Consider the following 53770-nt stretch of genomic DNA (forward strand, 5'->3'; position numbering starts at 1 on the left):
GGAAATCGAGCTCGTCGACTTTTATAAACAGACCTCCGAGGCGCGCGGTACCTGGCGGGGGCCGCAGGCCTCTGCGGGGCATTCCGCGGCGGCCCGGCGCGCCGGTGATCGCGCGGGTAAAGCGGCGCGCCTGGGCACTTCGCCCGAGTTGGGCGCTGCTCGTGGGCAATTGACCCCGCGCGGACGCGCGGAATGACGCGGTCGTGGACAATTGACGAACCGTAGACGCGGGGGATCTGTGCGATGAGCGTGCGCGACGGCCAGCGGGCCAAGGTTTATGACGCCGAACAATTGGTACGCGGGGTATTCGACCGCGCGGACGAATACGGCAGCCGAACCGTCGACCTCTACGGTTCCCAGATCACCCTGCCGATCGAACGCCGTTTCGCCTCGGTGGCCTCCGTGCAGGCCTATGCTGACAAGGTGCTCGCGCTCAATTGGGTACGGGCGCAATGGGATAGGGCCTCGGTCCCGGTGCGGGTCCGGTCGCGTGCCGGAGCGACCGCTGCCCATTACGAGGCGGCCGACGCGGTCCTGGCGGTACCTCTGCACACCGGCGGGACCGCGTGGGCTCTCCGGGAACTCGTGGTGCTGCACGAAATCGCCCACCATTTGGCCACCGGCTTCGAAGCTGCCCACGGCCCCGAATTCTGCTGCCGGTACCTGGAATTGGTCGACGGAGTCATCGGTCCCGAAGCCGCCCTGCTGCTGCGCGCCACGCTGTTGAATTGCGGCGTCCGGTTCAACTAGCGAGCGGCCGGGTGGGGTTCGCCGCGAGGACTTCGTCGGCGGCGCGTTCACCGGCCTGAACGGCGCCGGCGAGGAAACCCATCCAGGCATCGGCGGTCTCGACACCGGCGAAGTGCACCCGGCCGACGGGAGTCTTCGGCAAGCGGCGGGCGGTGGTGAGGGCGCCGACCGTGAGGCCGCCTTCACAGCCGTAGGCGAAAGGCTCTTCCTCCCAGTTCTTCTCGAGATAGTGGAGTGGTTCGGCAGCGCGCGGTCCGAACAGCGCGGTGCACACCGAGAGCACCGCGCGCCGCCGCTCCGCCGGATCGGCGGAGCCTCGATCGCCGGGGAGATAGCCCGACAGGATGCCGACGCTTCCGTCCGTGGGGGAGGCGTCGAGCAGTCCCGGGACCGCCTCGAGATCGGTCAGGGCCGAGCCCGAAAGTCCCGCCTGTCGCCAGAACGGTTCGTCGTAGACGATGTTGATCTTGCGCCCGTGCACTGGCTGCCAGGCGTGTTGCAGCCGGACGCGGTCTTGCGGGGGCTCTGGATCGAAGCGCAAGTGCCGAGCGCCGACCGGGCTGATCGCGACGATCACCCGATCTGCCTGGAATTCGGCTTCCGCACATCGCACGACGACGCCCGCCGAGTGGTGGGTGATGGCGTGGACAGGGCTGCCGACGATGACACGTTCCCCCAGCGACCGCGCCAGGGCGTGGGTCAATTCCTGTGCACCGCCACGGAATCGGTATACCCGTGCGGGCCCGGCCAAGAGGCTGCCGATGCTTCCCCAGGTGCCCAGGAAGTGCAGGGCGAAGAGCAGCGACGTGGCCTCGGGCAGATACCCGGCGAAATTGGCCTCGAACAGCTGGCGGGCCCGGGGGTCGGTTAGCTGCTCGCGCAGCCACGAACCGAAGGTGCGGTTGTCGAGATGGTGGGCGCCGGGAGCGGTCCAGGGCGCCGAAGCGGGAATGGTCGCGGCGAGCGCGTCCAAGGCCGACAGGACTTCCAGCACTTGCACCATGGTTTCGACCGGCAGCGTGGTCCATCGTGCCGTGAGACGAACGATCGGTCGGAGCAGGCGCTGAGCCGGTGCGCCGAACAACTTCAGCACGCGGGGGTTGCCGTAACGAAAACCGCGGGTGGTACCGGCGGTGTGCAGCAGGAAGCGTCCTTCGAAGTTGCTCTCGAAAAGCTGCACGCCGTGGGCCCGCGCGAGCCGGAACACGTTGTCGTGCACCGGGTAGACCAAGGTCGCCCCCGCGTCGAGCACGGTGCCGGCCACCTGCTCGGTCAGCGTTCGACCGCCGACGCGCGGAAGGGCTTCGAGCACAACCACGGACTGTCCGCGGTCGGCGAGCCGTCGTGCGGCCGCCAGGCCGGATACCCCCGCTCCGACGATTACGGTGTCCACCTTGCTCAGCTGATTCGCGGGCATCTCGACCTCAGTTCTCGTACGTTGTACGTAATCCGTTCATTGTACGAACTACGTATGATCGGTCAATGCCTGAGAGGAAGTCGGTGTGGCTGCGCCCCGAGAAGCCGGTCCGTGGCCGACCGGCGCTGGACCGCGCGCGGATAGTGTCCGCCGCGCTGACGCTGCTCGATGAGGACTCGGTGCCGGGGCTGACCATGCGCAAGCTGGCCGATCGGCTCGCGGTACCGCCGATGACGCTGTACGGCTACGTCGCGAACAAGGACGACCTGCTCGAGTACGCGTTGGACGCGGTCTTCGCGGAAACACTGGAGTCGGTCGACGCATCCGGGGATTGGCGGAAAGCCCTGGAGAACATAGGCAGTCGGACATTCGAGGCCCTGCTGCGGCATCATTGGGCGGCGGCGCTGGTGGGTACCGCGCCGCCGATGGGTCCGGCAGCCGTCGCGCAGTTCGGCTCGATACTGGAAGTTCTCGAGTCGGCCGGATTCCGGGACGAGGGTTTGGTGGCCGCTACGACCGGCTTCTACTATTACGTGCTCGGTGCCGCGCTCGCCGAATCCGCTTGGGCGCGCGAAGGTTCCACCGTCCAGGCGCCCACGATGGATGCGCCGAACCAGCGGGCCGCCGACAGCGCCGGCGCCACGCGCGCGGCAGCCTTCCTCGGTCGCTATGCGAACACCGATGCGCGAGAACGTTTTCGGCGTGGCCTGAGCGCGGTGCTCGACGGTCTGTGCCCGCCGTGATCAGACCGGGTGGGCCATCGGGCCCGATCGAAGGCTCGAGCGTCGGCTAACGGTCCAGAAACCGGCGAACTCGATCGAGGCGGTTGTGCCACCAGGTGATGCGATCGGGGTCCGGGTGGCGGTACCGCGCGAGCAATGCCGGATCCGGCGCCGGTGGTGTGCGGGGGACCGAGAGGTAGCCGTCGACCGGGCGGAGCGAATCGGCGACCACGTCGCCCTCGAACAGCGAAGTGGTGCCGAGACCACAAGCGAAGTCGAGTTCGGGGAGTGCGCCCGCCAAGGCCAACTGGGCCGAAAGGCCCACACTGGATTCCAGGGCCGAAGACACCACGCACGGCAGCCCCGCCGCCTCGGCCACCTGCAAGGCTCGCCGCACCCCGCCGAGCGGCGTGCATTTGAGAACCGCGATATCCGCCGCTCCCGCCACCGCGACGCGCATCGGGTCTTCGGCACGGCGAATGGACTCGTCGGCGGCGATCCGCACCTCGACCTTGCGGCGCACGGCCGCCAACTCCTCGATCGTGCGACACGGCTGCTCGACGTACTCCAAACCGCCTGCGGCCCGATCGATCTCGTTGATGTTGGAAATCGCGGTATCCACATCCCACACCGCGTTCGCGTCCACCCGGATCGCTCCCGCGGGCCCCAGCGCGTCCCGCACGGCCTCGACCCGGGCCAGATCCTCGGTCAGCGACCCCGGATGATCGGCGACCTTCACCTTGGCGGTCCGGCAGCCCGACGCGACGACAATCCGATGCGCCGATTCCGGATCCACGGCGGGAACAGTGCAATTGACCGGAATCCGAGCTCGCACCGGCGCCGGCCACCCCACCGTGCTCTGCTCGATCGCCGTCGCCAGCCATCCGGCCGCCTCCCGATCGTCATACTCGGGGAACGGGCAGAACTCACCCCACCCGAGCGGTCCGGGGAGCAACATCCCCTCCCGCACGGTGATCCCGCGAAACCGTGTGCGCATCGGAATCGCGTAGACAACAGGCTGGTCGGCAAGGCTCTGGTCGCTCATCGACCCCCACCCTACGGAGCCCGGGCAGGACCGGCGCACCGCCATAAGGTTCTGGTCAGCGGGTTGAAAGTGGCGCGGCACATTGTTCTGGGCATGACAAGGGGAGAGCGGTTTCCACGGGCTGCCGTCGCGGCGGCGGTGCAGTATGCGGGAACGTTGGTGCTGGGTGGGATCGCGGCGTGGTTGACGATCGGGTTCGCGGTCTTCGGTTACCTCGGTGCGGAGGCGAACGGCGCGCTGTTCGTCGGCCTGGGGATGACTGTGAGCTGGCTGGGGATAGGCGCTGCGCTGGTGTGGTCGCTGGTCGGCATTCTGAACGGGCTCTGGCACGGCAGATCCGGGCCGTGGGGCGCGCCCAGCCGAGCGCAGCTGCTGATGGCCGCCGCGTTCGGTGCCGGCGGGATCATCGCGTTCCTCGCCGTTTTCGGGAACTGACATGTCTTTCGCGAACGTGGGAATCGAGACGAATTTCGCGGTACCGCAACGATTCCGGTACTGGGACGCGGTGTGCGGCGCGGTGTTGTTCCTGGCCGTCGTGGTGCTGGCGGCGCTCGCGCCGAGCTCTGTGGACGCGGTGGCGCCGGCGGGTGGCGGATACGGGATCACCGCCGGGATCGGCCTGCTGGGGAGTCTGTTCGCGCTACCGCTCGGGCTCTGGCAGCTGGTGCTCGCGGCGGTCGACCAGCGCACGCTGTGGTGGCGGCCGCTGGTCGGTCTCGCCGCGCTGGTCGGCTGCTATCTGTTCGGGGAACTGGTCCGCCAAGTCGTGCTGGCCGTCTGACGAGCGGCGGCACCCACCCCGTGGGTGCCGCCGCGGCGTTCAGAGCCGTTCGTAGACGGTGGCGTTGGCCAAACCGCCTGCCTCGCACATGGTTTGCAGGCCGTAGCGCGCGCCGCGCTCCTGCATGGCGTGCACGAGCGTGGTGGCCAGCCGGGCTCCGGAGGCCCCGAGCGGATGGCCGATGGCGATCGCGCCCCCGTGGACGTTCACCCGGGACAGGTCCGCGCCGGTGTCCTTGGCCCAGGCCAGCACCACCGGCGAGAAGGCCTCGTTGATCTCCACCAGGTCGATGTCGGAGAGCCGCAAACCGGCGCGCTGCAACACCTTCCGGGTCGCCGGGATGACGGCGGTCAGCATCAGCAGCGGGTCGTCACCGGCTACGGCGAAGCTGTGCAGCCGAGCCAGCGGCTGCAGGCCCAGTTCCCGGGCCCGTTCGCTGGTCATGATCAGCGTCGCGGCGCTGCCGTCGCTGACCTGGCTGGCCGAGGCCGCGGTGATCTGCCAGCCGATCTCCGGGAAGCGGGCGGCCATGGCCTCGTCGTAGTAGGCGGGGCGCAGCTTGCCCAGCGTCTCCAAGGAGCTCCCGACGCGGATGCCCTCGTCGGTCTCCAGGCCGTTCAGCGGGGCCAGCTGCGCCGCGAACGAGCCGTTCTTCGTTGCCAGCGCGGCTTTTTCGTGGCTGGCGAGCGCGAACTCGTCGAGCTGGGTCCGGCTCAGGCCCCAGCGGGCGGCGATCAGCTCCGCGCTGATGCCCTGTGGGACAAGACCTTCCGGGTAACGGGCGGCGAAACCGATGCCGGACGGGTCCGTGGAGCCGACCAGGTTGGCGCCCATGGGAATTCGGCCCATCGACTCCACCCCGGCGGCGACCACGATGTCGTAGGCCCCGGAGATGACGCCCTGTGCGGCGAAGTGGATGGCCTGCTGGCTGCTCCCGCACTGCCGGTCCACCGTGGTGGCGGGCACCGACTCGGGGTAGCCCGCGGCCAGCGCCGCCCGCCGGGCCATGTTCGAGCCCTGTTCGCCGACCTGGGTGACGATGCCGGCGATCACGTCGTCGATCAGTGCGGGATCGATCCCGCTGCGGTCCACCACCGCGCGCAGGCTGTGCGCGAGCAGGTCCACCGCGTGCACGTCGTGGAGTGCGCCGTTCGGCTTGCCCTTGCCGATCGGGGTGCGTACCGCCTCGACGATCACCGCGTCTCTCATGATGCTGTCCTCTCAGGGCTGACTATTGCGTCCAATAGTCAGGGTACGCCTGGCCATAGTTGACACAAGTCAGCCCGGCTATGATGTGTGTCATGGCAGCCGTGATGGAAGGACCCTTGGCAGATCTGAGTTCCTGGCAACCCAGCGAGTGCTCCGTCGCGAAGGCGCTCGACCTGGTCGGGACCCGCTCGGCCATCCTCATTCTGCGCGAGGCTTACTACGGCACCCGCCGCTTCGACGGCTTTGCCGCTCGTATCGGCATCACCGACGCGGCCGCGGCCGCGCAACTCCGCAAGCTCACCGCCGCGGGTCTGCTCGAGAAACGGCCCTACCAGGAGGAAGGCAAACGCACCCGGAACGAATACGTGCTGACCGCGATGGGTCGCGACCTGCTCCCGGCGGTCCTCGCCCTATGGCAGTGGGGCGATGCCTATCTCCAACCCGGGCCTGCCCCTTTGGAACTCGTCGAGGCTGCCACCGGATCTCCGGTGCGGGTGGAGATCCGCAGCGCCGGGGGCCGGGAAATCGAGCTGGAGGAGTTGGGCGTGCGGGTCAACGACGACTGGGTGCGCGCCCGGCGGAAGCGGCGAAAGCACAGCTGAACACCGTGACGTTGCGCACCTGAGTAGTTTTCCTGTGCCGGGACCGATCGGGCATTGCCATGATGAAGGCATGCCCGATCCGTACCGGACCACCCGCCGATACTCCGTCCCTGATCCCGGCCCGGAACCGGTCCAGCGGCGACATGATGGAGATATGCCGTACCAGTATCAGCCGGAGCGGCGGCCGAGATCTTGGGACGCGAAGGTGAGCAAACTGCTGTACACGTTCGCGGCCATTCTCGGCGGCGGCGCCGTTCTCTACGCCACCTTCGCGCTGGTCGTCACCTACTTTCAGGGTGGCGTGGCGATCGCGGAAGTGCTTGCTGCCCTGGCGGTGTGCTGGGTCGTGATCGGCCTGATCCTGTTCGTGCCGCGGATCATGGGCCGGATCGCACGCGAACGCGGACGGTCCAGCCTGGTGTGGGCGGGCGCGTCGGTGCTGCTGGTGCTGGCGTCGATCTCGATGTTCATCGCGGTGTGAAACACCCCGCCGGGGAGCTCGGGCGGGGCGCTCGCACGTCTCAGTTCAGGCGACGGCCGTCGTTGGCGGAGAAGAAGTAGGTGTGGTCCGGCGTGGTAGCCAGCGTCAGGCGGGTGCCCTTGGCCGGCGGATTCCGCCAATCCGCCCGCGCCACAATGATTTCGCCGGCGCCGTTGGCGGTGCTGTCCGCGATGGTGCGGCCGTAGAGGTAGGCGTCGGAGCCGAGTTCCTCGACCACGTCGACCTCCATCTCGATGCCCTTGGCCAGGCTGCCGCCGATCTCCAGGTGCTCGGGGCGGATGCCGACGACCACCGAGCCCTCGGCCGCCTCGACCACCGAGCGCGGCACCGCCAGCGCGTGCCCGCCCACCGACACGGTGCCATTGTCCACCGGCAGCGTGAACATGTTCATGGCCGGGGAACCCATGAATCCGGCGACGAAGGCGTTGGCCGGGTCCCGGTACAGGTCGCGCGGGGTGGCGCACTGCTGCAGCAGGCCGTCCTTGAGCACCGCGACGCGGTCGCCCATGGTCATGGCCTCGACCTGGTCGTGGGTGACGTAAACGGTGGTGGTGCCGAGGTTGCGCTGCAACTTCGCGATCTGGGTACGGGTCTGCACCCGCAGTTTCGCGTCCAGGTTGGACAGCGGCTCGTCCATCAGGAAGACCTGCGGCTGGCGCACGATGGCGCGGCCCATCGCCACGCGCTGGCGCTGACCACCGGAGAGCGCCTTGGGCTTGCGGTCCAGGTAGGGCTCCAGATCCAGCAGTTTGGCGGCCTCCAGGACCCGCTGGTCCTTCTCCGCCTTGGCGACCTTGGCGAGTTTGAGCGCGAAGCCCATGTTCTCCGCGACCGTCATGTGCGGGTAGAGCGCGTAGTTCTGGAACACCATGGCGATATCGCGTTCCTTCGGCTCGGCGTGCGTGACGTCGTTCGCGCCGATCAGGATGCGCCCGCCGTTGACCTCCTCGAGGCCGGCCAGCATGCGCAGCGAAGTCGATTTACCGCAGCCGGAAGGACCGACCAGAACCAGGAATTCACCGTCGGCGATCTCCAGATTCAGCTGGTCGACGGCCGGCTTGTTCGAGCCCGGGTAGAGCCGGGTCGCGCTGTCGAAGGTCACAGTAGCCATGACGAAACCATCCCATTCACCGGCAGGAACGTGCCGGACGATCCGAGTACAGGGTTGGCAGGACTCTACAAGGTTCGCCGGAGATCGGTAGCCTCGTTCGGGGAACTACGTAGAGGAGACTCGGATGAGCAGACCAGTGCGTATCGGCATCCAGCTGCAACCGCAGCACTCCCCGCGCTACGGCCTGATCCGGGACGCGGTGCTGCGCGCGGAGGAGCTGGGCGTCGACATCGTTTTCAACTGGGACCACTTCTATCCGCTCTACGGTGACCCCGACGGCGCGCATTTCGAATGCTGGACGATGCTGGGCGCCTGGGCCGAGCAGACCGAGCGAGTCGAGATCGGCGCACTGGTCACCGGCGGTGGTTACCGCAATCCGGATCTGCTCGCCGATATGGCGCGGACGGTGGACCACGTCAGCGACGGCCGGTTGATTCTCGGGATCGGCGCGGGCTGGTTCGAGAAGGACTACGAGCAGTACGGCTACGAATTCGGCACGCCCGGAACCCGTTTGGCGCTGTTGAAGGACTCGATGGCGCGGATCGACGCGCGGCTGAAGAAACTCAACCCGGCGCCGACCCGCGATATCCCGATCTTGATCGGTGGCGGCGGCGAGAAGAAGACGCTGCGCCTGGTCGCCGAGTACGCCGATATCTGGCACAGCTTCGCCGACGAGGACGTGCTGGCCCGCAAGAACGCGATCCTGGCCGACCACTGCGCCGCCGTCGGACGGCAGCAGGCCGCGATCGAACGGTCGGTGCAGTGGCAGGGCGTCGCCGACGCCAAGGGCCTGCACGCCGCCGGGGTCACGTTGTTCACGGTGGCGGTGAACGGGCCCGACTACGACCTGTCCGAGGTGGCGCAGGCGATCCGCTGGCGGGACGAGGTGAACCCGGACGCGGTGACCGGCCTGGCCTGAACCGCGTGGCGCAACCCTCACCCGGGTAACTGGGTATTCGCGTGCACCGCCGATAGGCTTGCCGGTCATGGCCAGTCTGCTTTTCGTGCGGTTGCGCGCGTTGATCGCCGTGATGTTGCTCGCCGTCGGAGTCCTGGCGACGGGGTGCTCGTCCGGCGACGGCTCCACCCGGGATCTGTGCGCGCCGCCCGGGTTGAGCGCCGCCTCCGCCGCACCGCAGAATCTCGCCTCGTCCGAGGCGGCGGGGCCGGACAAATACACGACCGCGTCGTCGGAACCGCTGAGCTCGATCGACGTCGGGAAGCTGGGCCTGATCACCCCCGGCGTGCTCAGTGTCGGCACGCTCTCGGACGCGCCGCCCAGCATCTGCGTGAACTCCCAGGGGCAGTTCACCGGGTTCGATAACCTGCTGCTGGAAGCCGTCGCCGCGAAGATCGGCCTGCGCGTTCAGTTCTCGGGCACCGAGTTCGCCGGTCTGCTGGCGCAGGTGGCGGGCAAGCGGTTCGATGTCGGCTCCTCGAACATCACCACTACCGCGGCGCGGCGTGACCTCGTCGGCTTCACCAACGGCTACGACTTCGGCTACTTCGCGCTGGTGGTGCGCGAGAGCAGCGGAATCAAGACCTTCGCGGACCTGACCGCGGGTAGCCGGATCGCCGTCGTGCAGGGCACCGTGCAGGACGATTACGTCGTCAACACCCTGCGTCTGGACCCGGTGAAGTTTCCCGACTACAACACCGCCTACGCGAATCTGAAGTCCGGCCAGGTCGATGCCTGGGTGGCCCCGTCCGCGCAGGCCGACGGCGCGATCAAGCCCGGCGACGGGACCGCCGTCGTCCAAAATGCCTACAGTCTGGACAATTTCGCGGCCTGGGCGGTCGGCAAGAGCAACCAGCCGCTGATCGACGCGCTCAACAGCGGTTTGGACGCGGTGATCGCGGACGGCACCTACGCCCAGCTCTACTCCGAGTGGGTGCCCCGCCAGTTCCCGCCGGGCTGGAAGCCGGGATCCAAGGCCGCGCCCATGCCGCAGCTGCCGGACTTCGCGGCCATCGCCGCCGAGCAGGCCGGCGACCAGCAGCCCGCGGCGCCGTCCGCGCCGAAGTCGACGCTGCAGCAGTTGCGCGAGACGTTCTTCGATTGGTCGTTGTACCGCAAGGCATTTCCCGATCTGATCAAGACCGGCCTGCCGAATACCCTGATCCTGGCGCTGGTTTCGGGCATTCTCGGCAGCGTGCTGGGCATGCTGCTCGCCGTCGCGGGCATCTCGCGCACGCGCTGGCTGCGCTGGCCGGCCCGGATCTACACCGACATCTTCCGCGGCCTGCCCGCCGTCGTCATCATCCTGTTGATCGGCCTGGGTCTGGGCCCGGTCGCGCGGAACCTGACCGGCAACAACCCGTACTGGCTCGGCGCGCTCGCCCTGGCCCTGCTGGCCTCGGCCTACATCGGCGAGATCTTCCGCTCCGGTATCCAGTCGGTGGACACCGGTCAGCGCGAAGCGGCGGCCGCGCTGGGCCTCAGCTACCGGCAGTCGATGCGGCTGATCGTCATCCCGCAGGGTGTTCGAAAAGTGCTGCCCGCCTTGATGAACCAGTTCATCGCGCTGATCAAGGACTCCTCGCTGATCTACTTCCTCGGCCTGCTCGCCACCCAGCGCGAACTGTTCGCTGTCGGCCGGGACCTCAACGCGCAGACCGGCAATCTCTCGCCCCTGGTCGCCGCCGGACTGGTCTACCTGATGCTGACCATTCCGCTGACCCACCTGGTCAACTACCTCGATCGCCGCATGCGCGAGGCGCGCCCGAAGGCCGGCCGTCCGATCGATCCGCTGGAGCAGGCCACCGTCACCGAAGGGCGGTAATTCCGATAAATCGGTCGAACAGGCACCGCCTATCGGAATTGCTGATCGCGATTGGTTAGCACATCCTGAGCAACCTTCAATAATGCGTATTCGCTAATGTGTTTTCGGTATCCAGAACCACCCATTCACGGACGAGAAGAGGGAAATTCTGATGACCACCGCACACCTCGAGCACACCGCACACGACCACGTCCACGGTCCCGACTGCGGCCACACCCCGGTCCCGCACGGCGACCACATCGACTACGCGCACGACGGTCACCTGCACCGCGCCCACGACGGCCACTACGACGAGTGTGAACCCGCCGGCCACCAGCCCTGCGACAACCACTCCCACGTCCACGGCCCCGACTGCGGCCACGACTCGGTTCCGCACGGCGACCACGTCGACTACCTGCACGACGGCCACCGCCACGCCATGCACGGTGACCACTACGACGACCACTGAGCAAACGCGCTGACGCGGCACCGGTAGCCGGTGCCGCGTAGGGCGTGGGGGTCTTTTCGGGTCAGGAGGCCTTGCGGATTCCCAGGTACTGCAGGGCGGCGAAGGCGCCTACGGTGCCGGCCTGCATGACGGTCCAGATAGAGCCGACGAGGTTGAGGTCGAGTGCCCCGGCGACGAGGGCGATCAGGCTGAGGGCGACCCAGGCGGCGTTGAGGGCAGCGACGCCGCGGGCGGCGGGGATGTTGGGGTTGGCCGGGTTGCCGATGACGGCGACGGTGAGGCCGTAGAGGGTGAGGAAGATGCCGATCGGGATGCCGATGCCGCGATCCAGGCCGAGCAGGGACTCCAGCGGGCCGGACAGGGCCAGGTAGGCGAGGCCGTTGACGCCGGTGATCACCGCGTCGAGGCGGAGCGAGAGCCGCAGCAGCTTCGGTCCGGGGGCCAGCAGGGCGGAGAGGGCGGCAGGGGTGGCGGTGGTGGTGCTCATGGTGGGGCTCTTTCTCGTAAAAGCAATGGGGGGAGGGTTTTTCGCCTGGATCAGGCGGCGGCGGGGACCTTGTCCAGGAAGCCGTAGACCTTGGCGATCTTGCCGTCGGCGATGATCGCCACGTCGAAACCGACCACGATCGCGGGGCCGTCGGCCGGGCCCAGGTCCCAGGTGAAGCGGACCTGGTCGTGGTGGGCGTCGACCGGGCCGCCGAGGCGGAAGGTCCAGCCCGGGAACTGGGCTTGCACGCCGGCGATGACGGCTTCCAGTCCGGCGTGGCCGGCGACATCGACCATCGGGTCGACGTAGGTGGCGTCCGCGGTGAAGACCCGGGCGACGGCGGCGGTGCGGGCCGCGGCGTCGGTGGTGTTCCAGGCTTCCAGGTAGGCGGCGACGATGTCGTTCATGATGTCCTCCAAGGGCTTTGAGCTGGTGTTTCTCGGTCTGTGCTGCTTACGAGAACTACGTTATGGCCCGAGGAGGGGGTGCCGAATCAGTCGCCTATAAGTACTTTCGGCAGGCGTTACCTAAGTACGCGCTACGTGCTGACGGTCGCCAGGGCGCTCCACAGGATCGGGGAGTGCGCGATAGCGCCGCCGCCGCGCCATGCGTCCAGCCGGTCTCGCTGCCAATCGATCAGTGCGACAACAGGATCGGGCTGTTCGTGGGCCGCGTCGACGGCGTAGATCGTGTCCAGCAGCGGGCGCGCGTCGGTGCCCGCGAACCGCTGGAACGCGAGGTCGGTGGGCAGCGGCCAGCGGGTGGCGGTGACGAGCTCGGCGCCGCCCGCGATCATCGCGGCGGTCAAGCCGAGAGCCTCGGTGAACCGCAGGTCACCGCCGCTTTCACAGGCGATGAGCGCGACCCGGCTCGGAATCGGCCACAGGTCGCTGCCCGCGGCGGGTTCGGGGTCGAGGGTGTGCGTGCCGAGCAGGAAATCCTTGGCGGACAACGGGCGGTGGGTGCGGTTGGCCGTCGCGAAGCCGGTGGTCTCCGCGCCGCAGGCCAGGTGCAGCTCGGCGTTCTCGCTCTGCCCGGATGCCGGAGGAGCGGCGGTGACGTGTCCGACGTACAGCAGGCGGCTCGCGCCTTTGCGCAGCGCGGTGCTGAGCCAGTCGCGGTTGACGTCGGTGCGGCGGAAGGCCGCCAGCGGGCCGCTCACCTCGGGCATGAACCGTTGCTGTGCAACATATTCGGCGATGCGCTCGGTCAACGCGGACGGCGCGTCCATCCGGCCGAGTACCGACCCTAGGGCCGAGTCCGCGCGGAATCCGGGTATGCGCGGGTCGAGGATCGCGACCAAGGGCAGGTGCTGCTGGTCGGCCCAGTGGCGGGCGGTGCGCCCGGGCGCGCCCACGATGCTCGCGGGCGCCAGCAGGCTGATATCGGCGAGATCGAGCAATCGCAGGTCCGGGGCGGGCGCGAGGATCTCCCAGGGAACCTGCGCCAGACGGGGGGAGGGTTGCAGACGAATTAGCGGACGGATCCCCTGCGCATGCAAGTGCGCCAGTTGCCCGGCCAGCCCGGAGGGCAGCAACGCCCGGGAAAGATCCCGCGCCAGTAGGTATTCCGACTCCAGCGTCGCGAAAGCCCCGGTGGTGAGCGCCCGTTCGAGCCCCTCAGGTGCCCCGGGAATCGGCAGCTCCCTGGCGAGCCTGGCCACCACATCATCGATCGGCCCGCCGGGCAGCATGCTCACCCCGCCCGGCCCGACATCCCCGACCCACCGCCACGACATGTAGAGATCCCCGGCATCGGCCATCCGCACCAGCACCGTCGGTTGCTCAGGCGTACGCGTCATACCGTGACCTCCCGGGTATCGCGAACCGGTCGGCCATAGCGTTGCTCTGCCGCCGTGATGTAGGCATCGAGGGCGATGTGGCCGTCAGGTTGGCGGACGAGGCGAGGTGGTAGGGAAACCGGAAGCCCTTCGGCCGCGGCCACATCGGCCAGCGCGGAGGCCAGGCGCAAGGTAGCCGCGGGGGCGCTCGGTGCGTTAGCCGGTAGCGGCCCCGCCTGGGTCCCGGCCAAGAACGTGCCGGGATGAGTTGGGGTGTCGGGTTCGGGGGGACCGGGGTCGAGGAATTCGATGGGGAATTGGTTGGTGGTGGGGGTGGGGGCGGTGGGTTGCAAGGTGGCGCCGGCGCATTGGGTTTCGATGAGGTCGGCCAGGAGTTGGCCGTCGCCGCTGAGGTACGCGAAGCGGAAGGCCAAACGCAGGGCGGGGTCGGCGATTTGGGTGTTCCACTGGTGGCGCTGGTTGCCGTTGGGGAAGGTGTGGCGGACGGCGTCGATGGCGAGGGCGGAGGTGACGGCGAGGTCGGTGGCGGCGGCGAGTGCGGTGGTGGGGTCCGTGACGTCGTCGATGACCGATTCCAGGAGCAGGGCGTGCCAGTAATCGATTTGTGCGCAGTGCAATCCGAGGCCGCGTTCGGCGTAGGCGGAGTAGGCGGCGGCCAGGAGGGTTTCGCCTTCGTCGATCTGGCCGTTGACGTAGGCGACGGTGGCCAGGCGGACCTGGACGTCGGCCGCGTCCAGTACCGCGCCCGAGTCGCGGAAGTATTCGTAGGCGCGGCTGTAGCGGTCGTGCGCTTGCGGCAGGTCGGCGCGGCCTTCGGCGAGGAAGCCGAGAGTTTTGAGACCGATACCGGCGCGGTGGCCCAGCCCGGCCTGCTCGAAGTAGTCCTGGCTGGCCCGCAGCAGTGGTTCGGCCGCGTCATGCTGGTTCAGCCGGATGTGCATGGTGGCGAGGTTCTGCCTGGTCTCGGCGACGGCGTTGACGTCGCCGGCAGATTCGAACGCGGCCAGCGCCTGCTGGGTGAAGTCGAGGGCCAGGTCGTGGCGGCCGGTCTCGAAGTAGGCGCCCGCCAGGTTCATCAACGGATGTCCGGCCAGGTGCGGCGCGTAGCGGACCGCGGTGTCCAAGGATTCGGTGGCGATCTCGATGGTCCGGATCCATTGACCGCGGTGGAAAGCCACCGCGCCCAGCGACAGCAGACAGGCCACGCGCAGCATGCCGAGTTCCGCACCGCTGTCAGCGAGCAACCCCCGGGCTTCTTCCAGCGCTGCCTGCGCCTCGTCCAGTTCGCCGAGGTGCTGTAGTGCCTGCGAGACATTCACCAGTGCACTGCAACGCTTTTCGATCGCGTCCTCGGGGATCTCGGCCAGCGCCTCGCGAAACCACGCCAGCGCCGTGGCGTGGTCGCCGAGCTCGTCGGCCATGCTCGCGGCATTGACCAGCGCGCTGACCCGCAGCGCGCCGGTGGTTGTCTGAACCGCTTCGGAGAAAATCCGCAGCGCCTCAGCGACCTCCCCGCGCTGATACGCCTCGGCCCCGGCGAGCAGTACTTCGCGTCCGTCATCCGGTGTTTCCTGGTCCATCACAGCTCCGGTAGATCGTCGGCCGAGCGGTTCATCAGAAATCCGAATCTTCGGCCGCGGCGGCGATCTCGGCTCGCAGCGGCGCGTCGAAGGCATCGCTGACCGGTTCGGTAGCCCGGCGCAATCGGGTCGTCGCGAATTCCCGTATGCGCCTGCGAATTTCCGGTCCACCACGGTCTTCGTAGTCCGGCACGCCGACGCCGGGCACATAGATGTCCACGGTCACGGCGTCTTCCCCGGCGACCGCCGTCTGTCCGATCCAACTGTCGCCGGACAGCTCGAGTTCGATCTCGGCGGCCTCGGCGATCCGCGCGTGCGGCCGCAGGTGCGCCGGTACCGGGCCGGTGAGCTGGGGTGCGGCCACCACGCTGACGCGGGCGATGGTGAGCCCGGCGTCGCGCGCCAGCTCCCAGGACACCGCCTGTTCGGAGGCGTCGATCAGCCCGGGCGGGCAGCCGCGCCAGTCCCAGCCGCCGACGCCACGATCCAGGGTCAGCACGTTCGACTCCGTATCGCCCCCGGCAGCGAGCGCGTAATCAGACTGGCGCACAGTCACATTCGTGGACACGGGCGGAATGAACGGCACTCCCGCGTCGTCCCCGTCGGCAAGCATCTCGCACTGCTCGGTGAGCTCGGCGATCTCCTCCTCGAGCATGACGGGATCAAGTGCCGCGATGCCGTCGAGGGTTGAGGCGGGCCACCAGCGCGCTGCCCAATGCGCGAAGCCGAGCCGCCAGGCGTGCGTGATCAGCCGCGGAAGTTCCGGGCGGGCTGGGAACGTGGGCCGCCCATCCTGATATTCGGCGACCGCGAGCGCGACGGGTTCGCCGTAGATCGCCCAGATCCACTCTTGCGCGGCATCGATGTCGTCGATCACCGCGGCCGGAACAGCTTGCCCGGACAACACACTCCAGCTCAGGTGCCCGCCGAGTACTTCGAGCACCATCACGTCGTCGTCCGGCGCACCGTCGAGCACGGTGGGCGCGCCCGGCGGCACGATGCCCAGCAGATCGCCGGTGCGGAACAGGGAGACCTCGGTCATCAGCTCACCCTCGATTCCAGCGCGCCGGGCTCGGCGGCGAACGAACTGGCACTGAGCGCCTTCTTCACCCGGGCCCGGTGGTCCAGGATGACCGAACGCGCCACCCCGTCCAGCAGATCCCACAGTTCATCCGGATCGAACACCGGGAATTCGCGCACGTCGCGGCCGTGCAACCGCACCCACAGCCGGCGCAGGTACGGCTGCCACGGTGTGCGCAGCTCGGCGGCGATGGCGGCCAGCGGATTCGACGTCGACAGGTCCGCCGCGGGATCGACGACCAGCCGTCGCGCTTGCAGGACATAGGATTCCCGCCGCCAGCGCCCGTTGATCAAACGCAGTGGCGCGGATTCCTCCACATCGGTCCCCAGCTGCCGCAGCCGGTTCCCGGCGGACCCGTTGATCGGCGAGAACCCCACCGCCAGTGCGGCTCCCGCCGCCGCGGTGACTCGCAGCGATTCGTCCAGCAGCGCCCACGGCGCACAGCTGCGCGCCACCTCCGAGGTGACCAATTCCGGAATCTCGGGTAGTTCGGCGCGTTCGGTGGAGGCTTGCAGGACGGTGAAAACCCGCTCGTAGATGGTCCGGTCGAGGGGCAGGCCGAGGGCGGAGGTGGAAGCGGACGCGCCGATCCCGGGGGGCTGCGGTAGCGGTTGCGTGGTCAGTCCGAGTCGATGCGCGCGAGTCACCGTGTGCCACAGCGCGATTCCGGAGTGCGCGCCGGCGTGCGCCGCGATCAGGCTGTCGAACAGGTACTGCCCCTTGCCGTTACCGGACCCGACGCGCGCCCCCGCGGCTTCCGCCAGCAACGCGTCGAGCGAGCGTCCGTGGTCCACGGTGGGCGCCGCGCTGGACGGCCGCCGCCGCCAGGCCACCGCGACGAGCTGCGCGAGATCCGCGGCCCGCCCGGCATCCCCGAGGTGCGCTTTCAACGCCTGCGTCGTCCGCCCCGCCGTGAACTCGTGGATTTCCCGCAGCGCCGCCTCGGCAATACCGCGGTCCCGCACCGGATTCGGCAGCCCCGAGGTGGTCGCCAGCTCGAAACAGCGCTGGAAGTACAGATCCTGCGGATGGCCCTCGGTGATCCGCATCGCCCGCCGCACCTGCTTGAGCAGCGTGAACCAGGCCGCGGTCGCCCGCAGCACGTCCGCGCAGGCATGCACCCGGGTCGCCAGCAGCGTCGCGCCGTCCGCGGTGACCAGCGGCCCCGCACAGCTCGGATGCTGCACCGGCCGGATCACCAGCGGGTCCAGCAGCAGCTTCACCGTGCGCCGCAACGGCCCGCCCTGTGGCCCGCTGAGCGCTTCGACATCGTCGAGCTCGCGCCACACCTCATCCAGCACCATGGCGCGCGGTCGTCGCATTCGACCAGGTTAACGGAGTTTTCGGGATTCCGGACGGCGCAAACCTGGGATCGGTAGGGCGCGAATCGTTTCTACCTTTCTCTCAACGGCACCGACAAGGGCCGGACCACACGAAAGACAAAGGAAGACATCATGAACATCAAGACCGCCGCCGCCGTCATCGCCGCCACCTCCGCCCTGGCCCTGGGTCTGACCGCCTGTGGTGACGACGCCAAGAGCAGCAACCCGGCCCCCGCCGACAAGCCCGCCACCTCGGCGGCTCCGGCCCCCGCCCCGGGCGGCAAGTCCGCCGCCTCGGTCGACGGCAAGGCCCTGACCGCCTCCTTCGACACCACCTGCGCCAAGCAGGGCGGTCTGCTGGCGCTCGCGCTGACCGACAACAACAACGCCGCGCACGGCCAGCTCACCGTCAGCGCCACCATCAGCGGCGACACCGTGCAGGCGGTCGGTATCGCGGGCAGCAAGGGCGGCGCCAACGGCCTGCCCTACGCGGTCGGCTACGGCAACGGCCAGCCCGGCGGCTCGGCGAAGCTCGTCAAGGACGGCAACACCTACAAGGTGACCGGCGAGGGCGTCGGCACCCCGGACATGACCAACCCGATGGCCGGCGCACCCGCCGCGAAGTTCGACATCACCTTCGCCTGCACCACCATCGTCGGCTGAGCCGGCCCTCGACCTTCCGAATCCCGCGCTCCCGCAACAGCTGTGGGAGCGCGGGGCACCACCCTGAGGAGACCACCATGCGCACCAAAGCCCGCACCGCCGCCCTCGTCTTCGGCGCCTTCGCCTTCGGTTACTACCTGTTCCACGGCCTGATGGCCGATACCTCGGACCCGTTCGCCATGCCCTGGGTCGGGCCGCAGCTGGCGCTGCCGATCATCGCGCTGACCATCGTTCCCATCGTGTTCGCCTTCACCGGCGAAGGTATCCTGCAAGCTTTCACCGGCAACAACAGCTCCGAGTTCCGGCACGGCCTGCTGGGCATCGGCACCGTGAAGTCGTTCCACCACACCGGCGTCACCGTCAACGATCAGCCGCAGGTGCGGATCGACTTCAGCGTGGAGGGCGTGGACGGGAAGGTCTTCGACTCCACCGCCCGCATGATCGTGCCGCTCACCGAACTCGCCCTGCTGCGCCCGGGTGTGGTGCTGCCGGTGCGGTATCTGCGTGAGCGCACCGACAAGGTCGAGGTCGACATGTCCGGTGATGCCGCCGAGGCACAGCGGGCGATGAACCAGTCCATGATCCGCAAGGGCTTCACCACCCCGGCCAAGCTGGATATCGCCGCCCGCGGCGTGCGGGCCCAGGCGGTGGTGCAGTCGCTGTCGGTGCCGGGTGAGATCCGCGACGGGTACTCGCGCATCGACCTCGGGCTGGTGGTGACCCGCCCCGACGGCAGCACCTTCGGTACGCACGCGGACAAGTTCCTGCCGCCGGCCATGGTCGGCAGCGTGCAGGTCGGCCGGATCGTGCAGGTGCACTATCTGCCGGGCAACGAGCAGGAGGTGGTGCTGGCGCTGCCGGTCAACGCGTGAACCCGCACAGCCCAGGATGACCAGCGCATAAGCTGTCGTCCTGGGCATTTCGCTGTGCGGCCCGGCCTTCCCGAGCGCAGGAGCAGGATCTCGGCAAACTGAGGGTTACCTAATTGGTCGCCCGTTCATCTTTTCGTTTCTTGTGGCTAGTTTCCGCGGTTTAGCGTGCGCCCCGACAGCCCGAGTTCAGGAGTTACCGTGAAACCGCTCGCCCTCTTCGTCAAGCACGACGGCCAGTCCGCCCGTGCTGCTGTGACCTGTGAATACAAGTGTGGCAATGCCTGCTTCCACGAGGTGCCCAACACCTCCGGGGGCGAGTACTTCGGTGACCTCGTCGCCTCGCTGAACCGCCGCGGCCTGATCAAGGGCGGCGCGGCTGCCGTGCTCGCGGTCGGCGCGGGCAGCGCCCTGGTCGCCTGCGGTGCCGACAAGCCCGCCGACGCGCCCACTCCGGTCGCCAAGGCCGCGGGCACGCCCGGCACCGGCACCGCCTACACCGCCGTCGCCCCGAACAAGGAAGACGCCGTCGTCATCCCCGAGGGCTACGAGCAGGGTGTGGTAATCCGCTGGGGCGACCCGATTTTCGCCGACGCGCCGGCCTTCGACTTCGACAAGCAGACCGCCGCCGCGCAGGCCAAGCAGTTCGGCTACAACAGCGACTTCGCGGCCCTGCTGCCGATCGAGGGCCAGGCCAATTCCTATCTGCTGGTGGTCAATCACGAATACACCACCGGCCCGCACATGTTCCGCGGCTACAACAAGGACGCCCCGACCCCCGAGCAGATCGCCATCACCATGGCGGCGCACGGCCTGTCGGTCGTCGAGGTCAAGGGCGAATCCGGTACCGGCAAGCTGACTCCGGTGTTCGGCAAATACAACCGCCGCATCACCGCGAACACCGAGTTCAAGCTGACCGGCCCGGCCGCGGGCAGCGCCTTCGTCACCACCTCGGCCGATCCGACCGGCAGCAAGATCCTGGGCACCTTCGCCAACTGCGCCGGCGGCGTGACCCCGTGGGGCACCGTGCTTTCCGGTGAAGAGAACTTCAACGGCTACTTCGCCAACGGCGACAAGATCGGCAACACCCGGACCAAGCGCTACGGTTTCGCCGCGGGCAAGACCGCCAACGGCTGGGAGACCGCCGACAAGCGCTTCGACCTGGAGAAGGAGCCGTTCGAGGCGAACCGCTTCGGCTATGTCGTCGAGGTCGACCCGTGGGACCCGAACTCGGTGCCGCTCAAGCATTCCGCGATGGGCCGCCTCAAGCACGAGGGCGCCAACATCTACGTCACCCCGAGCGGTGATGTCGTCGCCTACACCGGCGACGACGAGAAGTTCGACTACATGTACAAGTTCGTCTCCAAGCGCAAGATCCAGTCCGGCACCAGCGCGTCCAGCCGGCGCGAGAACATGAAGATCCTGTCCGAGGGCACGCTCTACGTCGCGAAGCTGACCGGCGATCACGCCGACAAGATCGACGGCACCGGCGCCAAGCCGTCCGACCAGGGCTTCACCGGTAAGGGCCAGTGGATTCCGCTGCTGGAGTCCAGCGCCGACGGCAAGGGCAAGTCGCTGGTCGAGGGCATGTCGGCGGCCGAGGTCGCGGTGTTCACCCGGCTGGCCGCGGACAAGGTCGGCGCCACCAAGATGGACCGCCCCGAGGACTTCGAAGCCAACCCCTACACCGGCAAGGTGTACGTCGCGCTGACCAACAACGACAACCGCGGCGCCGAGGGCAAAGCCGGTGTGGACGAGGCGAATCCGCGCAAGCTGAACAAGAACGGCCAGATCCTCGAGATCGACGACAAGCACACCGGCACCGAGTTCACCTGGTCGCTGCTGCTGGTCTGCGGTGACCCGGCCGCGGCCGACACCTACTACGCCGGTTTCGACAAGACCAAGGTCAGCCCGATCTCCTGCCCGGACAACCTGGCCTTCGACCCGTACGGCAACCTGTGGATCTCCACCGACGGCAACGCCCTCAAGTCCAACGACGGCCTGTTCTCGGTGGTGCTCGACGGCCCGAATCGCGGTGAGACCAAGCAGTTCCTGACCGTGCCGCGCGGCGGTGAGACCTGCGGCCCGATCGTCACCGAGCAGCGGGTCATGGTGTGCGTGCAGCACCCGGGCGAGGCCGACGACGCCACCCCGGACAACCCGTTGTCGCACTGGCCCGACGGTGGCGCCGCCCAGCCGCGTTCCTCGGTGGTCGCGGTCTGGAAGAAGGGCGGCGCCCGCATCGGCGTCTAGCTCACATATTGGCGAAACGCGCGAAATCGCCCTGGGCCCCGCTGTATACGTTGAGATCGACGCGGGCGGGAATGCCCGGAATGGTGCCGCTGTCGGTGGTCTGCCAGAACGTCCAGGCAGGCCACCCGCCGGGCACCTCGGGCTCGGGATTGCCGCGGTAGTCGGCGATCCACAGCGGGTACCGGGTGAACTGATCGGTGTTGGCCATGGCCGTTTTCCAGAAGTTCGGATAGGTGTAGATGATCGGCACCCGTCCGGTCATGGCCTGCACCGTGTTCAGGTAGCGCTGCGTCCAATCGATCAGCTGGTCCGGCGCGAGGCCGCCGCTGTCCTCCAGGTCGAGCACCGGCGGCAGGTCCAGCGCGCCGTTCTGGCCCAGGACCACCGTCGAATACAGCGCGGCCTGCGTTTCCGGCGGCAGCTGCGGGCGTGCGTAATGGTAAGTGCCCCGGGCGACTCCGGCCATCCGCATGATCACGCTGTCGGAGACGAAATGCGGATTCAGGTAGTGCAGGCCCTCGGTCGCTTTGACCATGGCGAATTCATAGCCCGCGTGCCGGACCGCGAACCAGTCGATCAGCATCTTGTTGGGATGCTGCCAGGACGAGACGTCCGGGCCCTGCGGTGCCGCCGCGGCCGGGGCCGCGGTGAGGATGCCCGCCAACGCGATCAGTAACACCATCCACCTGGAGCGCCTGATATTCATGACGCTCCACGATAGCCATCGGCTCTAATTGCCTGGCGGCGGGGTGTTGCTCACCACATTCGCGGGCTGAGTGATGGTGAACGACGTGCCGTGCAGCGGGCCCGGCGCGATCTCGGTGCAGGGGCTGATCGTCCAGCTGCGAACCTCGTAGTCGCCGAACGGCTTTCCGTCCGCGGTGACCTCGGTGAACTCCACCGGGGTGAAATCCGGTGCGTTGCAGGGGATCGCCTCGCCGATCGCGAGCGCGAGCTCCGGGGTGATGCCCGCGAGCTGAATGGTGTCCTCTTTGGTCCAGCCGGCGGTGGTGTTCGCCAGCACCAGGCGGTAGCTGTCGACGCCGTCCCAGCTGACGGTGGCGTGCATGACATCACCCGGCGTGACCTCGGGATCGACCCAGGCCTCGGGCGACTTCTGATTGCGCAGCGAGGGTGTCTCGAAGAAGCCGCCGTATTCGACCAGTCCCAGCACGCAGACGGCGGTGGTGCCGGTCTGGATCAGCGTGGTGTCCCGGCCCTCGCCGCCGACCAGGCCGACCCAGAACCCGACATGTGGCACGAACTGGGTGACCAGCAGGCCCAGCGGATTGGCCGCCATGCCCGGTGTCTGCGCCAGGGCGGAGCCGGTGCCGACCATGTTCGCAAGGCCGCCGGTGAGGCTGGCGAAGGCATTGCAGGAGACGGTCGGCTGGGTCCAGCGCGCGGTCACGGATTTGATCGGCGCCTTGTCGGCGGCGGTGGCCGAGTAGCCGCTGTAGACCTCGAGATTCTCCGTTTTCGCGGTCGCGGAGGGTATCTGCAGCAGCCCGGCACCGAGGGCTGCCACCAGGGGCGCGGACAGGATGAATCTCTTCGACCGCTTGTCCATAGCGGGAGTGTATGACCGAAATGTCCGATCACGGCGGACCTCCGGGTCAGCCCAGCCAGTCCAGCACCGACGCCGCGGTCCATGATTGCTGCATGCTGCCCAGCGGTTCGCCGGTGAACGGCTCGTAATACTCGGCGAAGCTGCCGTCACTGGCCTGGCGCAGCCCCTCGGCGCGCAGCATGAACGCCCGCTCGGCCCAGCCGCGCCGCGCGAACACCCAGGAGAACAGCCAGCTCATCACCGGCCAGACCGGGCCGCGCCAGTATTCGCGCGGGCGGAAATCCTTCGACACCGGCGAGGTCGACGGGGGCAGCGCGTAGCGCAGGTCGGGGTGGCCGCAGTAACTCGGCCCCTCGAACAGGCGCAGCAGGCTGCGTTCGGCATCGCGGGGGAGACCGCCGCTGAGCAGCGGCGCGAACACCGCCAGGGTCTCGGTGTTGATCGGGCGCTGCAACCGCACGTCGAAGTCGCGGGCCACGCCGGTGCGGGCGTCGGTGGTGGCGACGACGCCCGCGCGGAACCGTTCGGCCCAGGTGTGCAGGTCGCGCACGTCGGCATTGGGCTGCTTGTACTCCTCGCCGATATGGGCCAGCACTTCACAGGCCAGCGCGAAGATCGCGGTGACGAACACGTCCTCCACCGCGAAGCTCATGGTCGAGGCGAGCTGGTAGTCGTCGTAGCCGGCCCGGCGCATCTGCTCGACCAGCCACAGATAGCGGTCGTATTCGCGGTCGCTGGGACGTTGCGTGGGGTCGGGGACGATCGCGGTGTCGGCCCGCTCGTACGGCGGGAGCGCGCCGGGAATCACGTGCTCGTAGGCCCGATCCCAGCGCGGGGAGTTGTCCATTCCGGACTCCCAGCCGTGATACAGCGTGATCCGGCCGGTCTCCTTCGGGTCCCGGGCATGGGCGAGCCAGCGGTGCCAGCGCACCAGATCCGGCCAGCGCCGGTTCAGGAATTCCTCGGCGACCGCGCGGGTGCTGCGGCCGTGCCGGCGCGAGTGATCGAGGATGCGCTGCACCGCGATGGCGTGCACCGGCGGTTGGGTGATGCCCGAGGTGTCCGGGCCGTCGGGCGCGTTCGCGGCCAGTTTGCGGCACTCCCAGCGGGCCGGGCCGGGAAAATAGCCGTCGACGCCGTTGGCGAACACGATGTGCGGGATCATCCCGTTCTTCCACTGCGCCGACAGCAGGGTGTCGAGTTCGACGACGGCGCGCTCCACGCTCAACGGCGCGAGACCGACCGCGACGAAGGCCGCGTCCCAGCTCCACATGTGCGGGTACAGGCGCGGCGCGGCGCTGGTCATGGTGCCCAGGTCATTACCCCGCAGCAGGTAGGCGGCGCGGGCCGCGAGCTGGGTGGGGGTGAATCCCGGGTGAGCCATCCCCCTATTCTGCGGTGCCACCCGCAGATATGCCGGGTCGGCGTGGTCCTGCGGCCGCCGGCTGGCCGGCAAGTGTGCGGCTGATCTCACATGCGTGCATCGACGGTCCGCCCCTGGGCGCTACGGGTTACCACCCGGTTTGTGCAGAGCTACTACGGTGGGGCCCCATGACCACAGCCGTGACCAGCCTCCCGAAGCCGACCGCACTGATCACCGGCGCCAGCCGCGGGCTCGGCGCCGCCATTGCCAGAGAGCTCGCGCCGACCTATGAACTGCTGCTCGGTGCCCGAACCGCCGACGCGTTGCGGCCGATCCTGGCCGAATTGCCCGGCGCCACCGGCTGGCCCGTGCCACTGACCGACTATGCCGCTGTGGCCGAGGCGGTTTCGGACATCGAGCGCCTCGATGTGCTTGTTCACAACGCCGGCGTCGCCGATCTCGGCACCATTGCCGAGTCCTCGGTGGAGCAGTGGCGGAATACGTTGGAAGCCAACGTAATTGCCGTCGCCGAATTGACCCGGTTGCTGCTGCCCGCGCTGCGCCGGGCGAACGGCCATGTGGTGCTGATCAATTCGGGCGCGGGCCTGCGCGCCAACGCGGGCTGGGCATCCTACGCGGCGAGCAAGTTCGGGCTCAAGGCCTTCGGTGACGCACTGCGCTTGGAAGAGCCGCAGCTGCGTGTCACCTCGATCCATCCCGGCCGCATCGACACCGACATGCAGCGCGCGATCATCGCGGGCGAAGGCCGCGAGTACCGGCCCGAGGAGTTCCTCACCCCGCAGACCGTCGCGTGGACGGTGCGCAACGCCGTCGACACCCCGCGGGACGCGCATCCGACCGAGATCGTGCTGCGGCCCTTCGGCTGACCCGATTTCGGCGTGGATACATCCGCGCGACACCTGTTCTGGTTAGAGTGCCGACGATCCGAGTGAACCCGACTACCGCCGAGGTTGTGGAAGCCTGTGGACCGACGACACTTGCTGACAATGCTGGCCGCCGGCACGGCGGTGGCGCTGACCGGATGCACCAGGGCCGAGGGCGAACCCTTGGACTCCGGGTCGGCGGATCTGGTGAATGCGCCGAAGCTGCCGAATCCGCTGCCGCCGACGCCGCGACTGCCGCTCCCGCCCGGCGGGCCCAAGACCCCGATCGCCGCGCAGACGATCACCGCGCTGCCGGGGCCGGGCACCAGCATGGCCCTCACCGTGGACGACGGCGCCAGCCCAGAGGTGGTCGGCGCCTACATCCAGTTCGCCAAGGACACCGGCGCGCGCTTCACCTTCTTCGTCACCGCGCACTACGACTCGTGGGCGATCCACCGAAACGCCCTGCGCCCCTTGGTGGATTCCGGTCAGATCCAGCTCGCTAACCACACCTGGAGCCACGCCGACCTCACCGCCATCTCCGGCTCCACCGTCGCCTACCAGCTGGAAGCCGCGAAAACCTACCTGCACAACAACTTCGGCACCGACGGCACGCCGTACTACCGCCCCCCGTTCGGCCGCCACAACAGCACCGTCGACCGCATCGCCGCCGACCTCGGCTACACCGTCCCCACCATGTGGTACGGCTCCCTGTCCGACTCCGGCGTCATCACCGAGGACTACCTGATCGAATGCGCCTACAAGTACTTCAACCCGCAGACGATCATCATCGGCCACGCCAACGCCCCCGCCGTCACGCACTGCTACGGCCGCCTCGTCGACATCATCAAGGAACGCAACCTCTCGATGGTCACCCTGAACGACGTACTACTGCCGCCGACCTGACGGTGCGGATCCCCTCCGGAGACTGATTTCAGCGTCCGGACAGGACGTCGCTGACAGGGAGGGCGGTGTCAGCGTAGTGAACCGGGATATGTTCTCCTGCACGATATTCGCGGCGGGTTCGGTATCCGTTCGGGGTGGGTTCGGTGTGCTCGAAAATCACCTCTTTGGTGACCACCCAGTACACCGAGTACCCGGCGCGACCATACATTCTCGCTTTGATGCCGAGGTCCTGCATGACGGTCTCGTCGGAGACCTCGACGACGAGGACGACATCGGCGGGGGCCCACACGGAGACCTTGGTGCCGACGGTGTCTACAGGTTCGGCGTCATCGCGGAGAACCCAGCAATCCGGATCCGGGAGTGATTCTCCAGTGGGCAGCGTTGCCGTCGTCACCTGGAAACCATCACCGGGCAATGCGCGGAGGATGCGTCCCGTCGTGAAGCCGCGCCAGTCCCCGATGACCACCGACCAGACCTCCCCCTCGATGAATTCCACCCGATGGTCGAACGCGCCCGCCTCCCATGCACGTAGGAACTCTTCGCGTGTCCAGCGGTACGCGATCGAGGCCTCGGTCATAGGCACAGACTACCGGAGCTGAGCAGGGAGCCGAGGGGATAAGCGCCCTGCATCCGACGTGGTCAGGCGACTATGTTGATCAGACGGCCCGGCACGACGATCAGCTTGCGGGGTGCCGCGCCGTTGAGCAGGGCGGCGATCTTCTCGTCGGCCAGGGCGGCCGCTTCGATGGTCGCGGTGTCGGCGTCCGCCGGGACCTGAATGCGGCTGCGGACCTTGCCGTTGACCTGGATCGGATACTCCACCGTCTCGTCGACCAGCATGGCCGGGTCGGCGACCGGGAAGGGGCCGTGCGCCAGCGACTCCGGGTGACCCAGGCGCTCCCACAGTTCCTCGGCGATGTGCGGGGACAGCGGGGCCAGCATCAGGATCAGCGACTCCACCACGTGCCGGGGCGCGCCCTCGGGGTAGTTCTTGGTGAGGTGGTTGGTCAGCTCGATCAGCTTGGCGCCCGCGGTGTTGTCGCGCAGCGCCGCGTAGTCGTCGTCCACACCGGCGATCGTCTTGTGCAGCAGGCGCGCGGTCTCATCGGACGGATCGTTCTCGGTGACCCGGATCGCGCCGGTCTCCTCGTCCACCACCAGTCGCCAGACGCGCTGCAGGAAACGATGCGCGCCGACGACATCCTTGGTGGCCCAGGGCCGGGAGGTGTCCAGCGGGCCCATCGACATCTCGTAGAAGCGGAAGGTGTCGGCGCCGTACAGATCGCACATCTCGTCGGGAGAGATGGCGTTCTTCAGCGACTTGCCGATCTTGCCGTACTCCTGGAAGACCTCGGCGTCGTTCCAGTAGAACTTGCCGTCGCGTTCGATCACCTCGGCGGCGGGCACATACGCGCCGCGGGCGTCGGTGTAGGCGAAGGCCTGGATGTAGCCCTGGTTGAACAGCCGCCGGTACGGCTCACGCCCGCTGACCTCACCCAGGTCGAACAGGACCTTCTGCCAGAACCGCGCGTACAGCAGATGCAGCACCGCGTGCTCGACGCCGCCGACATACAGATCGACGCCGCCCGGATCGTTCGGCCCGTGCTCGGCCGGGCGCGGGCCCACCCAGTACGACTCGTTCTCCTTGGCGCAGAACACTTCCGAGTTGGTCGGGTCGGTGTAGCGCAACTGGTACCAGGAGCTGCCCGCCCAGTTCGGCATGACGTTGGTGTCGCGGCGGTAGCGCTTGGGCCCGTCGCCCAGATCCAGTTCGACGTGCACCCAGTCGGTGGCCTTGGCCAGCGGCGGGGACGGCTCGGAGTTCGCGTCGTCCGGGTCGAAGGTGACCGGCGCGAAGTCTTCCATCTCCGGAAGTTCGACGGGCAGCATGGATTCCGGCAGCGCGTGCGCGGCGCCGGTCTCGTCGTAGACGATCGGGAACGGCTCGCCCCAGTAACGCTGCCGGGCGAACAGCCAGTCCCGCAGCTTGTACTGCACGGTGCCCTGGCCGTGGCCGTCGGCTTCCAGCCGGGCGATGATCGTGGCCTTGGCCTCCTCGACCGGCAGCCCGTCCAGGTAGCCAGAGTTCACCAGCTTGCCGTCGCCGGACCAGGCCGCCTCGTGCACGTCGCCGCCGGCGATGACCTCGGTGATCGGCAGGCCGAACGCGGTCGCGAAATCCCAGTCGCGCTGGTCGTGGCCGGGCACCGCCATGATGGCGCCGGTGCCGTAGCCGCTCAGCACGTAGTCGGCGATGAACACCGGCACCTGCGCGCCGCTGGCGGGGTTCACCGCGTAGGCGCCCAGGAAGACGCCGGTCTTCTCCTTGTTCTCCTGGCGCTCCAGATCCGACTTCGCGGCGATCGACTTGCGGTAGGCCGCAACGGCGGCCGCGGGCGTAGCGGCGGCGTTGGTCCAGCGGGCGTCGGTGCCGGCGGGCCACTCGCCGGTGGCCAGCTGGTCGACCAGCTCGTGCTCGGGGGCCAGCACCATGTAGGTCGCGCCGAACAGGGTGTCGGGGCGGGTGGTGAACACCTCGATCGGCCCGGCCGCCGACTCGAACTTCACCTGCGCGCCGCGTGAGCGCCCGATCCAGTTGCGCTGCATGGACTTCACATTGTCCGGCCAGTCCAGCAGGTCCAGGTCGTCGACCAGGCGATCGGAGTAGGCGGTGATCCGCATCATCCACTGCCACAGGCGCTTACGGAACACCGGGAAGTTGCCGCGTTCGCTGCGGCCGTCGGCGGTGACCTCTTCGTTGGACAGCACCGTGCCCAGACCCGGGCACCAGTTCACGACCGAATCCGTTTGGTAGACCAGGCGATAGGAGTCGATCAGCGCGGAGCGCTCGGCGGGCGACATGCTCGCCCAGTCCTGGCCCTCGGGCGCGGGGCGGGCGCCGCTGGTGAATTGGGCTTCCAGCTCCGCGATCGGGCGGGCCCGATCGGCTTCCTGGTCGTACCAGGCGTTGTAGATGCGCAGGAAGATCCACTGCGTCCACTTGTAGTACTCGGGGTCGGTGGTCGCGAACGAGCGCCGGCGGTCGTGGCCCAGGCCCAGCCGATCCAGCTGCCGCTGCATGGTGGAGATGTTGGACATGGTGGTGTCGCGCGGGTGCGCGCCGGTCTGTACCGCGTACTGCTCGGCGGGCAGGCCGAAGGCGTCGTAGCCCAGCGCGTGCAGCACGTTGCGACCCTGCATGCGGTGGTAGCGCGCGAATACGTCGGTGGCGATGTAGCCGAGCGGGTGCCCGACGTGCAGGCCCGCGCCCGACGGATACGGGAACATGTCCTGGACGAACAGTTTGTCGGCGGGCGTTTCACCCGACAGCGGCCCGGTCGGGTTGGGGGCGTGGAAGGTGCCGCGCTCCACCCAGTTCTGCTGCCACCGGCGTTCGATGCGGCCCGCGAGATCGGCGCTGTACCGCTGCTCGGGTACATCGCTGTCATTGCCACGGTTGTCCTGCATGTCCTGCATGCCCATCAGGGTAGAGCCTGCGGCTCGCAGGACCGAAAAACAGGTCCGGGGACCGGGTGCGATACCCTGGCCGGGTGTTCGTCGTAGCTCTCGCCCTGTTCGTGCTGGCCCTCGTCGCCATCGCAACCGGCGTGCTCGGACTGACCGGCCGGCTGCCCCGCAACCGCTTCGTCGGCGTGCACACCGAGTCCGCCCTCAGCACCGAGGAGACCTTCCGCGTCGCGAACCGCGTCGCCGCGCCCACCTCGGTCGGCGCCGGCGCGCTGCTGTTCGCCGGTGGCCTGATCGCCTCCCAGGCCGGCGTCGTCGTCGGCTCGATCGTGGCGCTGATCTGCGCGGCCGTCGCCCTGTTCACCCTCGGCGGCGGCGCGATCGCCGCCGACAAGGCCATCGCGAGCCTGGTCCCGGTGCAGTCCGGCTGCGGTTCCTCCTGCGGTTCGTGCTCACTGCGCGACACCTGCGCCCCGTCGAACTGACAAGTTTTCCTTTAGCGGACGAGTAGGTCCGCCCGCATACCTTCACCTCGAAGCCTCCGGTCCGGAGGCGCGATAGGAGGAGGTGGCATCATGCGTGTTGTCCAAGGTCTGACCAAGATCGCGATCGGAGTCGTGGCAGCGGTCGCGGCGTTCATTACCTTCATCTCATTTTTGGTCGCCTTCCTGTGTCTTGTGACCTGGGAGCTCGACACCGCCCTGATCTATGCGGTATTCGGCCTGTTCTGGCTGGGTTTGCTGGTGCTGGCGGGGCGGGGCGCACGGGCCGTCGGCGGGACCGGACGGCGAGGCCGCTACCAGCCTCGACGCGGATATTCCGGTGGCTATCACCATGGCTACGACGGATATTCGGCCCCGTGGAGCGCGGGCGGTTACTACGACGGGGGCTACTACCACGGCGGTGCCGGCGGGTATGGCGGCAGCTTCGGCTACGACGGCGGGAGCAGCGGTGGCTTCGGATATGACGGCGGCGGAGGCAGCGGCAGTTCGGGTTACAGCGGCGGCGGGAGCAGCGGCAGCAGCTCCAGTGACTACAGCAGCAGTTCGAGTTCGAGCTCCAGCTGCGGTGGCGGCAGCTCCAGTTCGAGCTGTGATTAGGCGCAGATGAACTTTTGGCATCAGTGACCAAAAGATGGTGCGGGAGTGCCGAACCCTCCCGTAGCCTGGCGACAACGGCCTTCGTGGGGGAGGCCCTTACTCCCGGGGGAGGAAAATATGGTGTTCTCGATCTTCGGAGTCCTCTTCGGCTTCGCCTCGTTCTTCGCCTTCATCGGCGGGCATCCGATCGGCGGTTTCGTCTGCATGTGCGTCGCCATCGTGTTGTTCTCCGCGGCCGCGCGTGGCGGTAGCCGCGGTCGCGGCGGCTCGGGTTCCTGGGGTGCTGCCAGCGGCGGCGGATTCTTCTACTCCGATTCCGGCGGTGGCGGAAGCAGCTGCGGCGGTGGCGGAAGTAGCTGTGGTGGTGGCGGAAGTAGCTGCGGCGGCGGTGGCGGCTGCGGCGGCGGCTGACAATCAACTTTCCGGGGGGAAATCATGCTGGCACGCATTTTCACTGGAGTGCTCGTCGCCTTTGCCGCGATCACTGTGGTCTTCTTCGGCGTCGTAGCGATCTACACCTTCGTTAACGGCAGCCCGCTGGCAGGGGTGATCCTTCTGGGCCTGGCCGGTGGCATCCCGTTGGCGGTCTTTCGTTTCCTGCGCAACCGCAGGCGGAGGCGGCGTAAGCGGTCGCGCTCGGCCGCGGCGCACGGGGGCTTCTTCGCCGACTTCTTCGGTGATGGTGACGGCGGCTGTGGTGGGGGCGGCGGCTGCGGCGGGGGCTGAGAACTCAAGGCTTGCGTGTACGTATACATCTACGTATAGTTGGGTAATGCCCAACAAGACGATCTACGTTTCCGACGACGACCTGCCCCTCTTCGCGCGGGCGCAGGAACTGGTCGGCGGCAATCTCTCGGGCGCCGTGACCACGGCGCTGCGCCGGTTCATCGAGCTGGAGGAGGGTCGGCAGGAGGGCTACGAGGAGGTAGTGCTCAAGGTCGGCCACGAAGGTGTCCGGCAGGTCCGGTTCTCCGGTGCGCTGATCGGCGAACTGACGGACGACAACGACACGCGCATGGCACGTTACCGGGTGTATCGCAGCCGCAAAGGCAAATACGTGATGCACGCGGTGCTGGCCGACTGGACCGAATATCCGACCGGGCAATCCGGCAACTGGATCAAGGATCTGACGAACTGGCGGCGCATGCTCGGCGTCGGCGATCCGGACTGGGGTGACTTCATCCTGGTGGTGGTCGATTCGCTCGCGGAGCTGAAGGACCATCTCCCGGAGAAGCTCTACGCCCGGGTGGCCGATATCGCAGAGCGCCCGGCGATCGAGGAGCTCGACATCTAAGCGGCTCCGGCCGCACCGAAAAAACACAACGCCGCACCGCATGACGGGAGCGGTGCGGCTGATGCATGCGCGTATTCGCATGCACTAATGAATAATGTCGGAAAGGAACTCCCATGACGAACGGTCATCGCTTCCCCGCGATTTCCGCGCAGGACCTGCGAAAGTCCTACGGCGACAAGGTGGTACTCGACGGGATCGACGTCGTCGTCCCCGAAGGCACCATCTACTCGCTGCTCGGCCCGAACGGCGCCGGCAAGACCACCACCGTGCAGATCCTCACCACCCTGATCGGCGCCGACGGCGGCGATATCCGGGTCGGCGGTCACGACGTGGTCGCCGAAGCCAACGCGGTCCGCGCCACCATCGGCGTCACCGGTCAGTTCGCGGCGGTCGACGAACTGCTCACCGCTCGCGAGAACCTGCTGCTCATGGGCGATCTGCACCATCTGCCCCGCAAGGACAGCAAGCGCATCGCCGCCGAACTCCTGGAACGTTTCGACCTGGTCGAGGCCGCCGACAAGCAGGCCGCCACCTTCTCCGGCGGCATGACCCGGCGCTTGGATCTGGCCATGACCCTGGTCGGCGACCCGCGCATCATCTTCCTCGACGAGCCGACCACCGGCCTGGATCCGCGCAGCCGCCGCGGCATGTGGGAGATCATCCGCGACCTGGTCGACGACTACAGCGTCACCGTCTTCCTCACCACCCAGTATCTGGAGGAAGCCGACGAGCTCGCCGACCGCATCGCGGTGCTCGACCACGGGCGCATCGTCGCGGAAGGCACCGCGGCGGAACTGAAGCGCCGCGTTCCCGGCGGGCACATCCGCCTGGAATTCGCCGACCGCGCCGCCCTCGATCGCGCCGCGGCCGCACTCGGCAACGCGCACGTGCTCAACGGCGACGACCTGCATCTCGCCGTGCCGAGCGACGGCGGCGTGCACTCGCTGCGCACGGTGCTGGATCGGCTCGACTACGAGCAGATCGACGTGGCGGGGCTGTCCGTGCAGACCCCGACGCTGGACGACGTATTCCTCACCCTCACCGGGCATGCCACCGCTGACGAGAAAGAGACCGTGTAATGACTACCGCTGCCATCGCACCGCCCAAGGCCATCTCGATGTCCACCGCGTTCGCCGACTCGATGACCATGCTGCGGCGAAATCTCTTGCACGCCAAGCGTTACCCGTCCCTGACCATCGGCGTCGTGGTAATGCCGGTGGTGCTGCTGTTCGTCTTCAACTTCGTCTTCGGCGGTGCGCTGGAGGCGGGTGCGAGCGCGGGCACCAAGTACATCAACTATCTGACGCCCGGCATGTTGCTGCTGCTGCCCGCGTATCTGACCGCGGCCGTGGCGGTTTCGGTATCCAACGATGTCACCAAGGGCATCGTGAACCGGTTCCGCAGTATGGCGATCTCGCAGTCGGCCATTCTGACCGGCCATGTCCTCGGCACGCTGATCCAGTCCCTGCTCGGTCTGTCCGCGATGGTCGGCGCGGGTCTGCTGGCCGGCTGGCGGCCCGACGGCAGCCCGGTCGAGTGGCTCGCGGCCATCGGCCTGCTCGGTGCGATCACCTTCGCGTTCACCTGGCTCTCGGTCGCGTTCGGACTGATCGCGCCGAACCCGGAAAGCGCCAGCAATATGCCGTTCCCGATCATCATGATGCCGTTCCTCGGCAGCGGCCTGGTGCCCACCGACACCATGCCGATGGGTCTGCGGCAATTCGCGGAGTACCAGCCCTTCACCCCGTTCACCGAGACGGTGCGCGGCCTGTTGATGGGTACCGAAATCGGGAACAGCGGCTGGATCTCGCTCGCCTGGTGCGCCGTGATCGCCGGCGGCGGCTACCTCTGGTCGAAGTCGCTGTTCCGCAAGCAAGGACGCTGAACTACCTCGTCAATTACGTTCCAACTCGATCGGATGCGTCGCCAGCAGCGCCAAGGGCAGCGGCTGGCGACGCAGCACGTGTGCCCACAGATCGGGGCGGCCGGTGCAGATCGGGTCGGAGGGCAAGGCGGACAGCACGATCCAATCGTTGTTCTGCAACTCGCCCTCCAACTGCCCGAAGGTCCAGCCCGCGTAGCCCGCGAAGATCCGTACGCCTTCCAGCAGCGGCGCGACCAGGCGCGGATCGGAATCGAGATCGACGAGCACCACCCGCCCGTCGACCCGGCGTAGGCCCGGCACGCCCGCGATGGAGGCGCCGACTCTGAGCGTGCCGAGACATAGCGCGGCATCGCGTTTCACCGGCCCGCCGATGAACAGACTGTGTGGCGCGGCGGTCGCGGCGGCCCAGTGCGGCAGCACATCACGCACTGCCGTCTCGCTCGGCCGATTCAGCACCACGCCCAGACTGCCGCCGTCGTTGTGTTCGATGATGTACACGACGGTGCGCCGGAAAGTGGGCTCGACCAGGTCTGTCGCGGACACCAGCAAGGTGCCCGCCCGTACCAACTGCTCGCTGTGCCGGAAATCGCGCCGACGGCGGTCGCCGCCGCCGTGCGTTCTCCGTTCGTCCGGATCATCGCCGCGTGCCACTCGCACATTCTCGCAGCTGTCACCCCGATCCGCACTGGTCTGGAGCCCCGGCGTTTCGGTCGACCAGTAGAGTCGCCCCATGGAACCGCCCGAGGTCATTCTCGAAAATAGCGACGCTGTTTATGACTTCTATCTGCACCATCAGCAGAATCGGCTGAAAGCCAAAGCGTCCTATGCGCTACTCGGCCGGCGCTACCACCCGCGCATCAGCTATGCGCCGCACGCCCGGGATCAGGTGCGGGCGCTGGTGCGCTCGGGCCGGCCCCTGCTCATCGCGATCAACCATCTCTCACAGAACGATCCGTACACCGTCGCGGCTGCGGCCTGGCGCAGCGCGTTGCGCCCGATCATCGGCAGGGTGCGCGTGCTTGCCAAGGACGAACTGTTCCTCGAAGCCGAGCAGCGCCGCAAAGTCGACATGATGGGCGGAATTCCGGTATTCCGCGGTAAGGATCACGGATTGCGCGCGGTCAACGCCGCCGGGCAGCAGATGATGGATATCTGCGCGCAACGGCTGGCACGCGGCGAGCATCTGGCGATTTTCCCCGAGGGCACCTGCAACGAGGTCGACCCGGCACAGGTGCAAGCGGTCGGCAGCGGCGTCGGGCATATCGCGTTCCGTGCGCACAAACTCGGTGCGCAGCCGGTCTTGCTCAGTCTCGGGCTCAGCTACGGGCCGCGCGTGGACCCGGCGGTAGAGCCGACCAAGGAGGAGGCGAAGTCCGCCAGCTTCTATTTCGGCAACCCGATCTTCGAGCTGCCCGCCAAACCCGCGGAAATCGCGCGGCTGGTTCGCACCGATCTGCAACAGGCGCTCGACGGCGCGGTCGCGAACTACTGAGGTAGACCCATTCTGGGCCGGGCCCACGCGGGCACGGATGCGACGTACTCGGGATGTCTTTCCACATAATGACGCACCATCCCGCACATCGGCAGAATGCCGAAACCCTCTGCGCGACTGGTGCGCAAGGCGGCCTCGACCAGTGACTTCGCGTAGCCGTGGCCCTCGAATTGCGGCGCGATTTCGGTGTGCACGAACGCGCGCTCGGAAGCGGTGTCCTGGTATTCGGCCCAGCCGGCGAGGATGCCGTCGACGGAGATCTCGAAGCGTTCCAGTTGGGTGTTGTTGCGCACCTCTGTCGACATAGAGCTCGACGCTACTCTTAGGCGGCCCGATCGCGATGCTCGCAACGCGGATTGGTGCCGAAGTGTGAAATGATCTAGCAGCGGCGGCCGCCCGGGCGGAGGTACGAGATGATGCGAAATTCAGCGGCGCGGGTGCTCCCGCGCGCAGCAGGCCTGATCGCCGCTGCCGGTCTGCTCGGCGGATCGATCGCCGCCGGCCCCGCGCAAGCCGCACCCGGACTCGAATTCGGCGCCTGCCCAGCGGGTTCGGTGACCGCCGACCGCGGCGTGCAGTGCGCCGTGATCAGCGTCCCGATGGATTACGCCAAGCCCGACAGCCCGCGCATCGAGGTGACCGTGAGCCGCATCGCGGCCACCGGCGCCCGCCGCGGCGTCCTGTTCGCCAACCCCGGCGGCCCCGGCGCGGACACCCTGGACTTCTGGGCCAAGCGCGTCAGCACGCTGCCCGCCGCTCTGGCCACCGACTACGACCGGATCGCGGTGCAGCCGCGCGGATTGCGCTGGGCGACACCGTTGACCTGCCAGACCGCGGGCGATATCGCCGAGGGCGAGCAGGTTTCGCTGAGCGGCGGCACCCGCGACGAGGTCAAGAAAGCCTGCGATGCCGCGCAGCCCGGCTATCTCGATACCATCACCACCGAGAACACCGCGCGCGATATGGAATCCGTGCGCGCGGCACTGGGCCTGGAGAGACTCAATTTCCTCGGCGTCTCCTACGGCACCTATCTCGGTGCGGTCTACGCCTCGCTGTTTCCGCAGCGTGTGGATCGAATGATCCTGGACTCCAACGTGAATCCGGACTGGGTGTGGACCGAGGAATTCGCGCAGCAGCAGGTCGCGGGCAAGCAGCGCCTCGACGACCTGTTCACCTGGATCGCCGAGCACAACAGCGAATATCACCTGGGCGACACGCCTTTCCAGGTCTACGAGAACTGGGTGCGCCTGGTCTCCGCGCAGGGCGGCGGCTGGTACGCCAATCTCACCCCGCCGCCCGCCAGCGTGTCCGACCTGCCCGGTGAGCTGCCCGCGCCGATCGCCGAAATCGCCCGCGACGGCGTCAATCTGACGCTGGAGCAGGGCGGCAAGATCCAAAACCTGGTCCGCACGCTGCTTTCCGGCGGTGCGTCGGCACAGACCCCGATGGTCGGCGCCACCGCCGTCGCGACCTACACCCGGACCTTCTGGCCGACGTTCGCGCGCGCGATGTCCGAGGCCAGCGCCGACCCCGGCAATATCGCCCGGCTGCTGGCGCTGGAAGGCGTCACCGCCACCGACCCCACCGGTCGCTTCGTCTTCGCCGCGATCACCTGCAACGAGAACGCGGTCCCCGGCAAGCCCGAGCTGCTCGCCGCCGCCGTCGGCACCATCGCCACCGGCGGCAACGCCATGGACGCGCGCGCCGACATGGTCCGCTCCGGCGCGGCCTGCGGCGCCTGGGAGCCGGTCGTGAAACCGGTGGCGCTGACCGGTGCGGAGCTGCGCACCAGGCCGCTGCTGTTGCAGAGCCGCCACGACGCCCTGACCAAATACGAGGGCGGCCCCGGCCTGGCGCGCGCGTTGAACGGTGCGCTGATCACCGTCGAGGGCGGCGATCACGGCACCTTCGGGCGCGGCAACACAGTCCTCGACGACGCGGTCATGACCTACCTGCGTACCGGTCAGGTCGCCATCACCGCCGCCGACCAGGCCCCGCTGCCCAAACCCTGAGCCCGCGCCGCCGCGAAAGAAGTGGCTGTTTCTGGTCTCGGGGGTGGTCGGAATCCAGGGATCGGCCTACAGAATGTGGTTATGGCACGTGAGACCTCCCCTCGAGTTGTGGTGGCCCCGGACAAGTTCAAGGGCTCGCTGACCGCCCGCGCGGCGGCGGCGGCCCTCGCTACCGGCCTCGCACAGGTCCGGCCGGACGCCGAGATCACGCAGCTGCCGGTCGCGGACGGTGGCGACGGCACGGTGGACGCGTTCGTGGCGGCCGGGTGGGAGCGGGTCGAGCTGACCGCGCCCGGGCCGACCGGTGATCCCGAACCCACGGCCTACGCCATGCGCGACGCGATCGCGGTGGTCGAACTGGCCGCCGTCGTCGGCCTGGTGAAACTGCCTGGGGATAAACCCGACCCCCTCGGCGCGAGCACCTACGGCCTGGGCGTCGTCATCGCGCACGCCCTCGCCCGCGGGGCCACCGAGATCATCATCGGACTCGGCGGCAGCGCCTCCACCGACGGCGGGGCCGGGATGCTGCAAGCGCTCGGCGCCCGCATCCTGGACGGCGACGGACGCGAATTGGCGCTCGGTGGCGCGGCGCTGGCGTACGCGACGGAATTGGATCGTTCCGGCCTCGATTCCCATATCGCCACAGCCAGTTTCACGCTCGCCTGCGATGTCGACAACCCGCTGCTCGGCCCCACCGGCGCTACGGCCGTTTATGGGCCGCAGAAGGGAGCCACGGCGGATGACCTGCCGATTCTGGAAGCGGCCCTGGAGAATTGGTCGCGCCTGGTCGGCCCCGACTTCGCCGAGCTTCCCGGCGCGGGCGCGGCCGGCGGCACCGGGTTCGGCGCGCTGGCGGTCCTCGGCGCGCGCGTGCAGAGCGGCATCGAGGTGATCCTCGACCTGCTCGGTTTCCGCGACCTGGTCGGCGCGGCCACCCTCGTCGTCACCGGCGAAGGCTCACTCGACTCCCAGAGCTTGCACGGCAAAGCCCCGATCGGTGTCTGCTCGGTGGCGCAGGCCGCCGGCGTCCCGGTCGTCGCCGCGGTCGGGCGCACCACCCTCGCCATCGAGGAGATCCACGCCGCCGGCTTCACCGCTTGCTACGCCCTGGCCGACTTGGAATCAGACCCGGCCCGGTCGATGGCCCACGCGGCCCCGCTGCTCCAGCAGGTCGGCGAGCGGATCGCGACCGAGCACCTCCCGGCCTAAACCGGGATCTGCGCCCGCAGCAAACAGAACTCGTTGCCCTCGGGATCAGCCAGCACGTACCAGGACGCATCCGCGCCCTGGCCGACATCCACCTGCCGAGCCCCCAGCTTCAACAGCCGCTCCAGCTCCGCTTCCTGATCGCGGTCGGTCGGGCTCACATCCCAGTGCAGCCGCGACTTCTCCCGTCTCGGCTCCGACCCCGGGCTGAGAATGATCGTCGGCTGCAACCCGCCGAACCCACTCGCCGGCCCGATCTCGATGCCACCCTCGTCATCCCGATCAAGCACCGTGAACCCGAGTACCTCGCACCAAAACCGCGCCAGCTCTTCAGCATCGACGCAGTCGAGAACAAGCTCGCTCATACGACATCCCATCAACCGGTGATACCACATTCCGGCCCTGTGGACACCTGGGTATGAATTCGGAACCGACGCTGCGGATATCAGCTCGCCGAAGCGAGCGCGTTGCCGAGTAGTTCGCGGCGGTTCTTGTCGCCCCAGGCTTCGAGGGGGAGCAGTGCTACGCGCAGGGTCTCGCCGAGCTCGGTGAGCGAATATTCCACGCGGGGCGGGACTTCGGGGAAGACCTCGCGGTGGATGACGCCGCTGGCTTCGAGCTGGCGGAGGTTTTCGGCGAGGACCTTCTCGCTGACGCCGTCGAGGAGGCGGCGGATCTGGCCGAAGCGCTGTGGGCCCGCGCCGAGGACCCACATCATGTGCAGCTTCCATTTGCCGCCGACGACGTCGATCGCGACCGTCATCCCGCATACGTCGTCGTGATCCATGTCACCGTTCGTCGCCATCGCGTCCTCCTGACCTGATTGCCTACCCCGAGGTTAGTAGCCCCACCTCGACGTGCGGTCTTGTCGACTTTACCTGCGCGGATAACCATCGGTTCAAGCAAACCAGTGAACAAGACGAAGGGACACACAATGTCCGAGCAGACCACCGCACACTCCGTTTCCGTCATCGGGCTCGGCCCGATGGGCCAGGCCATGGTCCGGGCCTTCCTGAAGGCAGGCGTCGAGGTGACGGTGTGGAATCGCAGCACCGACAAGGTCGACGCCATGGTCGAATTGGGCGCCAAGCGGGCGGCGACCGTCGCCGAGGCGCTGGACGCCAACGAGGTGACCGTCGTCAGCCTCACTCACTACGCCGCCATGTACGACGTGCTCGGCCAGGCGCTGGACCACCTGCCCGGCAAGGTGATCGCCAACCTTTCCTCGGATTCCCCGGAGAAGGCGCGAGAGGGCGCGGCCTGGGTCCGGTCGCACGGCGCCGAATTCATCTCCGGCGGTGTGATGTCCGCCGGTGACGTGATCGACCACCCGGCGTCCTACATCTTCTACAGCGGCCCGAAGGACGTCTTCGACGCGCACGCCGCGCTGCTGCGACCGCTGAGTCCGCAGGAGTACCTCGGCCTCGACGACGGCCTGGCCCAGATCTTCTACCAGGCCCTGCTGATCACCTTCCACCCCTGGCTGATCGCCTTCGACCAGGCGCTGGCGACGATCGCCAACGCCGGCCACTCCATCGAGCAGTTCCTGCCGTTCGCCCAGCGCTCCAGCGCGGCCTACCCGCACTTCATGGAGCTCGCGGTGGAAACGGTGAAGACCGGCGGCTGGGGCGACCTGGCCTCCTTCAAGATGATGGATGCCGGCGCGCAGCACATCATCGACGCCAGCACCGAGTCCGGCGTCGACCCGGTCCTCTCGAAGGCCGCGCAGACGCTGTGGCGCAAGGCGGCCGAGGCCACGGAGCAGACCGGCCAGCCGGTGCCGATCTACAAGCTGCTCGGCGGTCGCACGGCATGACACCGCCGCGCGCCGTCACCTTGATCGGCCTGGGCCCGATGGGCCAGGCCATGGTCAAGGAACTGCTCGCCGCCGGTGTCGAGGTGACCGTCTGGAACCGCACCGCCGAAAAGGCCGACGCCATGGTCGAATTCGGTGCGCGCCGGGCCCGGACGGTCGCCGAGGCGCTGGCCGCCGCCGAGGTCACCGTACTCAGCCTGACCCACTACGCGGCCATGTACGACGTGCTCGGCCCGGCCGCCGCGCACCTGGCGGGCAAGGTGATCGTCAATCTGTCCTCGGATTCCCCGGCCGCCACCCGTGCGGGCGCGGCCTGGGTCCGGGGGCACGGCGGCGAGTTCCTCGGCGGCGGCGTCATGGCACAGCCCGACGGCCTGACGCTGCCCTCCTCGTACCTCTTCTACAGTGGTCCGCGGGAGGTCTTCGACCGGCATCGGGATATGTTGCGCCCCCTCGGTTCCCAGGAGTACCTGGGCACCGACGACGGTCTCGCCCAGCTCTACTACCAAGCGGTGCTGACCGTCTTCCTGCCCTGGCTGCTCGGCTTCGAACAGGCCCTGGCCACCATCGACGGCTCCGGCGAGGACATCGCCCGCTTCCTGCCCTACGCCCAGCGGGCGCTGAACGGAGCGGACGATTTCTACGCAGGGATGGCCGCAGCGGCCCAGGCGGGTGGCTGGGGCGACCTCGCGGCCCTGCGCATGATGGCGGCCGGGGCCGAGCACGCCATCGCGACCGGCGCGGCCGCGGGCATCGACACCTCGCTCACCGAGACGGCGAAAACCTTCTGGCACAAGGCGATCGAAGCCAGCGAGGCGGCCGGGTGCCCGGTCCCGACCTACGCCCTGATCCGGAACCCGCGCGCCTCAGGCTGACTCGGTGGCCGAGCCGAGGCGGGGGAAGGGATCGGTGGAGAAGATGACCTCCACCGTCACTTCGAAGTAGGACGCGATGCGCAAGGCGAGATGCAGGCTCGGGCTGTACTCGCCGCGCTCGAGATAGCCGATCGTCTGATAGTGCACGCCGAGCGCATCGGCCAGCTCGCGCCGGGAGATCCCGCGCTCGGCGCGCAACATCGCGATCCGGTTGTAGATGACCTCAGAAGGCACGCTGCATCGCTTTCTGCCGGCGCTCGGCCACTACGGACCCGGATTCGCGGCGGGCCATGCGGCGCAACACAATCGGGGCGATCAAGAGTCCGAGCGCCGCCCAGACGCCCAGGACGGCGGCGGTTTCCAGGTGCCGCCAGGACTGGCCGAGCTCGATCGCGGCGGCGTCGGCGGGCAGCAGGGCCGAGCGCATGCCCAGGCCGAGCCAGTAGAACGGGAAAATCTGCGCGAAGCCCTGCAACCAGCCGGGCAGCGCGGTGATCGGGTAGAAGATGCCGGAGATCGCGACCAGCCCCATCATCGGCATGGACAGGAAGAACATCCCGGTCGCGCTGTCGAAGAAGGAGCCGATGATCGCCCCGGCCGGGAGCACCGCGAGCAGGCCGAGGACGATCACCCAGAGCAGCGTGAGCCAGCGGCCCAGGCTGTCCAGCGAGATGCCGCCGATGATCACCAGCCCGATGCCGAGCAATCCGGCCACCTGCGCGAGCACCATGGCCGCGGTGGCGGCGAGCTTGCCGATCAGATAGCCGACCATGCCGTTCGGGATCGCCTTGGCGCGCAGCAGGGTTCCGTCCTCGCGGTCCAGCAGCAGGTAGTTGCCGATCCCGTAGAACCCGTTGAAGGCGATGAGCGAGCCCGCCACGCTCGGCAGCGCCAGCGCGCCGAGCGTGAGCCCCGTGGCCTCGAACGACCCGTTGCGCATGAAGTACAGCGCGATCAGGGTGAGGGCCGGAAAGAAGACCAGACCGATCAGGTCTTCGAGATTGGTGAACAGGCCGCGGGTTTCGATCGCGGCGCGCCGGCCGCCCGCGCGGACCGCGACCAGGGTGGCGTTCATCGGTTGACCTCCTCCAGGGTGTGTACCTCGGTCTCGAATTCGCCGGCTTCGGACCGCCGCACCAGTGTCATATAGGTGTCCTCGAGCGACGCGCGCCGGACCTCCAACTCGCCGATCTCCGCGCCGTGCTGCTTGAACAACTCGTAGACATACTCGGTCGACTGCGCGGTGGTGTGCACGAACCGCTGACCGTCGCGGGTCCAGCGGATCTCGGCTGCGCCCGCGATGCGGCGGGACAGCTCGTCGGCGGTGCCGTCGGCGATGATGCGCCCGCCCGCGAGGATCAGGATCTTGTCGGCCAGCTTCTCGGCCTCGTCCAGGTCGTGCGTGGTGAGCAGCACGGTGGTCTGCTGATCGTCGGCGAGCCGGTGGATCAGGTCGTGGAATTCGCGGCGCGCCTCGGGATCGAAACCGGCGGTGGGCTCGTCGAGGAACAGCACCTCGGGGCGGCCGACGATGCCGATAGCCACGTCGAGCCGGCGGCGCTGGCCGCCGGAGAGCGTCTTGATCTTGGCTCCGGCCTGTTCGGTGAGCCCGACCAAGCGCAGCAGTTCGTCGGTGTCCCAGGGCCTGCGGACCTGGTCGGTGCTGTAGGGCAGATAGAACGAGCCGAGGTTGTCGAGCAGTTCGCGCACCCGCCATTTGCCGTGGTCGCGCCAGGATTGCAGGACGACGCCGACGCGCGCCCGCCACCTCTCGTCCCCGTGCGCGGGGTCGACGCCGAGCACGGAAACCCGCCCCGCCGAGCGCATCCGGAACCCCTCCAGGATCTCGATCGTGGTGGTCTTGCCTGCCCCGTTCGGGCCGAGCAGGATCACCACCTCCCCGCGGCGCGCCTGAAAGCTCACGTCGTGCAGGACATCGGTGCTGCCGTACCGCATACGCAGCCCCTCGACCTCGAGCACCACGTCCTCACCCACTGTCATACGTTCCCTCCCCGTTGTGGGTTGATGATCATTCGTAGCATAACTACTACATTCGGCCACCACAATGCTCGGTCCCAAGAAAGCGAGAGCACTGCTCTTGACTTCTCCGTCTTCGCCGTGGAACACTATTCACAACAGAGAGCATCGCTCACAAATAGGAGACGACATGAACGCCAGCACCCGCTACATCGCCCCCACCGGCCTCGAGCCGATGATGAACCGAGTCTTCAACCTGCTGCCGAAACTCGGCATCAGCATCATGAATTCGCGGGAGCTGGCGGTGCGCGGCCGCAAGAGCGGGGAATGGCGGACCACCATGGTCAACCTGATGGTGGACACCGACGGCGCGCGCTACCTGGTCGCGCCCCGTGGGCACACCCAGTGGGTGAAGAACCTGCGCGTCGCCGGCGACGGCGAGCTGCGCCTGGGTCGCAAGGCCGAGGCGTTCACCGCGACCGAGGTCCCCGACGCCGACAAGGTCCCGCTGCTGCGCATGTACCTGAAGAAGTGGGGCTGGGAGGTCGGCCGCTTCTTCGAGGGCATCACCAAGGACTCGACCGACGCCGAACTGGCCGCCATCGCACCGGGATTCCCGGTCTTCCGGATCAGCTGAGCGCGAGGAATTCGATGGCGGCCGCGTAGCCCTGGATGCCCATGCCCGCGATGACCGCGGTCGCGATCGGCGAGACGAAGGAGTGGTGCCGGAACTCCTCGCGCGCGTGCACATTGCTGATGTGCACCTCCACGATCGGCACCTCGGGAATCACCAGCGCGTCGCGCAACGCGACCGAGGTGTGGGTGAGCCCGCCCGGATTGATCACGATCGCGGACTCCGACCCCCGGGCCCGATGGATGCGATCGATCAACGCGCCTTCGGAATTCGACTGGAACGCGACGATCTCCCGCCCGAAACGCGCTGCCGTCCGCTCGCACAGGGCGACCACGTCATCCAGTGTGGCCGCGCCGTACACCTCGGGCTGGCGGGTGCCGAGCATATTCAGGTTCGGGCCGTTGAGCACCAGGATCGGACCGTCGGAAGGCATAGGCCTCACCCTAGTTCAGAGGCCCTGCGGACCCTCCGCGCGCAGGTCGTCGACCTTGCTCATGGCCGAGCGCAGTTCCTCGAGCCATTCCCCGGCGTGCTTGCCCGCGAGTTTCACCGTCCAGGCCAGCGCGTCGGAGCGGGACCGGGCCACCCCGGAGTCGACGAGCGTGTCCAGCACCTTGCGTTCGGGCTGACGTAGCCGCGTCATCACCGGCACCGACATATTGGTGAAGGTGAATCGCTCGCCGTCGACGGAAACGCCCCACGCCACATTGCGCCCATAACGGTGCTGCGCCTCGCCGGCGATCTGCATTCGCGCCGGCCGGGTCGATTCCCGGAACCGGGAGATGGCCCCTTCTTTGGTGGCCTGTGGCACCTCGTCGGTGGGCGCGTCCGCGTCTACGTCCGAGTCCTTGGCGAGGTTGGCCTTTTCCGCCTTCGGCATCGGCAGCTCGCCGATCACCACGATTTCGTCCCGGTCGATCTCGATGACGGGCGGACCGGTGAACCAGTCACTGGGCAAACGACCGGCGAACCAGTCCGGGACGTCTGCCGGGTCGGGGAGATCGGCCTGCTGCCAACCGCCGGGCCTACCGAAACCACGTCCCCGGTGTTCGTGCCGCATGGGGAGTCACCTTCTTCTGACTGGGCGCTGTCGGAAGGCCTTCAGCGCTGGAGTGTTTCACTGATTACAACATTACGTCGCAATCGAGGCATCGGGTTCTGCTTCCGGTGAACAGGTTTCGAGGGGGGTACATATAAGGGCAGTCGCCCGGCCGGTACCGTGGCGGCGCCAGTTATCGCCTTGTGACTGGACACCGTTCATGATCGGCCCATCCGAACCGAGATATCGGGCACAATTGGATGCTGAGCGTGGGTAACGTCCGGCAGTCAGCAGGGCGGCGCAGGCAACTTTCCTGTCAGGTACGGTGATCTTGTTACTGGAGTGACAAGAGTGAAGAGTGGGCGACATGGATGTGTGGGGATCCCGCCGCTTTCGCGTCCGGGGCGCAGTGGCACTCGCGGGGGTGGCGGCTGTTCTACTGGGCACGGTCTCGTGCGCTGAGGAGAAGACGCCGAACGAACCCGAGGCCGTCGTCGACCGCTTCACCGACCTGCTCGACGACCAGAATTACACCAAGGCAGCGCAACTCACCTCCTACCCGACGGCCGCCACGGCAACGCTGAAGCAAATGTTCGAGGGCTTACAGCCGGGCAAGGCCGACTTCGAGAAGTCCCAGTTCATCAACCTGGGCGCCAGCGAGGGCATTTTCAGCCTGGACGCCAACTGGAACTTCGGCGAGAAGAAGGACTGGAAGTACAGCCTGCAGGGCACTGTGCGCAAGCTCGCCATCGGCTGGCGGATCTCCTGGGAACCCAGCCTGGTCATGCCGCAGCTGCAGAACAACCGCACCGTGAAACTGGTGCGCACCAATCCGGCGCCCGCGCCCAAGGTCCTCGATCTGGTCGGCGCGCCGCTCATGCACGAGCAGCCGATCAACGTCATCAAGCTCGATCCGGCCAAGATGACCGACCCGCCCGCGTCCGCGAACGCACTGGCCAAAGCCATCGAACCGGTCGCGCCGCTGATCACCGGCGATACTCTGCTGCAGCAGCTCTCGGGCTCGCAGGGCAAGCCCATCGTCGCGGTGAACCTGCGCGAACCCGACTTCGCGATCCTGGAACCGCGCATGGCGCCGATCCCCGGCGTGGTGATGGAGAAGCAGCAGCGGCTCATCTCCTCCGACCGCCGGGTCTGGTCGCCCATGCTGGACGCGCTGCGCAAGGTGCAGCAGGACAGCCAGGAACAGCACTCCGGCTGGGGCGTGCAGATCTTCGAGCCGGACGGCAAGTTCGTCACGCAGGTGGCCGGCGTGCAGGGGCCGCCCGGTCCGGACATCGCCTCGACCATGGACCAGCGGTTGCAGCGCGCCGCCGAGGACGCGGTGGTCAGCGTGGGCGCGCCCGCTTCGATCGTGGCGATCCAGCCCTCCAGCGGCGCGGTCGTCGCGGTCGCGCAGAACAGTCAGGCCAGTGCGCACGGGCCGGTCGCTTTCACCGGGTTGTATCCGGCAGGCGGCAATATCGAACTGTTCCGCGCCATCGCCGCGGTGAGCAAGAACAAGGCGCCGCAGGACATCACGGTGCCCGAAGCCGCCGAGGCGGCGAGCCGGTTGGGCGTCGGCATCGACTACCAGGTGCCCGGACTGGACGAGGTCACCGGCCGGCTGGCCATCGCGGGCCGCAGCGCCGAACAGGTCAAGCAGGGCGGCGGTTCGGACGCGGTGCTGGCCAGCCCCTTCGGCATGGCGATCGCCGCCGCCGCGATCGCGCGCGGCGAGGTGCCGGCGCCGATGATCGAGGCCGGCAAGCCCAGCGTCACCGACGCGAAACTCGAACCGCTGCACGGCCCCATCGCCGACCGGCTGCGCACCATGCTGCGCGACGGCGCCGGAGCGCCCGAGATGGCGAGCCTGCGGGGCTATCACGACCTCGGCGGCTACGCGGTGCGGGCGGGCTCGGACGGCTGGCTCATCGCGACCATGGGCGACCTGGCCTTCGCCGTCCACATCAACAACGTGGACAGCGGCGACATGACGGCGAAGATGGCCGCGCGCATGCTGCAGGCGCTGGCCTCGCCCGACGCCTGAGCTAGTTCAAGGCCCGGACGGCCGCGCGCCAGCCGAGCAGGAACAGCGCCAGCACGGTGGCGGCCACGAGGACGAAACTGAGTGCCGTGCCCTGCCCGCTGACCACTCGCAGCAGCATGCCGCCGCCGAGCGTGCCCAGCCACACCAGTATTCCGGTGGGCCACAGCGCGGTGCCGTCGAACCGGGCGCCGTCCAGGATCCGGGCCGCCGTCGTGTAGGCCACCGCCCACCCGATCGCCAGCCCGATCGCGAACGGCCACAACGTCTTCAGCAGGCCGGTCAGGACCGCCTCGTCATGGCTGCGCCGGCCGATCACGCAGAACAGGATCACCAGCAGTAGATCAACCACCAATGGCACCAGCTTCTTCACCCGCGCCAGGGTAGTGCGGCCGGTGCCGGCGCTCAGAACCGGCGTTGTTCGAATTCCTTCTCGAACTCGGCGTCCTCGGCCTGCGGGGTGCGGAACAGGAACGCGAACACGATCCAGCCGATGATCGCGACCAGGATGAAGCTGACCAGACGGTAGACGAAGGCGGCGGCGACCGCCTGCACGGCGGGCAGGCCCGCGGCGACGGTGAGGCTGTAGATGAGGGTCGCGTCCACGTAGACGATGCCGCCCGGGGCGAAGGGGATGGAGCCCACCGCTTTTCCGGCGGTGAACGCGAGCAGCAGGCCGGCCCAGCGCGGGTCGGCGCCGACCGCGTAACAGGCCGCGCCGAGGCAGGCCACGTCGGCGAGCCGGTGCATCAGCGCCCACACCCCGACCAGGGCGCCGTCGCGTTTGCGCAGGTCCACCGATTCCAGCTGGCCGAGCACGTCGCTGACCTTGTCCATGCCCTGCTCGGCCGGGCGCTTGCGCACCCGGTTCGCGAAGCCGAGCAGCCGGCGCAGCACGGCTTCCAGTCCGCCGGGATGTTTCGCGACGTAGTTGCCGGCCCAGATCAGCGCGACCACGCCCGCCAGCGAGAGGATGAGTTTGAAAGGGCCGATCGAGTTGCCGACCAGCAGCGCGCCGCCCACCCCGAGCAGCGCCAAGCCGGCGGTGGCGACGACCCCGGAGATCACCAATTGCCAGGAGGCCACGATCGGGCTGGCGCCCCAGCGCCGCGTCTGCCGATAAGTGAAGGCGGTGGAAAAGACCTGGCCGGCGGGCAATGTCACCGACATGGCGGTGGCGCCGTAGACGACGGCGACCGAGCGGCGCTGCGAGACCTGCACACCACCGGCGCGAAGTAATTGTTTCTGCAGCCGGCCGAATCCGCTCATGGAAACTGCTTGTAATGCGATACAGAGGGCGAACCAGCCCCAATGGATTTCGCTGAGACTTTGCCAGGATTCGTGTAATCGCGGCCATAGATAGATGCCTTCGGCGACCAGCACGGCGACCAGCACGAATCCGAGCAGCCATTTCAGCCAGCGGAATCTGCTGCGTCTGGGGGGTGGGTCGGGCAGATTCACGAAGTCAGCCTAACGAACCGGCCTTTTCGCTGTCTGCATCGGCGTTCGGCAGGTCGGACTCTTTCGGCCAGGCGAGACGTGTTTTCCGGCGCCGGCCGCGCAGCTGTACTTCGTTGCCGGAGACCCAATAGTCCTGCTCACTTTCATCGGCGAAATACAGCGCGCTGCCCGAAGTCAGTACCCGGCCCGGCTGATCTTTGGCGAGTTCGGTCAGCCGGGAAGCCTCATTGACCGGATCGCCGATCACGGTGTATTCGAAACGATTCGCCGCGCCGATATTTCCGGCGACCGCGAGGCCCGCGGAGACGCCGATACCGATATCGAGACCGGGCACCTCGCGTAGCGCCTCACGCAGTTCCCGGGCGGCCGCCAGGGCGGCGGTCGGCGCGTCGGGACGATCCAGCGGCGCGCCGAAAATGGCCAGCGCGGCGTCGCCGACGAATTTGTTGACGAAACCGTGGTGCCGGTCGATCACGTCCACGACGATTCGGAAGAACTCGTTGAGCAGGCTGACCACCTCGGTCGGCGGGCGCTCGGCGGCGGTCGCGGTGGAGCCGACCATGTCGACGAAAAGCACCGCCACGAACCGGGTCTCACCGCCCAGTTCGGTGCCGTAATCCAGCGCGCGCTGCGCGACCTCCTCGCCGACGTGCTGGCCGAAGAGCTCCTGCAACTGGCGGCGCTTGGCGGCCTCCTCCATCATCCGGTTGAAACCGACCTGCAGCAGGCCGATCTCGGAACCGTCGAAGACCTCGACCTGGACGTCGCGCGCGCCCTCCTGCACCCTGTTGATGGCTTGGGACAGCTGGCGCACCGGGTCGGTGATGCTGGAACCGGTCAGCATGGACAGCGCCAGCGCCTGCATGATCACCACGCCCGAGAGCAGCAGGATCGAGATGGCCAGCGACTGCGCCGAGAACTTCACGTCCGAGGTGATCTGGGTGACGCACAGCAGCACGATCGCGATGGTCGGCGCGAACGTGCCCATGCCCCAGGTCATCGCCATCCGGGTGCCGACGCCCGGGGTGAGCGTGTGATCGAAGGTGCCTTCGGTCAGCGCCTGCGCCGCGACCGGGCGCAGGATGCGCTCGCCGAGCATGTAGGTGAAGCCGAACACGATGGTGGCGGCCATGCATTCGGTGACGATCACCGCGCCGGCCAGCTCGGGCGTCCGGGAAACGATCAGCCAGGCCAGCACCGCGCCGCAGAGAATCCACAGCGCCAGGTGCACGATCGCCTGCCGAAGCGGCGCGTGCAGCGCGGCCATCTGCTCCTGCCGGCTCGGCGGTCCGCCGCGCACCTGCCAGCGCATCACCGGGCGCAGCATCAGCGCGGAGGCGAGCAGGCTGAGCAGCCCGCCGGTGCAGAACACCAGGGCGGGCACGAGCAGGCCGGTGCGCCGGGCGCCGGTCGGTTCGCCTTCGGGGACCGGCAGACCGTACTGGATGAAGGCCCACACCAGCACCGCGCCGAAGGCGTTGGCCGCCAGCATCGAGGCCAGGTAGAGCGGCCAGCGGGTGCGCATGGTCTGCTTGACCGCTTGCAGTGCGGGACTCGCGCCGTTCGCGACGCCGTCCATAGTCACGCTGCGCTACCTCCTCCCGGCGCTGAGCTCGCGGCGCAGGGGCGCCGACACGCACACCAATCTATCGTTTCGATCATGCGGACACCCGCTCGAGGCGCGAGGCCCCATTAGGCTCGGTGCAGTGACGGACCAGAAGCAGACTTCAGCCTCGGCGCCGCGCGCGACCGCCGCGGACGCGGTGCATCCGCTGGTCCGGCAGTCGGCGGAGTGGGCCTGGCGGTTGCTGGTGATCACCGCGGCGGTCGGAGTCCTCGCGATGATCATCCAACGGCTCTCGACCGTGGTGATTCCGCTGGCTATCGCCTTGTTGGCGGCGGGTTTGCTGGCGCCGTTGGTGGATTGGCTGCAACGGCTCGGCGTGCCGCGCGGGGTCGGTGTGTTCGTCGCGCTGATCGGGTCGATCGGTGTGGTCGCGGGGATCATGACCTTCGTGGTCGAGCAGTTCGTCGCGGGCCTGCCGAAGCTGACCGACGAATTCACCCACAGCATCCAGAAGGTGCAAGACTGGCTGACCAACGGGCCGCCGCACCTGAGCAACGAGCAGATCCGCAACGCGGGCGACACCATCGTCAAGACGATCCAGTCGAATCAGGACAGTCTCACCAGCGGCGCGCTGACCACCGCGACGGTGATCGGGCACATCCTGACCGGCACCTTCCTGACGTTGTTCATCCTGATCTTCTTCCTGTACGGCGGCGATCAGATCTGGCATTTCGTCACCCGGATCGTGCCGCGCACACACCGGGAACGGGTCCGGGTGGCGGGGCAGCTCGGTTTCGGCACCCTGGTCGGGTTCGTGCGCGCCACGGTGGTGGTGGCCGCGGTCGACGCCATCGGTATCGGCGCCGGCCTGGCGATCCTCGGCGTGCCGCTGGCGCTGCCGCTGGCCTCGCTGGTGTTCATCAGCGCGTTCGTGCCGATCATCGGCGCGTTCCTGGCCGGGTTCGTCGCGGTGTTCATCGCCCTGATGACCAAGGGCATCGTGACCGCGCTCATCGTGCTCGGCATCATCATCGCGGTGATGCAGCTGGAAGGCCATGTGCTGCAACCACTTCTGCTCGGACGCGCGGTGAGCATCCATCCGCTGGCGGTGGTGCTGGCGATCACCGCGGGCGTGGTGCTCGGGGGCATCGCGGGTGGTCTGCTGGCCGTGCCGTTCGTGGCGGTGATGAATACCGCGATCCGGTCGTTGCTGGCCGACAGTCCGGAGGAGGCGTTCCAGGAATTACGGCCGGACTCCGGGCGGCTGTACTCCGCCGCGCCGGACCGGCCCGACCCGGACCGATTCGACGTGACCGCGACACTCCTCAAAGAGGAAGAACGGGCCGACAGTCCATTGCGCACCGGGGGCAGCGATGACGTGGAACGCGACCGCTGAACAGACTGCCGCCGAACTGAACCCGGCCGAGGCGGCGACCGCGCCGCTGTGGCGGGCCGTGCAGGCGTTCCGGCTGGTGACGCTGCTGTACGCGATCGGGCAGCAGGTCGCCTCCGTGCAGTACTACGACAATCAGCGGTTGAGCTGGGTGTTCATCGCCCTGATGGCGGTGTGGTCGGGGGCCTCGGCGTTCCTGCTGTCGCACTGGTGGGTGGCCACGGTGGCGCGGGTCCGGCTGTGGGTGGTGCTCGGCGACCACATCGTGGTGATCCTGCTGATCGCCGCCACCCGGCTGGTCGCCGACTACGACTGGTACCACGGGCATCAGACGCTGCCGACCACGCTGTGGGCGGCGAACGCGGTGATCTCGGCGGCCCTGCTGCGCGGGCCGGTGCTCGGCATCGCCTCCGGCATCCTGATTTCCCTCGTGATCATCACCGTGCGCGAGCAATGGGGGCAGGACGTGTGGACCGACGCGACGCTGCCGGTGCTGGTGTCGGTCGGGCTGGCGCTGGGGTTGGCGGCCAATACCGCGCGGCGCGCGCAAGAGCAGTTGCAGCGGGCGGTGCGGTTGACCGCGGCCGCCGAGGAACGGGAGCGGCTGGCCCGCGAAGTACACGACGGCGTGCTGCAGGTGCTCAGCTACATCAAACGGCGCGGCGCCCAGATCGGCGGTCCCACCGAGGAATTGGCGGAGCGGGCCGGGGAGCAGGAGGTGGCGCTGCGCGTGCTGATCTCCGAGCAGGGGGCGCGCGGTGACACCGGCGGGGCCGAGGTGGACCTGCGCTCGCTGCTGACCGTGCACGTCACGCCGACGGTGTTCGTGTCCACGCCGGGTGAGCCGGTCATGGTGGGCCGGTGGGCGGCCGGCGAGATCGCGGCGGTGGTGGCCAACGCGCTGTCCAACGTGGAGCTGCACGCCGGGCCGGGTGCGAAAGCCTATGTGCTGCTGGAGGATACCGGCGACGAGCTGATCGTCAGCGTGCGCGACGACGGGGTGGGCATCGCGCCCGGGCGGCTGGCCGAGGCGGAGGCCGAGGGGCGGATGGGCATCTCCCGCTCCATGGTCGGGCGGATCGCGACCCTCGACGGGACCGCCGAACTGCTGACCGCCGACGACGGCGCCGAATGGGAATTCCGGATCCCCCGAAATGCCGGGTGACTCTGGCACGATGAAGGCGGGACCCGCCCGGTGACCTGCGGCGGAGGGGAACAGGAGACAGCGATGAGCGGCAGCACGGCGATCACGGTGATGGTGGTGGACGACCACCCCATGTGGCGAGACGGCGTTTCGCGCGATCTGGCCGAGGCCGGATTCGAGGTGGCGGCCACGGCGGACGGGGTCGGGGCCGCGACGCGGCGGGCCGCCGCGGTGCAGCCCGCCGTCGTACTGATGGATATGCAGCTCACCGACGGGAACGGGGCGCAGGCCACCGCCGAGGTGCTGCGGGTGTCGCCGAACAGCCGGGTGCTGGTGCTGTCGGCGTCGGCGGAGCGGGACGATGTGCTCGACGCGATCAAGGCGGGGGCCTCGGGATATCTGGTGAAGAGCGCGTCGTCCACCGAGCTGATCGACGCGGTGCGCGCCACCGCCGCCGGGCAGCCGGTGTTCACGCCTGGGCTCGCGGGGCTGGTGCTCGGCGAATACCGGCGCATGGCGACCGCGCCCGCCGCCCCCGACGAGCCGCATCGGCCCGCGCTCACCGAACGCGAGACCGAGGTGCTCCGGATGGTGGCGAAAGGCTTGTCCGCCAAGCAGATCGCCTCCCGGCTCGGGTTGAGTCATCGGACGGTGGAGAACCACGTTCAGGCCACGCTGCGCAAGCTGCAGCTGGCCAACCGCGTCGAGCTCACCAGGTACGCCATCGAGCAGGGGCTCGAGTAGGCCCTGGTCATCCTGAGCGGAGCGAAGGATCCGGGTTTTCCCGGATGTCGCCGGGCCGCGCGCTCGCTACCCTCGATGTCATGGGTGGCCCGGAAACAGTCAATGGTGCGGACGGCACGATCGGCGACCGCGAGCTGCGCGTCTCCGACGCCGAACGCGAACACGTCGGCCAGCTGCTACAGCGCGCCGTCGGTCTCGGCATGCTGTCCCTCGGCGAGTTCACCGAGCGGATGGATACCGCCCTCGCCGCCAAGACCCGCGGTGAATTGAACGCCGTTCTCATCGATCTCCCCGGCGTGCGCCTGATCGGTCAGCCCGCCGCTCCGCCCACACGTTTCGTCAACGCCGCCCCGTCGTTCCCCAAACCGGTGCGCCACCCAGCCCCCGCCAATCCCGGCAACGCCATCCGCAGCCGCATGTCCGGCGTCACCCGCAAGGGCCCCTGGCAAGTGCCGCCCACCCTGCGCTTG

Annotated in this window: 59 protein-coding genes and 1 pseudogene (2 of these 60 running past the window's edge); 33 read left to right on the top strand and 27 right to left on the bottom strand. The window is 68.2% G+C overall.

Translation table 11 applies throughout. From position 1 onward, the window contains the following. Positions 1–196: the end of a DUF2786 domain-containing protein gene (locus tag AB0M14_RS18220; RefSeq protein WP_364996190.1), read on the top strand. The gene continues 653 nt to the left of window position 1, outside the view; 196 of the gene's 849 nt are visible here — the last part of the coding sequence; its start codon lies off the left edge, out of view; its stop codon occupies positions 194–196. Between the two features lie 47 nt (positions 197–243). Beyond that, complete coding sequence (locus tag AB0M14_RS18225) at positions 244–750, top strand: TIGR04338 family metallohydrolase (RefSeq protein ID WP_364996193.1); 507 nt, start codon at positions 244–246, stop codon at positions 748–750. Here the strand turns inward: AB0M14_RS18225 and AB0M14_RS18230 are convergent. Next, a pseudogene (locus AB0M14_RS18230) lies at positions 743–2176 on the bottom strand (NAD(P)/FAD-dependent oxidoreductase); the annotation flags it as partial. The gene AB0M14_RS18225 and the pseudogene AB0M14_RS18230 overlap by 8 nt on opposite strands. 56 nt (positions 2177–2232) lie before the next feature. Here AB0M14_RS18230 and AB0M14_RS18235 point away from each other — a divergent pair. Then, complete coding sequence (locus AB0M14_RS18235) at positions 2233–2910, top strand: TetR/AcrR family transcriptional regulator C-terminal domain-containing protein (RefSeq protein ID WP_364996195.1); 678 nt, start codon at positions 2233–2235, stop codon at positions 2908–2910. A gap of 46 nt (positions 2911–2956) precedes the next feature. Here AB0M14_RS18235 and AB0M14_RS18240 read toward each other — a convergent pair whose 3' ends face one another. After that, positions 2957–3934 carry an o-succinylbenzoate synthase gene (locus AB0M14_RS18240; RefSeq protein WP_364996198.1) on the bottom strand — a complete coding sequence of 326 codons (978 nt, stop codon included), beginning with the start codon at positions 3932–3934 and terminating at the stop codon, positions 2957–2959. Between the two features lie 93 nt (positions 3935–4027). Between AB0M14_RS18240 and AB0M14_RS18245 the strand changes: the two genes are divergently transcribed. Both AB0M14_RS18245 and AB0M14_RS18250 read left to right on the top strand, forming a co-directional pair. Continuing rightward, positions 4028–4369: a hypothetical protein gene (locus AB0M14_RS18245; protein WP_364996201.1), complete on the top strand. Its 342-nt coding sequence runs from the start codon at positions 4028–4030 to the stop codon at positions 4367–4369. A gap of 1 nt (position 4370) precedes the next feature. Next, entirely contained in the window at positions 4371–4715 is a 345-nt protein-coding gene (locus tag AB0M14_RS18250; RefSeq protein WP_364996204.1) for a hypothetical protein, read from the top strand. A gap of 39 nt (positions 4716–4754) precedes the next feature. Here the strand turns inward: AB0M14_RS18250 and AB0M14_RS18255 are convergent, their stop codons facing one another. Beyond that, positions 4755–5924 (bottom strand): thiolase family protein, encoded by a 1170-nt coding sequence (locus AB0M14_RS18255; RefSeq protein WP_364996207.1) that lies wholly within the window; start codon positions 5922–5924, stop codon positions 4755–4757. An 80-nt stretch (positions 5925–6004) separates the two neighbouring features. Here AB0M14_RS18255 and AB0M14_RS18260 point away from each other — a divergent pair, with 80 nt between their 5' ends. Both AB0M14_RS18260 and AB0M14_RS18265 read left to right on the top strand, forming a co-directional pair. Further along, positions 6005–6526, top strand: a complete 522-nt coding sequence (locus AB0M14_RS18260) for a helix-turn-helix domain-containing protein (protein WP_364996210.1) — start codon at positions 6005–6007, stop codon at positions 6524–6526. A gap of 154 nt (positions 6527–6680) precedes the next feature. Further along, complete coding sequence (locus AB0M14_RS18265) at positions 6681–7007, top strand: hypothetical protein (RefSeq protein WP_364996213.1); 327 nt, start codon at positions 6681–6683, stop codon at positions 7005–7007. 40 nt (positions 7008–7047) lie between these two features. On the opposite strand, the gene ugpC is transcribed toward AB0M14_RS18265, so the two are convergent. After that, a complete protein-coding gene (gene ugpC / locus AB0M14_RS18270; protein WP_364996216.1) occupies positions 7048–8139 on the bottom strand; it encodes a sn-glycerol-3-phosphate ABC transporter ATP-binding protein UgpC in 1092 nt (363 codons plus the stop codon). A gap of 124 nt (positions 8140–8263) precedes the next feature. Between ugpC and AB0M14_RS18275 the strand changes: the two genes are divergently transcribed. The 3 genes from AB0M14_RS18275 to AB0M14_RS18285 all read left to right on the top strand — a co-directional run bounded on the left by AB0M14_RS18275 (position 8264) and on the right by AB0M14_RS18285 (position 11370). After that, positions 8264–9058, top strand: a complete 795-nt coding sequence (locus tag AB0M14_RS18275; protein ID WP_364996218.1) for an LLM class F420-dependent oxidoreductase — start codon at positions 8264–8266, stop codon at positions 9056–9058. Positions 9059–9125: 67 nt separating this feature from the next. Continuing rightward, positions 9126–10922, top strand: a complete 1797-nt coding sequence (locus AB0M14_RS18280; protein ID WP_364996220.1) for an ABC transporter substrate-binding protein/permease — start codon at positions 9126–9128, stop codon at positions 10920–10922. Between the two features lie 148 nt (positions 10923–11070). Continuing rightward, complete coding sequence (locus AB0M14_RS18285; protein ID WP_364998925.1) at positions 11071–11370, top strand: hypothetical protein; 300 nt, start codon at positions 11071–11073, stop codon at positions 11368–11370. A 61-nt stretch (positions 11371–11431) separates the two neighbouring features. Here the strand turns inward: AB0M14_RS18285 and AB0M14_RS18290 are convergent, their stop codons facing one another. The 6 genes from AB0M14_RS18290 to AB0M14_RS18315 form a co-directional block, all read right to left on the bottom strand. Continuing rightward, complete coding sequence (locus tag AB0M14_RS18290; RefSeq protein WP_364996223.1) at positions 11432–11857, bottom strand: hypothetical protein; 426 nt, start codon at positions 11855–11857, stop codon at positions 11432–11434. A gap of 50 nt (positions 11858–11907) precedes the next feature. Further along, complete coding sequence (locus tag AB0M14_RS18295; protein ID WP_364996226.1) at positions 11908–12264, bottom strand: nuclear transport factor 2 family protein; 357 nt, start codon at positions 12262–12264, stop codon at positions 11908–11910. A 131-nt stretch (positions 12265–12395) separates the two neighbouring features. Then, positions 12396–13658 (bottom strand): CHAT domain-containing protein, encoded by a 1263-nt coding sequence (locus tag AB0M14_RS18300; RefSeq protein ID WP_364996229.1) that lies wholly within the window; start codon positions 13656–13658, stop codon positions 12396–12398. Further along, positions 13655–15238, bottom strand: coding sequence for a tetratricopeptide repeat protein (locus tag AB0M14_RS18305; RefSeq protein ID WP_364996230.1), 1584 nt, complete (start codon positions 15236–15238; stop codon positions 13655–13657). The genes AB0M14_RS18300 and AB0M14_RS18305 overlap by 4 nt, the downstream gene beginning before the upstream one ends. Positions 15239–15272: 34 nt before the next feature. Next, entirely contained in the window at positions 15273–16280 is a 1008-nt protein-coding gene (locus AB0M14_RS18310) for a hypothetical protein (RefSeq protein WP_364996232.1), read from the bottom strand. Continuing rightward, on the bottom strand, positions 16280–17623 hold the full coding sequence (locus AB0M14_RS18315; protein ID WP_364998927.1) for a hypothetical protein: 1344 nt from the start codon (positions 17621–17623) through the stop codon (positions 16280–16282). Before AB0M14_RS18315 ends, AB0M14_RS18310 begins: the two co-directional genes overlap by 1 nt. A 150-nt stretch (positions 17624–17773) precedes the next feature. Here AB0M14_RS18315 and AB0M14_RS18320 point away from each other — a divergent pair, with 150 nt between their 5' ends. From AB0M14_RS18320 to AB0M14_RS18330, 3 genes are all read left to right on the top strand, one after another. Beyond that, positions 17774–18304 (top strand): lipoprotein LpqH, encoded by a 531-nt coding sequence (locus AB0M14_RS18320; RefSeq protein WP_364996235.1) that lies wholly within the window; start codon positions 17774–17776, stop codon positions 18302–18304. 77 nt (positions 18305–18381) lie between these two features. Continuing rightward, positions 18382–19176, top strand: a complete 795-nt coding sequence (locus tag AB0M14_RS18325) for a hypothetical protein (protein WP_364996238.1) — start codon at positions 18382–18384, stop codon at positions 19174–19176. Between the two features lie 198 nt (positions 19177–19374). Next, complete coding sequence (locus AB0M14_RS18330; RefSeq protein ID WP_364996241.1) at positions 19375–21426, top strand: PhoX family phosphatase; 2052 nt, start codon at positions 19375–19377, stop codon at positions 21424–21426. 1 nt (position 21427) lies between these two features. Here AB0M14_RS18330 and AB0M14_RS18335 read toward each other — a convergent pair whose 3' ends face one another. From AB0M14_RS18335 to AB0M14_RS18345, 3 genes are read right to left on the bottom strand one after another with little or no spacing between them, the layout of a single operon-like run. Continuing rightward, positions 21428–22132 (bottom strand): glycoside hydrolase family 25 protein, encoded by a 705-nt coding sequence (locus tag AB0M14_RS18335; RefSeq protein WP_364996244.1) that lies wholly within the window; start codon positions 22130–22132, stop codon positions 21428–21430. Positions 22133–22156: 24 nt separating this feature from the next. Beyond that, positions 22157–22996 carry a G1 family glutamic endopeptidase gene (locus tag AB0M14_RS18340; protein WP_364996247.1) on the bottom strand — a complete coding sequence of 280 codons (840 nt, stop codon included), beginning with the start codon at positions 22994–22996 and terminating at the stop codon, positions 22157–22159. Positions 22997–23042: 46 nt separating this feature from the next. Then, positions 23043–24380 carry a glycogen debranching protein gene (locus tag AB0M14_RS18345; RefSeq protein WP_364996250.1) on the bottom strand — a complete coding sequence of 446 codons (1338 nt, stop codon included), beginning with the start codon at positions 24378–24380 and terminating at the stop codon, positions 23043–23045. A 167-nt stretch (positions 24381–24547) separates the two neighbouring features. On the opposite strand from AB0M14_RS18345, the gene AB0M14_RS18350 reads away from it, so the two are divergent. Both AB0M14_RS18350 and AB0M14_RS18355 read left to right on the top strand, forming a co-directional pair. Continuing rightward, positions 24548–25246, top strand: a complete 699-nt coding sequence (locus tag AB0M14_RS18350; RefSeq protein WP_364996253.1) for an SDR family oxidoreductase — start codon at positions 24548–24550, stop codon at positions 25244–25246. A gap of 120 nt (positions 25247–25366) precedes the next feature. Next, complete coding sequence (locus AB0M14_RS18355; RefSeq protein ID WP_364998928.1) at positions 25367–26149, top strand: polysaccharide deacetylase family protein; 783 nt, start codon at positions 25367–25369, stop codon at positions 26147–26149. A gap of 28 nt (positions 26150–26177) precedes the next feature. On the opposite strand, the gene AB0M14_RS18360 is transcribed toward AB0M14_RS18355, so the two are convergent. Continuing rightward, positions 26178–26726, bottom strand: a complete 549-nt coding sequence (locus AB0M14_RS18360) for a Uma2 family endonuclease (RefSeq protein WP_364996255.1) — start codon at positions 26724–26726, stop codon at positions 26178–26180. A 62-nt stretch (positions 26727–26788) separates the two neighbouring features. Continuing rightward, positions 26789–29617: a leucine--tRNA ligase gene (gene leuS, locus AB0M14_RS18365; protein ID WP_364998930.1), complete on the bottom strand. Its 2829-nt coding sequence runs from the start codon at positions 29615–29617 to the stop codon at positions 26789–26791. Between the two features lie 83 nt (positions 29618–29700). Here leuS and AB0M14_RS18370 point away from each other — a divergent pair, with 83 nt between their 5' ends. The 7 genes from AB0M14_RS18370 to AB0M14_RS18400 all read left to right on the top strand — a co-directional run bounded on the left by AB0M14_RS18370 (position 29701) and on the right by AB0M14_RS18400 (position 33896). After that, positions 29701–30102 (top strand): SdpI family protein, encoded by a 402-nt coding sequence (locus AB0M14_RS18370; protein ID WP_364996257.1) that lies wholly within the window; start codon positions 29701–29703, stop codon positions 30100–30102. Between the two features lie 90 nt (positions 30103–30192). Next, positions 30193–30717: a hypothetical protein gene (locus AB0M14_RS18375; protein ID WP_364996260.1), complete on the top strand. Its 525-nt coding sequence runs from the start codon at positions 30193–30195 to the stop codon at positions 30715–30717. A 117-nt stretch (positions 30718–30834) separates the two neighbouring features. Beyond that, positions 30835–31128, top strand: coding sequence for a hypothetical protein (locus AB0M14_RS18380; protein ID WP_364996263.1), 294 nt, complete (start codon positions 30835–30837; stop codon positions 31126–31128). Positions 31129–31152: 24 nt separating this feature from the next. Then, on the top strand, positions 31153–31443 hold the full coding sequence (locus AB0M14_RS18385) for a hypothetical protein (RefSeq protein ID WP_364996266.1): 291 nt from the start codon (positions 31153–31155) through the stop codon (positions 31441–31443). Positions 31444–31489: 46 nt separating this feature from the next. Further along, positions 31490–32011: an EXLDI protein gene (locus AB0M14_RS18390; protein WP_364996268.1), complete on the top strand. Its 522-nt coding sequence runs from the start codon at positions 31490–31492 to the stop codon at positions 32009–32011. Between the two features lie 113 nt (positions 32012–32124). Next, on the top strand, positions 32125–33090 hold the full coding sequence (locus tag AB0M14_RS18395) for an ATP-binding cassette domain-containing protein (RefSeq protein ID WP_364996271.1): 966 nt from the start codon (positions 32125–32127) through the stop codon (positions 33088–33090). Beyond that, positions 33090–33896 carry an ABC transporter permease gene (locus AB0M14_RS18400; protein WP_364996273.1) on the top strand — a complete coding sequence of 269 codons (807 nt, stop codon included), beginning with the start codon at positions 33090–33092 and terminating at the stop codon, positions 33894–33896. The genes AB0M14_RS18395 and AB0M14_RS18400 overlap by 1 nt, the downstream gene beginning before the upstream one ends. 9 nt (positions 33897–33905) lie before the next feature. Here AB0M14_RS18400 and AB0M14_RS18405 read toward each other — a convergent pair whose 3' ends face one another. Beyond that, positions 33906–34547, bottom strand: coding sequence for a YqgE/AlgH family protein (locus tag AB0M14_RS18405; RefSeq protein ID WP_364996276.1), 642 nt, complete (start codon positions 34545–34547; stop codon positions 33906–33908). A 79-nt stretch (positions 34548–34626) separates the two neighbouring features. On the opposite strand from AB0M14_RS18405, the gene AB0M14_RS18410 reads away from it, so the two are divergent. Continuing rightward, positions 34627–35388, top strand: a complete 762-nt coding sequence (locus AB0M14_RS18410; RefSeq protein WP_364996279.1) for a lysophospholipid acyltransferase family protein — start codon at positions 34627–34629, stop codon at positions 35386–35388. Here the strand turns inward: AB0M14_RS18410 and AB0M14_RS18415 are convergent. Then, on the bottom strand, positions 35382–35693 hold the full coding sequence (locus tag AB0M14_RS18415) for a GNAT family N-acetyltransferase (RefSeq protein WP_364996282.1): 312 nt from the start codon (positions 35691–35693) through the stop codon (positions 35382–35384). The two genes, AB0M14_RS18410 and AB0M14_RS18415, sit on opposite strands and share 7 nt — an antisense overlap. Positions 35694–35804: 111 nt before the next feature. On the opposite strand from AB0M14_RS18415, the gene AB0M14_RS18420 reads away from it, so the two are divergent. Next, positions 35805–37400 (top strand): alpha/beta fold hydrolase, encoded by a 1596-nt coding sequence (locus tag AB0M14_RS18420; protein ID WP_364996285.1) that lies wholly within the window; start codon positions 35805–35807, stop codon positions 37398–37400. A gap of 81 nt (positions 37401–37481) precedes the next feature. After that, positions 37482–38609 carry a glycerate kinase gene (locus AB0M14_RS18425; protein ID WP_364996288.1) on the top strand — a complete coding sequence of 376 codons (1128 nt, stop codon included), beginning with the start codon at positions 37482–37484 and terminating at the stop codon, positions 38607–38609. Here the strand turns inward: AB0M14_RS18425 and AB0M14_RS18430 are convergent. Then, the gene (locus AB0M14_RS18430; protein ID WP_364998932.1) at positions 38606–38983 is read right to left on the bottom strand and encodes a VOC family protein; all 378 of its coding nucleotides are present in this window, start codon (positions 38981–38983) and stop codon (positions 38606–38608) included. The two genes, AB0M14_RS18425 and AB0M14_RS18430, sit on opposite strands and share 4 nt — an antisense overlap. Positions 38984–39051: 68 nt before the next feature. Further along, positions 39052–39411, bottom strand: a complete 360-nt coding sequence (locus AB0M14_RS18435; RefSeq protein ID WP_364996291.1) for a helix-turn-helix domain-containing protein — start codon at positions 39409–39411, stop codon at positions 39052–39054. 105 nt (positions 39412–39516) lie between these two features. On the opposite strand from AB0M14_RS18435, the gene AB0M14_RS18440 reads away from it, so the two are divergent. Both AB0M14_RS18440 and AB0M14_RS18445 read left to right on the top strand, forming a co-directional pair. Next, positions 39517–40422, top strand: a complete 906-nt coding sequence (locus AB0M14_RS18440; RefSeq protein WP_364996294.1) for an NAD(P)-binding domain-containing protein — start codon at positions 39517–39519, stop codon at positions 40420–40422. After that, positions 40419–41297: an NAD(P)-binding domain-containing protein gene (locus AB0M14_RS18445; RefSeq protein WP_364996297.1), complete on the top strand. Its 879-nt coding sequence runs from the start codon at positions 40419–40421 to the stop codon at positions 41295–41297. Before AB0M14_RS18440 ends, AB0M14_RS18445 begins: the two co-directional genes overlap by 4 nt. On the opposite strand, the gene AB0M14_RS18450 is transcribed toward AB0M14_RS18445, so the two are convergent. From AB0M14_RS18450 to AB0M14_RS18460, 3 genes are read right to left on the bottom strand one after another with little or no spacing between them, the layout of a single operon-like run. Further along, the gene (locus tag AB0M14_RS18450) at positions 41289–41531 is read right to left on the bottom strand and encodes a helix-turn-helix transcriptional regulator (RefSeq protein WP_364996300.1); all 243 of its coding nucleotides are present in this window, start codon (positions 41529–41531) and stop codon (positions 41289–41291) included. The genes AB0M14_RS18445 and AB0M14_RS18450 overlap by 9 nt on opposite strands. After that, positions 41521–42372: an ABC transporter permease gene (locus AB0M14_RS18455; RefSeq protein ID WP_364996302.1), complete on the bottom strand. Its 852-nt coding sequence runs from the start codon at positions 42370–42372 to the stop codon at positions 41521–41523. The genes AB0M14_RS18450 and AB0M14_RS18455 overlap by 11 nt, the downstream gene beginning before the upstream one ends. Then, positions 42369–43298 carry an ABC transporter ATP-binding protein gene (locus AB0M14_RS18460; protein WP_364996305.1) on the bottom strand — a complete coding sequence of 310 codons (930 nt, stop codon included), beginning with the start codon at positions 43296–43298 and terminating at the stop codon, positions 42369–42371. Before AB0M14_RS18460 ends, AB0M14_RS18455 begins: the two co-directional genes overlap by 4 nt. A 166-nt stretch (positions 43299–43464) precedes the next feature. Here AB0M14_RS18460 and AB0M14_RS18465 point away from each other — a divergent pair, with 166 nt between their 5' ends. Continuing rightward, positions 43465–43911: a nitroreductase family deazaflavin-dependent oxidoreductase gene (locus tag AB0M14_RS18465; RefSeq protein ID WP_364996308.1), complete on the top strand. Its 447-nt coding sequence runs from the start codon at positions 43465–43467 to the stop codon at positions 43909–43911. Here AB0M14_RS18465 and aroQ read toward each other — a convergent pair. Both aroQ and AB0M14_RS18475 read right to left on the bottom strand, forming a co-directional pair. Next, positions 43904–44341, bottom strand: a complete 438-nt coding sequence (gene aroQ / locus AB0M14_RS18470; RefSeq protein WP_364996311.1) for a type II 3-dehydroquinate dehydratase — start codon at positions 44339–44341, stop codon at positions 43904–43906. The genes AB0M14_RS18465 and aroQ overlap by 8 nt on opposite strands. Before the next feature lie 15 nt (positions 44342–44356). Then, on the bottom strand, positions 44357–44968 hold the full coding sequence (locus AB0M14_RS18475) for a hypothetical protein (protein WP_364996313.1): 612 nt from the start codon (positions 44966–44968) through the stop codon (positions 44357–44359). Positions 44969–45314: 346 nt separating this feature from the next. Between AB0M14_RS18475 and AB0M14_RS18480 the strand changes: the two genes are divergently transcribed. Further along, on the top strand, positions 45315–46994 hold the full coding sequence (locus AB0M14_RS18480; protein WP_364996316.1) for an NTF2-like N-terminal transpeptidase domain-containing protein: 1680 nt from the start codon (positions 45315–45317) through the stop codon (positions 46992–46994). A gap of 1 nt (position 46995) precedes the next feature. Here the strand turns inward: AB0M14_RS18480 and AB0M14_RS18485 are convergent, their stop codons facing one another. The 3 genes from AB0M14_RS18485 to AB0M14_RS18495 are packed head-to-tail and all read right to left on the bottom strand — an operon-like array spanning position 46996 to position 49977. Continuing rightward, positions 46996–47364: a DUF3054 domain-containing protein gene (locus AB0M14_RS18485; RefSeq protein ID WP_364996318.1), complete on the bottom strand. Its 369-nt coding sequence runs from the start codon at positions 47362–47364 to the stop codon at positions 46996–46998. A 32-nt stretch (positions 47365–47396) separates the two neighbouring features. Further along, entirely contained in the window at positions 47397–48452 is a 1056-nt protein-coding gene (locus AB0M14_RS18490) for a YbhN family protein (protein ID WP_364996321.1), read from the bottom strand. Positions 48453–48456: 4 nt separating this feature from the next. Beyond that, positions 48457–49977, bottom strand: a complete 1521-nt coding sequence (locus tag AB0M14_RS18495; protein WP_364998933.1) for an adenylate/guanylate cyclase domain-containing protein — start codon at positions 49975–49977, stop codon at positions 48457–48459. Between the two features lie 238 nt (positions 49978–50215). Between AB0M14_RS18495 and AB0M14_RS18500 the strand changes: the two genes are divergently transcribed. The 4 genes from AB0M14_RS18500 to AB0M14_RS18515 form a co-directional block, all read left to right on the top strand. Then, positions 50216–51415 carry an AI-2E family transporter gene (locus tag AB0M14_RS18500; protein WP_364998935.1) on the top strand — a complete coding sequence of 400 codons (1200 nt, stop codon included), beginning with the start codon at positions 50216–50218 and terminating at the stop codon, positions 51413–51415. Continuing rightward, the gene (locus AB0M14_RS18505; protein WP_364996323.1) at positions 51393–52577 is read left to right on the top strand and encodes a DUF5931 domain-containing protein; all 1185 of its coding nucleotides are present in this window, start codon (positions 51393–51395) and stop codon (positions 52575–52577) included. The genes AB0M14_RS18500 and AB0M14_RS18505 overlap by 23 nt, the downstream gene beginning before the upstream one ends. Positions 52578–52640: 63 nt before the next feature. Then, a complete protein-coding gene (locus tag AB0M14_RS18510; protein WP_364996325.1) occupies positions 52641–53300 on the top strand; it encodes a response regulator transcription factor in 660 nt (219 codons plus the stop codon). Positions 53301–53419: 119 nt separating this feature from the next. Continuing rightward, positions 53420–53770: the 5' portion of a DUF1707 domain-containing protein gene (locus AB0M14_RS18515; protein WP_364998937.1), read on the top strand. Its footprint extends 291 nt past the window's final position; 351 of the gene's 642 nt are visible here — the first part of the coding sequence; it begins with the start codon at positions 53420–53422; its stop codon lies off the right edge, out of view.

The sequence above is a fragment of the Nocardia sp. NPDC051832 genome (assembly GCF_040681285.1).
Lineage (GTDB): Bacteria > Actinomycetota > Actinomycetes > Mycobacteriales > Mycobacteriaceae > Nocardia.

What these genes read in the sequence shown, in the direction of transcription:
- AB0M14_RS18465 (WP_364996308.1), top strand. Translation starts at nt 43,465, where the DNA reads ATGAACGCCAGCACCCGCTACATCGCCCCCACCGGCCTCGAGCCGATG.
- leuS (WP_364998930.1), bottom strand. Translation starts at nt 29,617, where the DNA reads ATGCAGGACAACCGTGGCAATGACAGCGATGTACCCGAGCAGCGGTAC.
- AB0M14_RS18505 (WP_364996323.1), top strand. Translation starts at nt 51,393, where the DNA reads ATGACGTGGAACGCGACCGCTGAACAGACTGCCGCCGAACTGAACCCG.
- AB0M14_RS18295 (WP_364996226.1), bottom strand. Translation starts at nt 12,264, where the DNA reads ATGAACGACATCGTCGCCGCCTACCTGGAAGCCTGGAACACCACCGAC.
- AB0M14_RS18355 (WP_364998928.1), top strand. Translation starts at nt 25,367, where the DNA reads ATGCTGGCCGCCGGCACGGCGGTGGCGCTGACCGGATGCACCAGGGCC.
- AB0M14_RS18305 (WP_364996230.1), bottom strand. Translation starts at nt 15,238, where the DNA reads ATGGACCAGGAAACACCGGATGACGGACGCGAAGTACTGCTCGCCGGG.
- AB0M14_RS18460 (WP_364996305.1), bottom strand. Translation starts at nt 43,298, where the DNA reads ATGACAGTGGGTGAGGACGTGGTGCTCGAGGTCGAGGGGCTGCGTATG.
- AB0M14_RS18390 (WP_364996268.1), top strand. Translation starts at nt 31,490, where the DNA reads ATGCCCAACAAGACGATCTACGTTTCCGACGACGACCTGCCCCTCTTC.
- AB0M14_RS18395 (WP_364996271.1), top strand. Translation starts at nt 32,125, where the DNA reads ATGACGAACGGTCATCGCTTCCCCGCGATTTCCGCGCAGGACCTGCGA.
- AB0M14_RS18240 (WP_364996198.1), bottom strand. Translation starts at nt 3,934, where the DNA reads ATGAGCGACCAGAGCCTTGCCGACCAGCCTGTTGTCTACGCGATTCCG.
- AB0M14_RS18315 (WP_364998927.1), bottom strand. Translation starts at nt 17,623, where the DNA reads ATGGTGCTGGATGAGGTGTGGCGCGAGCTCGACGATGTCGAAGCGCTC.
- AB0M14_RS18495 (WP_364998933.1), bottom strand. Translation starts at nt 49,977, where the DNA reads ATGCGCACCCGCTGGCCGCTCTACCTGGCCTCGATGCTGGCGGCCAAC.
- ugpC (WP_364996216.1), bottom strand. Translation starts at nt 8,139, where the DNA reads ATGGCTACTGTGACCTTCGACAGCGCGACCCGGCTCTACCCGGGCTCG.
- AB0M14_RS18350 (WP_364996253.1), top strand. Translation starts at nt 24,548, where the DNA reads ATGACCACAGCCGTGACCAGCCTCCCGAAGCCGACCGCACTGATCACC.
- AB0M14_RS18245 (WP_364996201.1), top strand. Translation starts at nt 4,028, where the DNA reads ATGACAAGGGGAGAGCGGTTTCCACGGGCTGCCGTCGCGGCGGCGGTG.
- AB0M14_RS18415 (WP_364996282.1), bottom strand. Translation starts at nt 35,693, where the DNA reads ATGTCGACAGAGGTGCGCAACAACACCCAACTGGAACGCTTCGAGATC.
- AB0M14_RS18335 (WP_364996244.1), bottom strand. Translation starts at nt 22,132, where the DNA reads ATGAATATCAGGCGCTCCAGGTGGATGGTGTTACTGATCGCGTTGGCG.
- AB0M14_RS18475 (WP_364996313.1), bottom strand. Translation starts at nt 44,968, where the DNA reads ATGCGGCACGAACACCGGGGACGTGGTTTCGGTAGGCCCGGCGGTTGG.
- AB0M14_RS18425 (WP_364996288.1), top strand. Translation starts at nt 37,482, where the DNA reads ATGGCACGTGAGACCTCCCCTCGAGTTGTGGTGGCCCCGGACAAGTTC.
- AB0M14_RS18325 (WP_364996238.1), top strand. Translation starts at nt 18,382, where the DNA reads ATGCGCACCAAAGCCCGCACCGCCGCCCTCGTCTTCGGCGCCTTCGCC.
- AB0M14_RS18235 (WP_364996195.1), top strand. Translation starts at nt 2,233, where the DNA reads ATGCCTGAGAGGAAGTCGGTGTGGCTGCGCCCCGAGAAGCCGGTCCGT.
- aroQ (WP_364996311.1), bottom strand. Translation starts at nt 44,341, where the DNA reads ATGCCTTCCGACGGTCCGATCCTGGTGCTCAACGGCCCGAACCTGAAT.
- AB0M14_RS18455 (WP_364996302.1), bottom strand. Translation starts at nt 42,372, where the DNA reads ATGAACGCCACCCTGGTCGCGGTCCGCGCGGGCGGCCGGCGCGCCGCG.
- AB0M14_RS18265 (WP_364996213.1), top strand. Translation starts at nt 6,681, where the DNA reads ATGCCGTACCAGTATCAGCCGGAGCGGCGGCCGAGATCTTGGGACGCG.
- AB0M14_RS18300 (WP_364996229.1), bottom strand. Translation starts at nt 13,658, where the DNA reads ATGACGCGTACGCCTGAGCAACCGACGGTGCTGGTGCGGATGGCCGAT.
- AB0M14_RS18385 (WP_364996266.1), top strand. Translation starts at nt 31,153, where the DNA reads ATGCTGGCACGCATTTTCACTGGAGTGCTCGTCGCCTTTGCCGCGATC.
- AB0M14_RS18400 (WP_364996273.1), top strand. Translation starts at nt 33,090, where the DNA reads ATGACTACCGCTGCCATCGCACCGCCCAAGGCCATCTCGATGTCCACC.
- AB0M14_RS18375 (WP_364996260.1), top strand. Translation starts at nt 30,193, where the DNA reads ATGCGTGTTGTCCAAGGTCTGACCAAGATCGCGATCGGAGTCGTGGCA.
- AB0M14_RS18445 (WP_364996297.1), top strand. Translation starts at nt 40,419, where the DNA reads ATGACACCGCCGCGCGCCGTCACCTTGATCGGCCTGGGCCCGATGGGC.
- AB0M14_RS18510 (WP_364996325.1), top strand. Translation starts at nt 52,641, where the DNA reads ATGAGCGGCAGCACGGCGATCACGGTGATGGTGGTGGACGACCACCCC.
- AB0M14_RS18430 (WP_364998932.1), bottom strand. Translation starts at nt 38,983, where the DNA reads ATGGGATGTCGTATGAGCGAGCTTGTTCTCGACTGCGTCGATGCTGAA.
- AB0M14_RS18255 (WP_364996207.1), bottom strand. Translation starts at nt 5,924, where the DNA reads ATGAGAGACGCGGTGATCGTCGAGGCGGTACGCACCCCGATCGGCAAG.
- AB0M14_RS18360 (WP_364996255.1), bottom strand. Translation starts at nt 26,726, where the DNA reads ATGACCGAGGCCTCGATCGCGTACCGCTGGACACGCGAAGAGTTCCTA.
- AB0M14_RS18340 (WP_364996247.1), bottom strand. Translation starts at nt 22,996, where the DNA reads ATGGACAAGCGGTCGAAGAGATTCATCCTGTCCGCGCCCCTGGTGGCA.
- AB0M14_RS18225 (WP_364996193.1), top strand. Translation starts at nt 244, where the DNA reads ATGAGCGTGCGCGACGGCCAGCGGGCCAAGGTTTATGACGCCGAACAA.
- AB0M14_RS18290 (WP_364996223.1), bottom strand. Translation starts at nt 11,857, where the DNA reads ATGAGCACCACCACCGCCACCCCTGCCGCCCTCTCCGCCCTGCTGGCC.
- AB0M14_RS18420 (WP_364996285.1), top strand. Translation starts at nt 35,805, where the DNA reads ATGCGAAATTCAGCGGCGCGGGTGCTCCCGCGCGCAGCAGGCCTGATC.
- AB0M14_RS18260 (WP_364996210.1), top strand. Translation starts at nt 6,005, where the DNA reads ATGATGTGTGTCATGGCAGCCGTGATGGAAGGACCCTTGGCAGATCTG.
- AB0M14_RS18275 (WP_364996218.1), top strand. Translation starts at nt 8,264, where the DNA reads ATGAGCAGACCAGTGCGTATCGGCATCCAGCTGCAACCGCAGCACTCC.
- AB0M14_RS18280 (WP_364996220.1), top strand. Translation starts at nt 9,126, where the DNA reads ATGGCCAGTCTGCTTTTCGTGCGGTTGCGCGCGTTGATCGCCGTGATG.
- AB0M14_RS18345 (WP_364996250.1), bottom strand. Translation starts at nt 24,380, where the DNA reads ATGGCTCACCCGGGATTCACCCCCACCCAGCTCGCGGCCCGCGCCGCC.
- AB0M14_RS18310 (WP_364996232.1), bottom strand. Translation starts at nt 16,280, where the DNA reads ATGACCGAGGTCTCCCTGTTCCGCACCGGCGATCTGCTGGGCATCGTG.
- AB0M14_RS18435 (WP_364996291.1), bottom strand. Translation starts at nt 39,411, where the DNA reads ATGGCGACGAACGGTGACATGGATCACGACGACGTATGCGGGATGACG.
- AB0M14_RS18250 (WP_364996204.1), top strand. Translation starts at nt 4,371, where the DNA reads ATGTCTTTCGCGAACGTGGGAATCGAGACGAATTTCGCGGTACCGCAA.
- AB0M14_RS18320 (WP_364996235.1), top strand. Translation starts at nt 17,774, where the DNA reads ATGAACATCAAGACCGCCGCCGCCGTCATCGCCGCCACCTCCGCCCTG.
- AB0M14_RS18480 (WP_364996316.1), top strand. Translation starts at nt 45,315, where the DNA reads ATGGATGTGTGGGGATCCCGCCGCTTTCGCGTCCGGGGCGCAGTGGCA.
- AB0M14_RS18380 (WP_364996263.1), top strand. Translation starts at nt 30,835, where the DNA reads ATGGTGTTCTCGATCTTCGGAGTCCTCTTCGGCTTCGCCTCGTTCTTC.
- AB0M14_RS18410 (WP_364996279.1), top strand. Translation starts at nt 34,627, where the DNA reads ATGGAACCGCCCGAGGTCATTCTCGAAAATAGCGACGCTGTTTATGAC.